Source organism: Belliella pelovolcani (genome assembly GCF_900156785.1).
Classification (GTDB): domain Bacteria; phylum Bacteroidota; class Bacteroidia; order Cytophagales; family Cyclobacteriaceae; genus Belliella; species Belliella pelovolcani.
Genome location: NZ_FTOP01000007.1, coordinates 173,014 through 218,916 on the forward strand (window position 1 = coordinate 173,014; position 45,903 = coordinate 218,916).

29 protein-coding genes and 1 tRNA gene (1 of these 30 only partly in view) are annotated in these 45,903 nt (G+C 40.3%); 13 read left to right on the forward strand and 17 right to left on the reverse strand.

All coding sequences use genetic code 11. The features are described 5' to 3' along the window. Positions 1–991, forward strand: the 3' portion of a protein-coding gene (locus BW935_RS09815) for a UxaA family hydrolase (RefSeq protein WP_076501035.1). Its footprint begins 656 nt before the window's first position; only the last 991 of its 1,647 coding nucleotides appear in the window; the start codon falls outside the window, past its left edge; its stop codon occupies positions 989–991. Between the two features lie 391 nt (positions 992–1,382). Here the strand turns inward: BW935_RS09815 and BW935_RS09825 are convergent, their stop codons facing one another. From BW935_RS09825 to BW935_RS09875, 11 genes are all read right to left on the reverse strand, one after another. Further along, complete coding sequence (locus BW935_RS09825) at positions 1,383–1,670, reverse strand: DUF1330 domain-containing protein (protein WP_076501037.1); 288 nt, start codon at positions 1,668–1,670, stop codon at positions 1,383–1,385. 104 nt (positions 1,671–1,774) lie between these two features. After that, a complete protein-coding gene (locus BW935_RS09830; RefSeq protein WP_076501039.1) occupies positions 1,775–3,157 on the reverse strand; it encodes a pectate lyase family protein in 1,383 nt (460 codons plus the stop codon). 241 nt (positions 3,158–3,398) lie between these two features. Beyond that, positions 3,399–4,868, reverse strand: a complete 1,470-nt coding sequence (locus BW935_RS09835; protein WP_076501040.1) for a pectate lyase — start codon at positions 4,866–4,868, stop codon at positions 3,399–3,401. An 82-nt stretch (positions 4,869–4,950) separates the two neighbouring features. After that, positions 4,951–6,603 carry a DUF4957 domain-containing protein gene (locus BW935_RS09840; protein ID WP_076501043.1) on the reverse strand — a complete coding sequence of 551 codons (1,653 nt, stop codon included), beginning with the start codon at positions 6,601–6,603 and terminating at the stop codon, positions 4,951–4,953. A 21-nt stretch (positions 6,604–6,624) separates the two neighbouring features. Then, positions 6,625–8,382, reverse strand: coding sequence for a RagB/SusD family nutrient uptake outer membrane protein (locus tag BW935_RS09845; RefSeq protein WP_076501045.1), 1,758 nt, complete (start codon positions 8,380–8,382; stop codon positions 6,625–6,627). A gap of 21 nt (positions 8,383–8,403) precedes the next feature. After that, positions 8,404–11,622 (reverse strand): SusC/RagA family TonB-linked outer membrane protein, encoded by a 3,219-nt coding sequence (locus tag BW935_RS09850; RefSeq protein WP_084565920.1) that lies wholly within the window; start codon positions 11,620–11,622, stop codon positions 8,404–8,406. A 405-nt stretch (positions 11,623–12,027) separates the two neighbouring features. Then, positions 12,028–12,771, reverse strand: a complete 744-nt coding sequence (locus BW935_RS09855; protein WP_076501047.1) for a rhamnogalacturonan acetylesterase — start codon at positions 12,769–12,771, stop codon at positions 12,028–12,030. A gap of 87 nt (positions 12,772–12,858) precedes the next feature. Then, on the reverse strand, positions 12,859–14,562 hold the full coding sequence (locus BW935_RS09860; RefSeq protein ID WP_076501048.1) for a glycoside hydrolase family 28 protein: 1,704 nt from the start codon (positions 14,560–14,562) through the stop codon (positions 12,859–12,861). Between the two features lie 59 nt (positions 14,563–14,621). Then, positions 14,622–15,626: a pectinesterase family protein gene (locus tag BW935_RS09865; RefSeq protein ID WP_076501050.1), complete on the reverse strand. Its 1,005-nt coding sequence runs from the start codon at positions 15,624–15,626 to the stop codon at positions 14,622–14,624. Then, complete coding sequence (locus tag BW935_RS09870) at positions 15,623–16,819, reverse strand: glycoside hydrolase family 88/105 protein (RefSeq protein ID WP_076501051.1); 1,197 nt, start codon at positions 16,817–16,819, stop codon at positions 15,623–15,625. Before BW935_RS09870 ends, BW935_RS09865 begins: the two co-directional genes overlap by 4 nt. A gap of 98 nt (positions 16,820–16,917) precedes the next feature. Continuing rightward, the gene (locus BW935_RS09875) at positions 16,918–18,162 is read right to left on the reverse strand and encodes a DUF4861 domain-containing protein (RefSeq protein ID WP_076501053.1); all 1,245 of its coding nucleotides are present in this window, start codon (positions 18,160–18,162) and stop codon (positions 16,918–16,920) included. Positions 18,163–18,469: 307 nt separating this feature from the next. Here BW935_RS09875 and kduI point away from each other — a divergent pair, with 307 nt between their 5' ends. The 8 genes from kduI to BW935_RS09915 all read left to right on the forward strand — a co-directional run bounded on the left by kduI (position 18,470) and on the right by BW935_RS09915 (position 35,703). Further along, positions 18,470–19,309: a 5-dehydro-4-deoxy-D-glucuronate isomerase gene (kduI, locus tag BW935_RS09880; RefSeq protein ID WP_076501054.1), complete on the forward strand. Its 840-nt coding sequence runs from the start codon at positions 18,470–18,472 to the stop codon at positions 19,307–19,309. Continuing rightward, on the forward strand, positions 19,309–20,091 hold the full coding sequence (locus tag BW935_RS09885) for a gluconate 5-dehydrogenase (RefSeq protein ID WP_076501055.1): 783 nt from the start codon (positions 19,309–19,311) through the stop codon (positions 20,089–20,091). The genes kduI and BW935_RS09885 overlap by 1 nt, the downstream gene beginning before the upstream one ends. Positions 20,092–20,094: 3 nt before the next feature. Further along, entirely contained in the window at positions 20,095–21,120 is a 1,026-nt protein-coding gene (locus tag BW935_RS09890; protein ID WP_076501056.1) for a LacI family DNA-binding transcriptional regulator, read from the forward strand. 23 nt (positions 21,121–21,143) lie between these two features. After that, the gene (gene uxaC, locus BW935_RS09895) at positions 21,144–22,565 is read left to right on the forward strand and encodes a glucuronate isomerase (protein ID WP_076501057.1); all 1,422 of its coding nucleotides are present in this window, start codon (positions 21,144–21,146) and stop codon (positions 22,563–22,565) included. Between the two features lie 12 nt (positions 22,566–22,577). Next, positions 22,578–23,984, forward strand: coding sequence for a tagaturonate reductase (locus BW935_RS09900; protein ID WP_076501058.1), 1,407 nt, complete (start codon positions 22,578–22,580; stop codon positions 23,982–23,984). A 77-nt stretch (positions 23,985–24,061) separates the two neighbouring features. Beyond that, a complete protein-coding gene (locus tag BW935_RS09905) occupies positions 24,062–24,523 on the forward strand; it encodes a hypothetical protein (RefSeq protein ID WP_076501059.1) in 462 nt (153 codons plus the stop codon). A gap of 444 nt (positions 24,524–24,967) precedes the next feature. Further along, entirely contained in the window at positions 24,968–34,654 is a 9,687-nt protein-coding gene (locus tag BW935_RS18210) for a T9SS type B sorting domain-containing protein (protein WP_139325529.1), read from the forward strand. 23 nt (positions 34,655–34,677) lie between these two features. Continuing rightward, positions 34,678–35,703 (forward strand): PorP/SprF family type IX secretion system membrane protein, encoded by a 1,026-nt coding sequence (locus tag BW935_RS09915; RefSeq protein WP_076501061.1) that lies wholly within the window; start codon positions 34,678–34,680, stop codon positions 35,701–35,703. Between the two features lie 3 nt (positions 35,704–35,706). On the opposite strand, the gene BW935_RS09920 is transcribed toward BW935_RS09915, so the two are convergent. From BW935_RS09920 to BW935_RS09935, 4 genes are all read right to left on the reverse strand, one after another. After that, complete coding sequence (locus BW935_RS09920; RefSeq protein WP_076501062.1) at positions 35,707–36,468, reverse strand: DUF2490 domain-containing protein; 762 nt, start codon at positions 36,466–36,468, stop codon at positions 35,707–35,709. 83 nt (positions 36,469–36,551) lie between these two features. Further along, entirely contained in the window at positions 36,552–37,166 is a 615-nt protein-coding gene (gene pncA / locus BW935_RS09925; protein ID WP_076501063.1) for a bifunctional nicotinamidase/pyrazinamidase, read from the reverse strand. Between the two features lie 255 nt (positions 37,167–37,421). Further along, on the reverse strand, positions 37,422–38,339 hold the full coding sequence (prs, locus tag BW935_RS09930; RefSeq protein WP_076501065.1) for a ribose-phosphate diphosphokinase: 918 nt from the start codon (positions 38,337–38,339) through the stop codon (positions 37,422–37,424). Continuing rightward, positions 38,329–39,807, reverse strand: coding sequence for a nicotinate phosphoribosyltransferase (locus BW935_RS09935; RefSeq protein ID WP_076501066.1), 1,479 nt, complete (start codon positions 39,805–39,807; stop codon positions 38,329–38,331). The genes prs and BW935_RS09935 overlap by 11 nt, the downstream gene beginning before the upstream one ends. 204 nt (positions 39,808–40,011) lie before the next feature. Between BW935_RS09935 and BW935_RS09940 the strand changes: the two genes are divergently transcribed. Next, complete coding sequence (locus tag BW935_RS09940; RefSeq protein ID WP_245802681.1) at positions 40,012–40,746, forward strand: hypothetical protein; 735 nt, start codon at positions 40,012–40,014, stop codon at positions 40,744–40,746. Between the two features lie 269 nt (positions 40,747–41,015). Continuing rightward, positions 41,016–41,807: a hypothetical protein gene (locus tag BW935_RS09945; protein ID WP_076501068.1), complete on the forward strand. Its 792-nt coding sequence runs from the start codon at positions 41,016–41,018 to the stop codon at positions 41,805–41,807. Between the two features lie 67 nt (positions 41,808–41,874). Here the strand turns inward: BW935_RS09945 and BW935_RS09950 are convergent, their stop codons facing one another. Together BW935_RS09950 and BW935_RS09955 are read right to left on the reverse strand one after the other, a co-directional pair. Continuing rightward, entirely contained in the window at positions 41,875–42,681 is an 807-nt protein-coding gene (locus BW935_RS09950) for a DMT family transporter (protein WP_076501069.1), read from the reverse strand. A 406-nt stretch (positions 42,682–43,087) separates the two neighbouring features. Then, the gene (locus tag BW935_RS09955; protein WP_076501079.1) at positions 43,088–43,741 is read right to left on the reverse strand and encodes an ABC transporter ATP-binding protein; all 654 of its coding nucleotides are present in this window, start codon (positions 43,739–43,741) and stop codon (positions 43,088–43,090) included. 138 nt (positions 43,742–43,879) lie between these two features. Between BW935_RS09955 and sucC the strand changes: the two genes are divergently transcribed. Further along, positions 43,880–45,091, forward strand: a complete 1,212-nt coding sequence (sucC, locus tag BW935_RS09960) for an ADP-forming succinate--CoA ligase subunit beta (RefSeq protein ID WP_076501081.1) — start codon at positions 43,880–43,882, stop codon at positions 45,089–45,091. Between the two features lie 39 nt (positions 45,092–45,130). Beyond that, a tRNA-Arg gene (locus BW935_RS09965) sits at positions 45,131–45,204 on the forward strand. Positions 45,205–45,903 lie beyond the last annotated feature (699 nt).

Genomic DNA, 45,903 nt, shown 5'->3' on the forward strand with positions numbered 1-45,903 from the left:
GCTATGCGCCCTGCTTGCTGGATACATCAACAATCCTAATGTAGCTGGAGCCACGGTGTTGAGTCTTGGTTGTCAAAATGCCCAGCCTGCCATTCTCCAAGAAAAAATTAATCAAATTAATCCTCATCTCGAAAAGCCTGTGATCTTACTAGAGCAGCAAAAAGAAGGTACTGAGCAACATTTGCTTTCTCAAGCAATCAAGCAAACCTTCCTTGCTATGGCTGAGGTCGATCAGGAAGAGCGGAAACCTGCACCATTGAGCAAATTGACCATAGGGCTAGAATGTGGAGGGTCTGATGGATTTTCTGGTATTTCCGCCAATCCAGCAGTAGGTCACGTCTCAGATTTGTTAGTGGCATTGGGAGGCAAGACTATACTTTCAGAGTTTCCAGAACTCTGTGGGGTAGAGCAAGAATTGATCAATCGATGTGTGAATCACGACATTGCCAAAAGATTCAGCAAATTGATGGTAGCTTATGCTGCATCAGCAGAAGCAGTAGGCTCAGGTTTTGATATGAACCCTTCACCTGGCAATATCAAAGATGGTTTGATCACTGATGCCATGAAGTCATCTGGTGCAGCCAAAAAGGGAGGCAATTCCCCCGTAGTAGATGTATTGGATTATGGAGAATATGTCACCAAACCAGGTTTGAATCTACTCTGCACCCCAGGTAATGACGTAGAGAGCACTACTGCAATGGCTGGCTCAGGAGCTAATATTATTCTTTTCACCACTGGACTAGGCACTCCGACGGGAAACCCCGTGACTCCTGTTATCAAGGTCTCTTCAAATACCAAACTCGCAGAAAGAATGCCCGACATCATCGATGTGGATACAGGTGGAATCATATCAGGTGAAAAAACAATCCCAGAAATGGGCGAAGAAATGCTAGAGTTTATCATCCAAGTAGCTAGCGGTAAAGTCAAAACCAAAGCTCAAAAATTAGGTCAAGATGATTTTATTCCTTGGAAAAGAGGGGTGTCTTTGTAGGAAATAACTGGAGATTGTAGCCCCGAGGGATCGGGGAGATTGTAGATTATAAAAAATGCCAAGTGTTAAGCATTGAAGGTCTTGATACTTGGCATATTTTCATTGTATAGGGCTTGCTGAAAAAGTCTCAGATATGCAAGGTTCAAAGCGGGCGAATGAAGATGTATACCTATACTTCGAATGAGCCAAATGAAGAAGATGGCATGCCTGAGACTAGCTTGAAAATTTCGAGTTTTGAAATTTTCAGGAACAAGGAAGTCAAGGTAGATCATTGAATAAGCTTGCACCTGCTTAAAAGAAAACACTTTATAAACGAGGTATTCTTCAAAATTTAAAGAATTTATTCTCCAGCTGGCATTTTTCAGCATGCCCTATCTAGTGATAAGCACTTCTATACACTCTCCACCACGAGCATCTTACCATGGGAAGCTTGATGCCGGATTTTTTTGGCAATAGTATATTGCTCTGAAGACCACCATTCTTTGGCTCTAGCTACGGAAGGGAACTCCAAAACCACAAAACGCTGAGGGTTCCAGTCGCCTTCTAAGGACTCTGTCTGAGCTCCTCTGACTACAAAACGACCTCCAAAAGCCTCAACTGCTGGTAAACTTAGTTTTTTGTACTCCTCGTACATTTCAGGATCATGAATTTCTACTTCTACTACTACAAGTGCTGGCATGAGAATTTTAGATTTATGAATTAAGATTTTAAAATGAAGATAGTTCAGTATGAATAAGATTACAAATCCTGTTCATCTAGTTTAGAAATTGCATATTTCAAAAATTAATCCCTACCTAAAATTACTCCTTTTGGATATAAATGATTCACTAGACTATTGAGGTATATTTCCAAATTGGTGTATTTTGGGTGCAAGTCATTGGCATTGGCATCCGCTGGCTCTCTTGGATCCAAACCATTTTCTACTTCCCAAAGATCTGGGATTCCGTCTTGATCAGAATCTACCAAGCTTTCACCTTTATTCAAGATAGGCCAGGCTCCTACTTCTGTCTGAGAATCAATGATGCCATTTTTATTTCTTCCAAATTCACTTTCTCCAGTCCTTGCCTCTTGAGTAAGCCTTTGATCGACTTGATCTCTCGACAGACTTGCTCCAGCGAAAGTCAATACAGATTCAAATGCCTCCTTTGCGGTTTCTTGAAACTCCAAAACACTAGGATAAGGTCTCTTGACCAAAACTTTGCCAGCTGATACGCCATGAACTCCTAGTGAATTATCGGCTGAAACTTCCTTGCTTCCAGCCACTATATTTCCTTGAATAAAGAAGGTACCAAACGGCTCATAAGGCTCAATGATCCTCGTCTGATTAGACTGAGTAGCTGGCCCAGGTTTGTAATAATTATTTACGATGTTATGCATTCCGAGCTCTCCAGCATAAGAACTGTTGCTTTTCCAGTTATAGATCACATTGTTTCTGAAATCTACAATTTCCAAATCAGGCTGCTTATGGTATCTTGAGCCATTGAACCTAGGAAGGCGACTATTGTGATTAGAAACCAAGTTATGGTGAAAAGTAGCTTTCATCCCTCCCCAAATACCGCCATAACCATGATCTCCTTTGGCATGTACAGATTTGTTAAGACTTTCTGAAATAATCGACCATTGTAGGGTGAAGTTTTCATTGTCATAAAATGACCCACATTCATCTGTAGCCCAGCTTAAGGAGCAATGATCGATGATGATATTCTTATTCCTGATTGCACTCATGGCATCATCTTCCACTTCATACAGGTCTCCTAGTCTACTTCTGATAAAGCGAATAATGACATTGTCTGCTTTTATTTTGAGAGGATAGTTTTGTAGCGTAATCCCATCACCTGGTGCTGATTGACCGGCTATGGTGAGGTCTCCATTGTTGATATCCAGTTCAGATTTCAATTCAATATTTCCTGCTACTGCAAAAACAATTGTTCGCGGGCCATGCTTTCTAATCGCCTCTCTCAATGACCCTGGCCCATCATCTGCTAGGGAGGTTACTATATACACAGCTCCTCCACGCCCTCCAGTCGTATATTTACCAAAACCATCTGCCCCTGGAAAAGACAAAACTTGTTCAGTCTCTAGCGCAGCAGTGTCCTTTTCCAGAACCTGTGCTTTACATGCAGATGATATGAAAATCAATATTAAAAGTAAGATGTGGCGATTCATAGAGGTTGGACAATTGACTTAATATATAAGGTTTGGATTGTAGATTTTAGCACCGAGGGATCGGGGAGATACTAGATTTTGGGTGGTTACCCCTGAGGGGTTGGAGAGATTGTAGATTGGGTATGTTGCTAAATGCACTGATTCTGGGCGAGAACTATTTTTACTTTTTTCTTTGCTTCTTAGGCACCTTCCAACCCTTAGCAAACACTCCTTTAACCTAATTAACTCAATCAACTAATAACTAATTCCCTTCATCCTTCCCATACTGTTTTTCTGTGATTGCTTTGACAAGGCTATTGATATACACTTCTATGTTATCATAAGCTGTACTTAGATTTCTTTCTTTGGCATCATCCTTATTAGGATCTAAGCCATTGGCTTTTTCCCAATCATCGGGTATGCCATCACCATCTGTGTCCAAGGGTGCAGGTAGACTTGACAACATCGGCCAGCCTCCTACATCATCCTGACTATCTATCAGGCCATTGGTACTACCACGTGATCCTTCGGCAGTGTAGTTACCTTGCTTGACATCTGCAAGGATCCTGATATCTACTGCATCTCTGTGATGGCTAGCTCCGCCATAAGCCAATATTTTTTCAAACGCTTCCTCTGCATTGTGATTGAAGCTCAAGTTGCCAAATGGTAATGGATTATCCAATTTTAGATTGTTTTTATCTGTCACAGTGCCTTGCTTTGCCACGACTCCGAGCCAATTGTCATTGGTGATATTGGAATTGCCATGAAATACATTGCCCGCAACATAAAACTTCCCATAACCGAAAATAGGGGCACTATTAGAGGCTTGTTTGTATGCATTGAGGAACAAGTTTTTGTTTTTAGTTGCTGGACCAGGTTTATAATAGTTGTTCACCAAATTGAAAGTCCCTGCTTCACCACCATAAGAAGCATCAGTTCCCCAATTGTAGATGACATTATTTCTAAAATCCACCACTCCTCTCAAATCCTCTGCCCTGTTGTTGTTATTGTAAACTCCCGGATGGTCAAATCTCGGATTACGGTTGTCATGATGTGCCAAGAGATTGTGATGAAAGCTGGCATTTTTCCCTCCCCATATACCGCCGTAGCCATGTAAACCCTTTTCATGAATCGAATTGGTCAGGCTTTCCGAAAGGATGCACCATTGCATGGTGAAGTTTTCATTGCCATAAAAAGAAGCTGCCTCATCCGTGGACCAGGACATGGAGCAGTGGTCGATGATGATATTTTTCTTGTACCTTCCTTCCATAGCATCTGCTTCAGCACCGCCTTTGTCTCCAAGTCGGAATCTTAAAAACCGAATGATGACATTATCGGCATTTACAATCAAGGATTGATTTTTCAAAGTAATACCATCTCCTGGGGCAGTCTGTCCCGCGATGGTGACATTGCCATTGCTGATGGTAATAGGACTTCCTAATTCTATATAACCTGACACCTCAAATATGATAATTCTCGGCCCGGGAGTAATGATGGCTTGTCTCAAGGAGCCTGGTCCACTGTCATTGAGGTTGGTTACCTTGATCACCCTTCCTCCCCTACCTCCTGTAGTTTTATTTCCGAATCCCTCAGCCCCTGGAAATGCAAAAGCCTCTTCTTGGATTGGATCAAAGACTTGGATAGGCTCCTCTTCAATAGGCTCAATTTCCCCTCTTTCCGAACACGAAAAAAAGATGAAAAAGAAGAAAAGGGGTAATAGTAATTTTTTCATTTTAAGAGAAATAAGGCTATGAAAAAACAGGAATGCTGTCCTCTCATAGCCTAGAGGTTTGTAATTCAAACAAAACAACTATTTAAAATGCCCACCTAGGGTCACCTATTGGTCCACCAGTGGTGCCTGCAGTTCTCAATGGAGAATTGGCTGGTAAAGTCAGATTCGTGGTTCTTGAATTCCAGCCTAGATCCACATTGAGTAGATTAGAGGTCTGTACATAAGTCTGCAAGGTAGCATCAGCTGGATCAGTACCACCAGTAGTCAAATTGAATAGGTTGGAATGGCTCAATAGGATCTGAGAACCTGAATTGGCACGGATCAATCTACCACCCACAGTCTGATCTTCATAAGGCATATTGGTGATGATGGAATTGGTCATGGCGAATTCAATCAGGTTATTATTCGCATCTAGCAAATTGTCATTTCTATTTCTAGATCCAAATCCATTGAGCGTGACCCTGTCCACTGTTACTTTTGGAGTAAATGGCATAGTCAAATTAGTTGCCCAACCGATGAAACCTCTGCTTCCAATGGAGGCAAAAGTAGAGTTAGTGATTTCGATCTCTCTAAATTCCAATTTATCCAAATGGAAGATATGGTAGTTTTCGACGCTATGATTGCGTAGTATAGAACTTGACACTTTGATTAAATTCATCTTGTGCTCATTATTACCTGCTCTATTGGCTCGCATAAAGGATGTTCCCACATTTTCTACAATACAATTGTCAACAATGATATCTGTAAAGGTAGCTGCACCTCCAGCAAAATTCAGGAAATATGCGCCACTTCCTGGCCCTCCATCGAAGGTAATTCCATTGACAGTAAGGCCAGCTCCTGATTCAGTGAAGGTAAATTCTCTGAAAAGCACCTTGGTATCAGTAGGGTCACCTGAAACTGACTGAAGCGTAATCGTTTTGCCAATAATTCTTAAGTTAGCCCACTCTCCAGAGTTATCTCTGATTTCATAAGTACCAGGTTCCAACCCGATCACAGCACCATCCTCAGCACCTTCTACAATCTCTCTGAAATTACTTGACGGAGTCAAGATGATGTCAAAAATACTTTCTTCTTTCATCACAAAAGAAGTAGTTCCTTTGGTTCTAGTTCCTTCAAAGATCTCAGCTGTGTACTGCATCAATGGGGTCAATCCTTCGAGGATTTTCTGAGCCTCAGCTCGCTCTGCATCTGAGATAATAAACTCCGTAGCATTTTCTAAAGCATCCGTAACTACAATTCGAGTGGGATTAGCGGTAGGTCTCCATCTCAAAAGGACAGTAGATGATCCAATTTCATTATCGAAAGTCGGAAGAAAAATCTGCTCCCCTGTAATTCTGAATGGTTGCATGGTTCTTTGCCATTCGGAATCTGTAGCAGAGGTAATTCCCAAAGCTCTGACTCTCGCGAAATAATCTACATTGATTGCTAAGTCATCATCAGTGATAACCAATCTAGTTGCCACAGTTTCTCGTTCTAATACGACACTAGAAAACAGGGAATCTTCTGATACTTGAATTCTATAATTTACTTCTCCTGGATCGGTGAAGAGAGCCTCTGGCCATGTCAATGTCACGGCAGTCTCTCCATTTGCTCCCGTAATTCTCACAGGTCTGAAGCGCTTCATGTCATCAGGCACTTCATAATTTGGCTCTACTTCTGCACAGGCACTGAACAAAGCACCCATGACCAATGAGTAAGCCAGGTACTTGAATATATTTTTGATATAACTATTCATGATATCGTATTTTGGGCTTGATTAATAACCATATTCTTGCTTCAACCTAGGATTAGCATCCAAAATGGAAGTATGCAGAGGCAATAATTCACTCTTACCTGGGGTAAAACCTACTGCATAGAAAGTCAATATTGTAGTATTGATTCCATTACCAACCCATGATACAGATGCAGACCCTGCCGGCGCTGGAGTAGGTTGAGGCTGATAGAAGGAGTTCAACCATCTCAATTGGTTCACTCCCGGTTCGTAATACATGGTAGTCGGCAAGGTGGCATATTCACCTGTCCTAGCGACCATGGCTGCTAGATTAGCTTTGGTCTCGTTGAGTTTGGTTTCCAGAAGGTTCCATCTGATCAAGTCATATTTTCTAATTCCTTCTCCCGAAAGCTCAAAAGCTCTTTCTTGTACTACAGCATCAAAGAAATCTTGGTATGTCGTAGGTGTAGGACCAATCAATGAAGCATCACCACCAAAGCCTCTAGTTCTTACTTGTTCATAAGCTTGAATAGCAGCAGGTGTAGGACCATTGTTGATTTCATTTTCTGCCTCAGCAAACATCAACAATACATCAGAATATCTGATCATAGGCCAGTTGATACCAAAGTACTGTGCATTTGAATTGATCACTACTGGGTTGGTCATCCAGTCTCTTCTGAATTTGCCATCCACCATGGTTTGGAGCGTTCTCGCTACGATGGTGAAGTCCTGGTTGATATTATAAGGAGCCGCAGAAACATCCCTTCTTTGGTCATTTTCATCAAACGAATAAAAGAAAGTAGGAAGAATAGTCAAAGCTGAATTCCCAAGGTTGTTCCATCTAGGACCATTATAATACCCCAGCTTGCTATCCCCGAAAGAGCTTCCACCACCTGTCATGGCAAGTTCCCATAAGATTTCTTGATTAGGTTCTTTTCTTCTCGCTAATAGTCCTTCTCTAAATACACTTTCAAATGATGGATTTAAGTTGTGTGCCCCACTGTTGATGACAGCCAAAGCTTCATCTCTAGCAATCTGATAGAACTGCATGTGGTTGGCTCCTCTTCGCATTTGCCTATCTAGTCTCAAGGAATATCCACCTCTAAATAGTGCTATCCTAGCTCTCAAAGCTCTGGCAGCTCCTTGTGTGATTCTTTCATTGGAAGAACCAGAAGTAGCCCAGGGAAGCAATTCTGCTGCTTGACCCAAGTCTTCTATAATCCGATCATAAATCACATCACGGTCTGTCCTTTCCAAGAATAGGTCTTCTTGTGTACTTGATGGCTCAAACTGTGCAGGGATATCACCCCAGTTTCTGATCAGTTCAAAATAAAACTGCGCCCTCAAGGTCAATGCCTCTCCATGCAATCTTCTTAGCTCTCTTCTCTCGAATTCAGTACCATTGGTGTACATGGCCATTCTAGGGATTTCTGTGATACAGATATTGGCTCTTTCGACACCTTGATAGAGTTGATTGAAAGGAACTCTCAATTGGGTATTGGATGGCTGCACATTGTAGTGAGCGATATCTCTTCTTTCATTGTCAGGAAAAGGATTGCCACCTTGTCCCATCATGATATCATCGTCAAGTGGGTAATACATGCTGAGACGGATTCCGTAACCATTATCTCCACCCAATGCAGCATACACGCCAGTCAGCGCAATTGTAGCATTGGTGACATTGCTAAACACATAGTCTGGTCCGAAAGAGGATACAGGCGGTACTTCCAAATAGTCTTCACAGGAAGTCAATATTCCTAGTGAAAGTACCATTGCTAAGGTTAATCTATATAATCTATACATTTTAATTCTCTTTAAAGGCGATTAGAAAGTGATATTGACACCGGCGATGAATGTTCTGGCTCTAGGGTAAGCAGAGTAGTCTACTCCAGGAGTCATAGGTGTTCTCCTTCTGGTATTTACTTCTGGGTCGTATCCAGTGTAATTGGTAAATATGGCCAGGTTATTACCTGTAGCATAGAACCTCATTCTTTGAATCTTGTACTGCTGAAGTAGTCTTGTAGGCAGCGTGTATCCCAAAGTCACATTGTTGATTCTCAAAAATGAGCCATCTTCTACGGCCCAAGAATGCATGTAGAATGATGAGGCAGAAGTCAATGGTGTCCAGATTTTAGCATCTGCATTGAGCGCAGCCAATTCAGTAGGATCTGTCACGACTTGACCAGCTGAATTCACATTGGTGAATCTATCATTCATGATGGCAAGCAAGTTGGAATTTGGTGTGTATCCAGAGGAGAATTCAAGCTTATTGGCATTTAAGATATCATTGCCTAAGACAAAATTCATGAAGATACTCGCATCGAAGTTTTTATAAGTAAACTGCTGATTCAATCCACCAAAAAACTTTGGAGTAGCATTACCGATTGCTGTTCTGTCATTGTCATCTACTACCCCATCACCATTGAGATCTTTGAATTTCAAGGTGCCTGGTCTCGGCACGACAGAAGTGATTCCTCTATTATCAGGCACGCCATCTCTCAGGATGTACTGTCCATCCACGAAGTCAAAATCAGAAATCTGATAGAAACCATCTGTCACCAATCCCCACATAGTACCTACAGGCTTACCTACTTGGATGGCATAATCAAATGGCACATTGCCCCCTGCCCATCCTGAAGGAACTAAAAACTGTGACTGATCACCAAGGCTTTCTACCCTGTTGATATTATGGGAAATATTGAAGCTAGCAGTCCAATTGAAGTCTTTCTTATTGACTACTGCACCAGAAAGCTGGATTTCAACCCCTCTATTGGATGTTTCACCCACATTTTGGATCTGAACCGTATAGCCTGATGTGGATGGGACAGGCACTTCTACCAACAAATCTCTCGTATTATTGATGTATGCATCGATTGAGAATTGTACTCTACCTCCCCAGAAACCTGCATCCAAACCAATGTTTTTGGCGACAGTAGTCTCCCAGATCAAGTTTTCATTGGCAAGAGAAAGTGGAGAGAAGCCCACATCTACTTGATTATTGAATCCATAGAAAGCATTTGGCCCAAACTGGGTCAAGTACAAGAAATTATCGATTCTATTATTTCCAGACTCTCCATAAGAAGCTCTAATTTTCAAATCAGAGATTGTGTTAGATATCCCTGTCATAAATGATTCATCAGAAATTCTGTAGGCTCCTGATAGAGAAGGAAAATAACCCCATTTTCTACCTGGGGCAAATTTGGAAGAACCATCTGCTCGCATAGTAGCCGCAAACAAAAACTTGTCCCCATAGGCATAATTCACCCTCCCAAAAAAGGAAACAAGCCTTGACTCTTGTACATTGGAGGTGGGGATCTGAGGTGTACCGAGAGCCAAGTTGCCAAGTGCCCTTTCAGCAGTGATTCCTATTGGGAAGAATCTTGACTCCAAGTAATCTATGCGAAATTCTTCCTCAAAGATCTCATGACCAAGTAGCAGGTCTATTTTGTTTTTCTCAGTGAATGCCGTCTTCATTTTGGCTGTGCTGAAAGTGAAGACATTGGAATTGTTTAGAATTCTTCTTTCATTTCTTCTGATAGAAGCGATCGGCTGACCTGAGCCTACTTGTCTTGCTGGGCCAGTGATTGTATCATTGAATGCGTAGTCTTTGATGTCTGAGAAATCAATCCCCAGAGTAGTTCTGAAAGAAAAATGATCGTTGAACTTGTAATTGACACTACCATTGAAATTGGTCACACTTTGCTTACGCTGTCTGTATTCAGCATCTGTCAACAAGATCGGGTTGATCAATGCTAGAGAGTTGGCGTTAGTTTCATCAGCATAATCTGGGTCAAAAGCTGTGACATCAGTACCCTCCATCAACAGTGGTCTATATTTGACGGCATGCCTCAGTCTATTAGTAGATGAAGAACCTTCAGAAGCAGTACCAGCGCCATTGACTGTGGTACTGTTGTGGCGGACATTAAATCCTACCGATAATTTTTCGTTGACTTTGTGATCAAATTTGAAGTTGAGCAATTTTCTGTCAAAATCAGAAGCAAGCATAACTCCTTCCTCGGTATTGGAGGTAACTGATAGGTTGTACTTGGTAGCGGCAGTTCCCCCTGCGACACTGAGGTTATGTGTTTGCATGATGGCATTTCTTCCAAAGATTTCATCTTGCCAGTCTACAAAAGGAACTTGTCTGTAATTTTCTATATCACCAAAGTTCCCATAGGTATTGAGGAAGTTGTTTCTTTCCTGCTCAGAACCTCTGGATCTTTCGTGTTGATACCTTACAAATTCATAAGGATTCATTACATCAAGCTTTCTAGCCAATTGCTTGACACCACCGAAGCCATTGTATGAAACTGTTGTTTTCATTTCGGTACCGCCTTTGGTAGTAATGATCACTACCCCATTGGCGCCTCTAGCTCCATAGATTGCTGTTGCAGAGGCATCTTTGAGTACATCTATAGACTCAATATCTTGAGGAGACAATACAGAGAGGGCATTTTCTACCTGTACTCCATCTACTACATAAAGTGGAGAGTTATCCTGGGTGATGGAGCCACCACCTCTGACTCTGATCTGCACTTCGGCATTAGGGGAACCCTCTGATCCAGTCACCTGCACCCCGGCTAATCGGCCTGCTAAAGCTTCTGCCGCTGAATTGATAGGGATATCTGCAAGTTGCTTGGCATTGACAGATGAGACAGAACTGGTCAGGTCCCTCCTCTCAATAGAAGCATAGCCTACTACCACATATTCATCAAGCTGAGCGATATCCTCTTTCAAGTTCACATCAATCACCGATTGATTGCCGACTTGAATTTCCCTGCTCACCATGCCTATAAAAGAAAAAATCAAGGTGGCATTTGCAGGTACTTCGATGGTATACTTTCCATCAATATCTGCAGCTACTCCAATGCTTGTACCTTTGACTAAAATAGACGCACCGGGAATGGGCTCACCCTTTTCGTCGGCTACCGTTCCTCTTACTACTGATCCTTGGGCCCATACAGTAACTGCCGTGCAAAACGATAGCATGATGACCAAGAACAACTTCCGGAATTTACCCGGATTTTTTAGCGTAATGTTCATTTCAATAAGATATAGGGTTAATTGTTAGATTTGATTCTTTGGTATTTTGTCCATTTCCGAGTGATCGGCAGGTCAAGGAATAAAGCTATCCGCTATGAATGGAGAAAGGTAAATAAAAAGCAAGATTCATCTGTATTACTAGGGTTTATTGTTATTGAATTATGTCATGCTTAATGCAAATATTAAGCATCATTTGCGCAATCGATTGCATATTAAGAATAAATATTTTTTACCACAAGATATTTTTAAAAAAATATTACATAACGGTATTAAAAACATGTATAACAACTATTTAGCTCACAAAATTTGGGAAAAGAGTCCAGTATTATAAATTTATAATTCGTCAAAAAAAATTTTTATGCGCAATCGTTAGCATTAAAAAAGAGCTTTTACAAAGACTCTATTTTAGTTTTTGAAAAATTTGGCTAATTCAGGGAGTTTGAGCTTCATTTCCTCTACCACTAAATCACAAATTCTAAAAGCTCCAGTAGGCGAAAAGTGCGTATTATCTACAATACCTTCTGGAAATCTATCGTATTGACCAGGTGTTAAATGCATAAAGAGCTCCTTAGACTTTTCCTCTCCCCAATCCATGATAAGCGTTCGACTTCTTGCATTCAAATCCAAAAGTGTCACTTGCTTCAATACTGCTACTTCTTTGACCTTCTCTGTATAGCTGAGGTGCGTATCTTTCAAGTTCCCCTGCTCGTCAAAACTCCTTCGAGAGAGTGGTGTAGCTAGTACTGGAATTGCACCTTTGGCACTAGCTTCCTCCACGTACCTGATCAAATTTTGCTTGTAGTCTTCAGGTGAGGCATAGCGATTAGGGTCGTCTATTTTCTGATCATTGTGTCCAAATTGGATGATCACATAATCTCCTGGCTTCAACTCAGACATGACAACACCCCATCTGCCTTCTTCACGGAAATTCTTGGTGCTTCTGCCATTCACCGCATGATTGAATACGTCCACTCCATGCTTGAGGTATAGCGGAAAAATCTGACCCCAACCCTTTTCAGGATTGCCTGGTGTATAGGACTTATCTGCCATGGTCGAATCCCCCACCATAAAGATTCTTATGTTTGATTGTTGGCTTTGTTGGACAGATAGCATCATAATTAGTATGATGATAAGGGAAGAAATTTTCATTTTGGTAGGATTTAATTCTAAAAAGAAATCACTGACTACACCTTGATTCTGTACAGTATGCTTTGAATAATACTTAAGCTCAGTTATTTAGTTTATTCTAATGGCATCTGCTTTGACATCTGAACTAACTTTCAAATCTTCTTTCCGCTTGATGCCCGCTTGACTCATGTCAATAGCATGAGACAGAGCACCGGAAACCCAAAACGCTGCGCCCTCTTGAACTTTGTAATCAAATGCTGAAACCTGAACATTTTTGCTATTATATAAAGTCAAAGCAGCACCTATGGTCGGAATCACTTTTACATTTTTCAAAATCAATCCATCCGTATCTACGGCAATTATCCCTTTGTTTGCCTCCAAGACTGAATTTTCCAAAGTCACATTCTGAAGATTCATCTCTGGTAAGCCTTGAAAATTTGCCGCAACACCACTTCCTGTTGCGGTGATGTTTTTCATATAAATGTTTCTAAATGCAGGGGTGCGTTCATCTACCGGGACTAGCATTTCATTTCTTGCTTCATTTTCCGCACTTTGATCTGCTTCCAAGACAGGAGAATTACCACCATAGAAAAGGTTGAAATTGATCACATCTGTGGGAATATTGATCATATCAATCGCTGAAATGTAGATATTTTCAACTACGCCACCACGACCTCTGGTACTTTTGAACCTCAACCCTACATCAGTACCCATAAAAGTGCATTGAGATATATGTACATTTCTCACTCCTCCTGACATCTCGCTTCCTATCACGAAGCCTCCATGACCATGATAGACGATGTTGTTCTTTACAACCACATTTTCTGTGGGCATACCTCTATCTCTTCCATCTTGATCCTTGCCAGATTTGAAGCAGATCGCATCGTCACCCACATCGAAAATATTATTGTAAATCAATACATTCTTACAAGATTCAAGGTCCAAGCCATCCCCGTTCTGAGAATACCAAGGATTTCTTACATTGAGGTTGCGGATGATAATATCCTCACTCATCAGCGGATGGATGTTCCATGCTGGAGAGTTTTGAAAAGTAGGCCCATCGAGTAAGATGCGCTTGCTGTTCTTGATACTTACAAGTACCGGGCGGAGAAAATCTTTCACCGACTCCAACTCACTTGGATCTATCAGATCAGGAACATTGAAATTAGAGCTCGCTTGAAATCCTTTGAGAGAAGACTCGGAAGGAAACCAAATATCCTCTTTATCATTGAGTAGTCCGCCAGTTGCCAAGAGACTTTTCCATTGGGCACCAGTCATTTTACTTTTTTTCACAGGTCTCCATGCATCTCCATTTCCATCAATAGTACCCGAACCTGTAATGGCGATATTTTCTACTCCATCAGCATAGATGGGAGATATGCATCTGACAGTATTCAAACCCTCAAAACTAGTCTCAATCAAGGGGTAATCATCAAAATCCTTGCTGAACAAAACCAACGCACCAGCTTCCAGATGCAAATTGACATTGCTTTTAAAAATAATAGGACCAGTCAGCCACATCCCTCTAGGCACCAAAATCATCCCCCCTCCCTGCTCGGAGACATTTTCCATTGCTTGAGCAAATGCTGCTGTATTTTTTGTAATTCCATCAGATACTGCTCCAAAATCCTTGATATTGACAGCAAGGTCTGGAAAGCTTGTTTCCTTTACTTTTGGCATCTCAAACTCCACATTGTCATAGATGCTATTACTGTCGATTATCCCAGAAGCAATTTGCTGCGATACCACAGGCGGAGTGCAATTGACCATCACAATAAGTGCTGCTAGCAGGAAGTTATGTATTTTATTCATAGGGTTTATTGGTTGCGTTTCAATTTGAATTTACAATGAAATATTATTGGTCTTAGTAATTAGTTTTTGTGATGAGCTGATGGCCAAAGTTTATTGGCTAGGTTAGCACCAGGAATCCAGTTATCGTTGCCTGCGAGAATTGCAGAAATGGAAAAGGTCGATAATGCGTTTTGATCTAATTGCTTAGACCAAGCAACTCTAGCAGAGGGATCAGCACCTGGACCCGTGGATTTGAATTCTCCATAAAAGGCAGTCTTCTCCGCCTCAGGCTTATTCCAATTGTGCCAGCCTTCTGGTCTGATATGAGCTCCCATTTCTGTATTGATGAAGACTGTCTTGGCGTGAATTCTCCAAGGTCTACCCAAGTACACCTTGTGCTCGGGTGCATCTCCCGTCAACTTACAATTGACAAAGACAAAACCATAATCCACTTCCTCAAGTGTGGAAGCAGCGGTGATGTATTGACCTCCAGCTTTGGAGTAGATTTCACAATCCTCAAATACCGCTGTAGCCCAGCCAAAAATAAAATCCGTGGTTCCTTCGATATAGCAATCTTTATAGTATTGTCTGCTCATTTCCCCATGAGCATAGAGCGTATCTTGAAATCCTACAAACCTACAATGCTCGAAATACGCCCTATCACCAGTCACCCTGATGGCTACTGCTTGCCCTACAGGCCCAGCTGAATTCTGAAACGTGACATGCTTTGCTGTAAAATCATCTCCGAAAACAAAAAAGCTACTTGACCCTGTAGTACCCATCTCTTCTCCAAATCGATTGAGCTTAGAGGCATAATCATCAAATGTCAAAATAGTACTCAAAGCATCCTCCCCTATCAAGACAACTTTGGTCTTTGAGGTAGGTAAGATGATTTTTTCTTTGTAAACACCTGATTTGACAAAGATCACAGTTGGTGAGTCTCTAAAATCAGGAACAGCCATGATAGCCTCTTGGACCGTCAAGAAGTCTGCTGATCCATCCTGAGAAACGACAAAGTCATATTGCTCAGCAAATACAGCTTGCCAGAATGCAAAAATCGCTATGATGAGAATCAGTTGCTTCACCTTTCCATATTTTCATAGATCAAAGCAGCCAAAATAAATGGCCCAACCCCTTTGGGATCGTTATCTCTGATAACTTCATTGATATAATATTCATAAGAACCATCTCGGTACGGATTGCCACCCAAGCCAGCCACTCCACAAATCTGTGTAAGAGAAACTCCTCCATCTTCATCTTCCCTAATGAATTCCTTCAATATGCCTTTATAGGCTTTGATGCCAGCATTGCGAAACTCTTCATTCAAATAGCCCTTTTGAGCACCTTTGAGTAAGAAATAGGCAAACATACTCGTCGCTGAAGCTTCTAGATAATTTCCTGCTCGATCACCTTGATCTATGACTTGATACCAAGTACCCGAATCATGCTGATACTTGACGATCCCTTGGGCAAGTTTCTGAACTATGGCGAGTACTTCTCCCCTCTTCGGATGGTCTTGCGGTAAGTAATCTAACACATCCACCAGAGCCATTCCAAACCAACCAATACTTCTCCCCCAGTAATTGGAGGACAGTCCTGTTTCGGGATCAGCCCAGCGCTCAGATTTACTTTCATCATAAGCATGGTGATAGAGCCCTGTTTCAGTACTGTAAGCATATTTGTCCATGACCAAGATTTGGTTGACTACATCATCAAAAAGCGCGGGCTCCTCAAAAGTCGCTGCATACTGGGCTAGAAATGGCGAACCCATGTACAATCCATCAAGCCACATCTGATGTGGATACACCTTTTTGTGCCAAAAGCCACCTTCAGAGTTTCGAGGGTGCTCCCTCATCTGATCTCTGAGCTCTTCTATAGCGAGGCGAAGTTTTGGTTCCTTGTTTTCATTGTAGACATCTATCAAAAATTTGCCGCCATTGACCCTGTCGATGTTGTAATCTGATTTTTTGTAGGTGAGAATTTGACCCTGATCATCGATCATGAAATCAATGAAATTCCTGATATAATCATCATACTGCTGATCACCAGTCTCCTTCCATACCCTGTGCATGGCCATCATCACCAATCCATGGGTATATTCCCATTTGGGTTTTTGGTTGAAATCCAAAGTCCATCCTTCTGGATTTCTCTTGATCTCGGAAGTCGCCATCCAAGAAGCATAACTTTGGTCGATTTTCGAATCTGCAATCGATTGAGCTTGACAAGCTGATAAGCCACTTATGATCAGCAAGCACAAAAAGAGGTTATGTGTTTTCATTTTGGGTTTTTGATTCAATTCAGAAGTTTGGGAAGGGTACTTACCGCCTCCCCATCCTACCGAATCCTAAGAGCAATATAGAATAGGTATTAGGTAGGCTATTTTTTGATTTCTACGACTAGAGGATTGGACAATTCATCGGTTACCCTTTCTAAGTAAGCTACAAATTCCTCTTTGGTCTTGATGCCATCGGGCTCTAATTCCCAAGCTGCAGCAAAGTAGTATTTGACTTCTTGATCTGTGGGCTGCAAGACTACAACATGGGAAAATTCATCTTCTGTTATACTTACTTTTTGATCATTTCTAAAGAAAATAACAATCCCAAGGTTATCCTCATTCAAGCTCTGCTTGCCATAGGTAGCGAGATAGCCATATTCTTTATCCTCAGCACCTATAAGCAGTTCTGCCTTATTGTCTTTGATCAAGCCAGTGGCAATATTAGGAATGGGTTTGGAGCTTTGTAGATGTTGTTGAGACAACCTAGTGCCTGCGTGTATACTCAGGTTGGAAGTCAAGGTAGTCTTACCACTCTCTAGATTCCACCCATGATACTTAGTCAAAATTGAGGAATAAATCACTCCATTATTGGTGATGGCAGCATAGAGACTGTCCGTCTCGTCTACTCTTCTTGCTGCATTGTTTTCAAAAGTTGCGATAGATCCCACACCCAATGATTTGGCAACTTTGAGCACATCCATACCCCAATCTTGGAGTTCATGATACGAATCAAACCCATCTTGACCTACCAACTGAAGAATAGGCTCCTTGACGGTCTTACCAAATACATCTACGCCATTTCTCCAATCTAGGTAAAATCTGTACCCCACTTGATCAGACTCCCAGCCTGGACCTTCGTAGCGGATATACCAAGAATGGTCTGTATGCTCAGCGGGTACATGCAACTCTTCCACATTCTCAAACTCCCCTCCAATATATTTTCTATTCTCAAAGTATCCTCCCATTTTATGTGACAGTTCAGCTTGGGTCCTCTTGGGGTAAAACCTAGCTTCTTCCCTATCTGGATCATAGGTGATTTGAACACGGATTTCTTCCTTGAATCGAATTTGAGGAATCAAGATGGCTAATCCTCTTTCATGTCCTGTATTCACATATTGAGAAACTAGCTCCACATTGCCCACATATACTGTGAATCCATTTGGATTGATCAATTCAAGTCGATCTTCCAATACTGTTTGCTTGACCCAAATCAATTGATCAGTTCTAACTTGATTAAGGGTATTTATTACAGTCAATTCCATAAATCCTTCGAAAGCTAGCTCGGTAGACTGAGAACAAGCCGCTAACAAGAAACACAGGTAGCACAGGATAGATAATTTCTTCATAAGGGAATATTTTGAATATGTAGCTCAGGAGATAATATTTCTATATTTGTTGCACAATTATTGCACAGATTCAGTTCAATAGTTATTTTTTTGAGCAATCGATTGCATATTTAAAAATGTTTGTCGAAAATAAAAACAAAACCATGGATTATTTTTACAAAAAGAGTCTAAAAATTGATTATTAACCTTTTGAAAAAATAAAATTTCGAAAAAGTCGTATCAATTCTATCCCAATATTTTTGATCGAAAATTTGACAATTTGAAATTTATTATACTATATTGCGCAAACGATTACACACAGAAAATTATGCATACATTTATAACAACCAGATACTCAAACCATCCCGAAGACGTCAAAAACTATGACACAGGTAAGCTAAGGGATCATTTTCTTATTGAATCACTTTTCGTCAATGATCAAATAAATTGTGTGTACACACTCAATGACAGACTTATTGTAGGGGGGATTCATCCAGTCAGTAAAGCAATCACACTAGAAACAGTGGATCAGTTGAAAGCGAGCTACTTCCTGGAAAGAAGAGAGATTGGAATTATAAATGTAGGCGCCGCCACCACGATTGAAGTAGATGGCATTCCTTATCAAGTCAGCCACAAAGAAGCTTTATATATTGGCCAAGGAGCTAAGGAAGTACTATTTCATCCTGCTCAATCGGGAGAAACCTACTTGTACTTTAATTCAGCACCTGCACACAAGCATTTTCCAACGAAGAAAGTTGGAGTGGATGATGCGGAGGTAGTGACCTTAGGATCATTGGAAAACTCAAACCATAGAACCATCTACAAATTGTTGGTAAATTCCGTAGTACCCACATGCCAATTGCAGATGGGGATGACGGAACTTAAACCTGGCTCGGTTTGGAACACCATGCCCGCACATACCCATGACAGAAGAATGGAGGCCTACTTTTATTTTGACTTAGCAGCAGATCAGGCAGTGTGCCACTACATGGGACAAGCTGAAGAGACGAGACATATTTGGATGAAAAATAATCAAGCGGTCATCTCACCACCGTGGTCCATTCATAGTGGAGCGGGTACATCGAATTATACATTTATCTGGGGTATGGCAGGTGAAAACCTAGACTATGGAGACATGGACACCATCGCCCCAACAGCATTGAAATAATGAAAAACCTATTTGACCTCAGTGGAAAAGTTGCCTTAGTCACCGGAGCGACGCATGGATTGGGAATGGCCATGGCCAAGGCTTTGGCACATCATGGAGCCACCCTCGTAGTCAATGGCCACACCCCATCCAAGATGGATGCTGCTTTGAAAAATTATCAAGCAGAAGGAATTTCAGCACATGGATACCTTTTTGATGTCACTGATGCAAGCAAGGTAAATGAATCTATTGCCCAAATCGAAGCTGAAGTAGGTCCTATTGATATATTGGTCAACAATGCGGGAATGATCATGCGTGTGCCGGCTTTGGAGATGGATCCTGAGGATTTTCGTAAGGTTGTGGATGTAGATTTGGTTTCCCCATTTATACTATCTCAAGCGGTGGGCAAATCCATGGTCCAAAGAGGTGGTGGCAAGATCATCAATATTTGCTCGATGATGAGCGAACTTGGGAGAGACACCGTAAGTGCCTATGCCGCCGCCAAGGGAGGGCTAAAGATGCTCACAAAAAATCTGGCCACAGAATGGGCCAAGTACAATATCCAAGTCAATGGAATAGGTCCAGGATACTTCGCTACCGAACAAACAGCCCCTATCAGAGTAGATGGACACCCACTCAACGATTGGATAGTTAACAGAACTCCTGCTGGCAAGTGGGGAGATCCTGAAGATTTGGCTGGTGCAACAGTATTCCTTTCCAGCAAGGCCAGTGACTTTGTCAATGGGCAGATCCTCTATGTCGATGGTGGAATACTTGCCACTATTGGTAAGCCTAAAGATTAAAATATGAAAAAAGGAAAGGCAACTATTCATGATATAGCTGAGAAGCTCAACATCACAGCTTCTACCGTTTCTAGGGCGCTCAACGATAACCCAAGGATATCAGAGAATACCAAGAAGCAAGTATTAAAAATGGCAAAACAGCTGAATTATCAGCCCAACCATATCGCTTCTGCCCTAAGAAGTGGTAAAAGTAAATTGATAGGTGTACTTGTACCTACAGCCAATAGAAATTTCTTTTCCTCAGTGGTCAGAGGTATTGAGGATATTGCCAATGAACTGGATTATAAAGTCATCATTTCTCAGTCTTATGAAGATCCAGAAAAAGAAATTCAAACAGTCGATGCGCTACTCAATGCCAGAGTAGATGGAATCATCGCTTCCATTGGGAAAAACACCGAAAATTTTGAGCATTTCAAAAAAATACTAGATAAAGGCATTCCACTGGTATTATTTGACCGGATTACCAATGAGTTAGAAGTGAGTCAGGTTGTTATTGACGATTACTATGGTGCTTACGAAACTACCAAGCATCTCATAGAGCAGGGTTGTAAGCGGATTGTACATTTTACTTCTCCAAAAAAAATCAATATCTACAGAGAAAGACTCAGAGGATATGAAGATGCCCTGAAGGATGCCAACATTCCTGTAGATCCTGCCCTGATAGAAGAGTCCAATATGCAACTTGAAGATGGGAGGACCTCAATGGAAAATATTATCACTAAAGGAATCCCATTCGATGCTGTATTTTCTTCTTCCGACTATGCGGTAATGGGCGCATTACAGGTCTTGAGAGAACACAAAATCAGTGTTCCAAGCCAAGTAAAGTTGGCAGGATTTGGTAACGAACCATTTACATCCTTTACAGCCCCCCCAATCACTACTGTAGATCAAAAAAGTATCCCCATGGGGAGAGTTACCGCAGAGACTTTCTTTGAACTATTAAAATTAGAAGATAAAAAATCTGCAACTCATAAAACTGTCCTTAAACCTGAGTTGATTATCAGAGAATCTTCTCTCAAAACGAATTAAAACCTATTTAACTTGCTATTAAAATGATCTCAGCAACTGAAAAAGCGAGTAAATTCCTTACGGAAGACTTTCTTCTCAAAAGTGAGTTTGCTAAAATCCTTTATCACGATTACGCTTCCAAACTCCCGATTATAGATTACCATTGCCATCTATCGCCTAAGGATATTGCGACCAATAGAAAATTTAATTCCATTTCGGAGGTTTGGCTAGCTGGTGATCATTACAAATGGAGAGCGATGCGAACGCTTGGTGTCAATGAACAGTACATTACTGGAAATGCCACAGAAGAGGAGAAATTTCAGAAATGGGCTGAAACTGTACCTTTTACGCTTAGAAACCCATTGTATCACTGGACCCACTTGGAATTACAAAGATACTTTGGTATTCAAGAACTTCTTGGGCCTGATACAGGAGCTAAAATTTATAAACAAACCACAGACCTACTGCAAACAACTGAATACCACACTCAGGGATTGTTGAAAAAAATGAATGTAGAACTCGTGTGCTCTACGGATGACCCTGTAGACAACCTTGAATTCCATAAAATAGCTGAAAGCAGCAGCCCAAACACTAAACTCCTTCCAGCTTTTAGACCTGATAAAGTATACGCAGTAGAGCATCCTCAAAGCTACAATGTTTACCTACAGCGATTATCTGATTCATCTGGGGTAAGTATCAATCAATACGATGACTTATTAAGTGCACTACAAAATAGGATTGAATTTTTCCACTCCAATGGTGGAAGTCTCTCAGATCATGGACTTGAGCAATTGTATTATTTTGAATTGGGAACTTATGATATCCAGATAATCTTCTCTAAGGTCATATCTGGAAAATCATTGGATCAGCAAGAGATCCAGTACTTCAAGTTCCATACGCTTTATGAACTTTGTAAAATGTATCATGCCAAAGGCTGGACACAACAATTTCACCTTGGTGCCTTGAGAAATACCAATGAAAGAATGTTGGGTTTACTTGGTCCAGACACTGGATTTGACTCGATTGGTGATTTCTCACAAGCAAGGGCCTTAGCCAGCTTCTTGAATCTCCTTGACGGTACAGACCAATTGACAAAAACCATTCTGTATAACCTCAACCCATCAGACAATGAAGTGATGGCTACTATGATTGGCAATTTCAATGATGGATCGGTCAAAGGAAAAATTCAATTCGGTTCTGCTTGGTGGTTTTTGGATCAAAAAGACGGGATGGAAAAGCAAATTAATTCATTATCAAATATGGGATTATTGAGCTGCTTTGTGGGAATGTTGACGGATTCTAGAAGCTTTCTTTCTTTCCCAAGGCACGAATACTTCAGAAGAATCCTCTGCAACTTGATCGGGCAGGATGTTGCAAATGGAGAGCTCCCAGCTGACGAGGCATGGTTGGGCAAGATTGTCTCCGACATCAGCTACTACAATGCCAAAAACTACTTCAATTTCTAAGAAGGAAAGTAAATGAAAGCGCTAAACAGAACTAACATGCAGGCTGAAAAACGCCCCGTCAAAGTCCTGCAATTTGGAGAAGGTAATTTCCTACGTGGGTTTGTGGATTGGATGATAGAGGAGATGAATGATAAGGCAGAGTTCAACGGAAATGTGCAGATCGTACAGCCACTTGACCAGGGACTTGGAGATATGCTAAACAAGCAAGATGGTCTTTACCATGTCAAGCTTCAAGGTTTACAAGCTGGCAAGACAATTAACCAAACCAAGCTGATCACTTGTGTGGAGGGTGTCATCAACCCTTACACTGATTACAAAGCGTACCTCAATCAAGGAAAAAATGCTGAATTGAAATTTATCATTTCCAATACAACAGAGGCAGGAATCGCTTTTGATGAAAATGATATTGATTACAGCCGCACACCCAATACTTTCCCTGGCAAACTTACTGCTTTGCTATATGAAAGGTTCAAAGCTTTCGAAGGGGCTTCTGACAAAGGACTTGTCATCATACCGTGTGAACTGATAGACAAAAACGGAGAGCAGCTCCAAATAGCCATATTGAAGTATGCAGACTTGTGGAAACTATCAGAGAGTTTCAAAAGTTGGATCAAGTCAAACAATACTTTTTGCAATACGCTTGTGGACAGGATTGTTCCTGGATTTCCAAAGGATAACATCAAAGAAATCCAAAAAGACCTAGGTTTTGAAGATAATTTGGTGGTCATGGCGGAGCCATTTCACTTGTGGGTGATAGAAGGGCCTGAGGAATTAGAGAAAATTTTCCCTGGATCAAAAGCAGGTCTTCAGATCAAATTTGTAAAAGATCAAAGCCCTTATAGAACAAGGAAAGTAAGAATTCTCAATGGGGCGCACACTGCCCTGGTTCCTGTGGCCTACCTAGCTGGACTAAGAACAGTGCGGGAATCTGTAGAAGATCCGAAAATTGGAGCCTTCATTCGTGAGACAATTTATGATGAAATCATCCCTACTTTAGATCTTTCTCAGGAAGAATTGGAGCAGTTTGCTTCTGATGTTTTGGACAGATTCAAAAATCCATTTATCCGACATGAATTGAGTGCGATTGCTTTGAATTCTATATCTAAGTTTAAGGTCCGTGTACTTCCAAGCATTTTGGAATATCATATCAGAAATGGATCATGGCCTAAAAACCTCATCCAATCTTTTGCTGCACTTCTGTTATTTTATAAAGGAGAACATGAAGGAGTCAAAACACCGTTAAACGATGATGCTGAAGTCATAGCATTATTTGAAAAGCTCTGGAGTAATCAAAGTGAATCGGCAATCGTGGAGGAAGTTTTAAAGAAAGAATCATTCTGGGGCGAAGATCTCAGTCAATACCAAGGCTTAAGCAAAGCTATAAGCGAAGCCATGCGATCAGCTGTATCAATTGCATAGTTATTATTTATTTGGGTTATTATTTGATTAAACAGGAAGTCCACGTGGGTTTCCTGTTTTTTATTTACTTTTGCCGCATGAATACACCAAATCAAGAAACCAAGGCAGTCTTATTGGCCAAATCTCAGCAGATGCTTAGAGATCAAATCGCTGATATTCAAAAGCAGCTCAGTGATCTTCAGGAGTCTTCTGAAGTTGAGGAGAAAAGTTCAGCTGGTGACAAGTATGAAACTCATCAAGAGATGCTCAATCAGAATAGAAACTTGCTGCAGAAGCAATTGAACACCTCAAAAGTCCTTTTGAATCAAATCAATGCTGTTCCTGTAAAAGCCTTGAGTGTGGTTGATGAAGGAGCTTTGATCAAGGTTCCTATGGGTTGGATTTGGATCTCTTCTCCCATCGGTAAGATTTCCTTAGATGGATTCGATTACCAATTGGTATCCAAAGACTCTCCTTTGATTACAGCTCTTTGGGGCATGAAAGCAGGGGAAACTGGGGAATTCAGGGGAAATAAAATAAAAATTGAGGAAATTTTGTGATACCATCATCGCCTTTTTAAGAGAAGATCTTCTCATCATCTTTTAAAAGTCGTTCATTTCAAAAAACAGATTATTTGTAACCGATTAAGTTTTAATCGGTTTTTTTATTTTTTTACTTCAACTTCTTTAATGCTTGGATTTTAGCATTTGAAAACTACTTTTTTCACATTTATTCAAGGTCATATTTATAAAATTAAAAAAGTATAAAATATTATTTTTTGAATATTCAGATTAATTCATTTTATTATCTCAAATCATCAAAATTTAAAATAGTATTTTATTGATTATGAAATACATAAATATCATTTCGTAATTATCAAAAGCAAAATTCATGTTTTATACGTCATTAATAGATAGTCAAAAAACAACAAAAACTAGTATAAAACATAGTTAATCTAGTCATCTAATCCAGATACAATATTCGTAATTGAGTAAAAATTTTATATGGAGAAAATTTACAGGATAGCACATATTTTTCTATTACTAATGTCTCTTGCTACTCTTTTTAATAAAAGTTTAGCTCAATCTCTTATACAAGACATTTACTCAATAAGAGAATGTGAAAAAACGGCTGAATATAGAGTAAGAGGAGGCGTTCCCCCTTACACTTACGTTTGGACTTTTGAAGGTAATGAAGTTCAGGTAGATGCGAATTTAGATCCAACTCAGACAAGTATACTAACACAGGCACAGAGCGGTACATATACTGTAACAGTTACTGATTCAGATAACAATTCTAGGTCTGCCACATTTGTATTTAGTGAATCTTCAAACTTCATCCTAGACATAGAAATATTAGAAGATCAAGAATGTGAAGGAACTACTTTTGGACGGATAATAGGAAATATAGAAAATGGGATTGCACCCTTTAGCATTAATATATTCAATGACCAAAATGTCTTAGTAAATAGTGTCAACTTACCAGGAAGGACTATCAACCTCACAGGATATCCTGCTGGTACCTATCTGATTGAAGTTATAGATGCCAATGGTTGTATTGAACTTACTGAAGTAGAATTAGAGGAAATAGAGCCTATCGAATTTGAAGAAGGAGCTAATTTGGGAGCATTTCCAGTGACCTGTGAAGACAATGGCAGCATTGCTTTCAATGTTTTGGACGCAGCAGGAGAAGTAAGATTTAGGATCAGAAGAGCTTCTGGTGGCTATGTCAACCCATGGACTGTGGCGCCAGGAGGCCAAGTAAGGTATGATGGGCTTCCAGTGGGAGATTATATCTTAGAGATCTCTGATGACTTTAGATTTGAAGACTGTCCAGAAGAATTACCATTTTCAATTGTCGACGAGGTACTTTTAGTATTCGATGCTTCTCCAACTGCAATCACATGTTTTGGAGAGAATGATGGGAGCATTCTTTTTCAAGTGAGCAGAAACTTTACGGATTTTTCTCCTCTACCCAATGAGGTGTTTGTAACTATCACAAACAGTGCAAATACGGTAATTTACGACAATATTAGCGTTTCGATTGGTGCAACTGATGGGGATTATTTATTTGAAAACCTCCAGGCAGGCACCTACACCATCACTACTCGACATGGTGGAATAGACTATCCCGAGTGTATACAGTCATTTACTGTTACTATTGATGGACCTGACTCTCCAATTTCAGCAAACATTACCAAATCAGACATTGCTTGTTTTGGGGTGAATAGTGGTAGTGCAACAGCAATGCCTTCTGGCGGATGGGGAGATTACACCTTTCTTTGGAGCAATGGAGCGACCACATCTCAGATTAATAATCTAGCTCCAGGCGAATATTGGGTGGATATTACGGATGAGGGTGGGTGTACCATCCGTAGAGAAGTCGAAATCATAGGCCCACCTGCCGAAATCACGGCCGATGTAAATGTACTGCAAAACCTCACCTGTGCAGGATCCAATGATGGTATTGCTGAAATCAGCAATATCCAAGGTGGCTACGGAGGCTACACTATTCAATGGGGAGTTGGGAATCAATCATCTGCTACTGCCGTGGACCTTCCAGCTGGATCCATTTCGGTGACGGTTACTGATTCAGGGGGATGTTCGAGGACATTCAATGTAGTCATCACTGCTCCTCCTGCACCTAATTTGATCATTGATGAAAACAATGTGACTTGCTTTGGTGGAGATGATGGCAGTGTGAGGATACAAGTAAGTGGATCAGATAGCTATACTGTCTCCGTCGCTGGTCAGACTCAGGTTGGTAATGATGTTACCTTCAATGGTCTTCAAGCTGGTAACTATGTGGCTACTATCAGCTATGGGGTCAATTGTAATATCTCACGCAACATCACCATTGGCTCACCTAGCAGAGTCATCATCAATAGAAGCAATGTCCAACTGAACAACATTTCTTGTTTTGGACAAGAGGATGGGTCCATATTAGGATTAACTGCGTCTGGTGGTACAGGTTTGTTAAGCGTGCAATGGCAAGAGAAGATTTCAGACACATATCAAGACATCACTGGAGCAAATTCACTAAACCTGACAGATCTAGGTATAGGAGAATACAAGATCATTGTAACAGATGAAAATGGTTGCTTTGATGAGTACGAGTATGCCATTACAGAGCCTAATCCTCTCAATGTATCCTCTCCTACCACTACTCCGGTAACATGCTTCAATGGTACTAATGGTAGCGTCTCTTTTACCGTTTCTGGAGGGCGCACTCCATACGCTTATTCATTGAATGGTGGAGCATTCACATTGACTAGCAACGGCAATATAACTATCCCAAATCTTCCAGCAGGCACAGGAAATACCATAGAAGTAAGAGATGATAGTGGCTGTACCGTAGATAACTTTACTTTTGATATCAATACGACACCTCCTATTCAGCTTGATTTTGTTGCTTCATATCAAGAAACATGTTTTGGGCAACAAAATGGTTCTATTGAAATCAATATTGGTGGTGGATCAGGAAATCTTAAAGTAGAATGGTATAGAGCAGGAGATTTTTCTACAGTCATTTCTACTAACCAAAACCTCTCTAATGTAGGTCCAGGCGACTATACTGTCAGAGTAATAGATTTGCTAGATGAATTCTGTTATGCACAGCAAACTTTCTCTATTGCCCCAACCCCTGATATTAATCTTGCCCTTGATGGTAACCCTACAAATATCCTTTGTTTTGGCGAAGAAACTGGCGCCATCAATATCAATGCATCAGGAGGTACGGGTACATTGACTTACAGTTGGACTGGACCAAATGGGTTCACATCCAATCAGCAAAACATCAGTGACATTGGCGCTGGATTGTATAGATTAAGGGTAACAGATAGCAATGGATGCTTCAAGGAATTGGTAGACATCCTTGTCGAGCAACCAGATACAGGTATTCAGATTTCTACGTTGAACTCTACTGCTCCATCCTGTCCAGACTCAGATGATGGCGCTATCCAAATGCAGGTATTTGGTGGTGCACCTGCTTACAATATTTCTTGGCAAAGACTCAATTCATCAGGTGATTTTGAAGGATTTCCTGGTACAGGACTTTCCTTGACAGGTATCCCAGCAGGCACTTACAAAATGCTGGTATCAGATGCCAATGGCTGTTCAGCAGAAAGAGAGATTGATCTTGTGGGACCTGATGAATTGATCATCAATGTCACTGGCATAGATGATGTATCATGTTTTGGAAGAAATGACGGACGTATCAATATTGCTGTTTCAGGAGGCACCTTCCCCTATTCATACAATTGGGATCATGGTTTTATCAATCAAAATGCAACAAATCTGAGTGCTGGCTTTTATGCTGTAACTGTCACAGATGCGAGAGGCTGCGTGATAAGACTAGAAAATATTGAGGTGGCACAACCTGCCCCAATCGAGATCAATTTGATCGAAACGCAAAGCCCTACTTGTGAATTTGATGATGGCCGAATTGAAGTAGAATTCATCGGAGGAGATGCCAGTTTTAGTAGTACATGGTATAGACTTCCAGAGAATGACGTTGTGGCCACCAACACGACAGTTTTAAATAATATAACCCCTGGTGTCTACAGGGTAGAATATGGCAATGGAAGTGTATGTACGGCTAGCAGAATCATCACCTTATCTGGTCCTGCTAGCCCACTTCAGCTCAATATCAGCGCACAAGACCCTACCTGTGACAATGACAACGGAATCATTGCCATATCTGCCTCAGGAGGTAGTCCCGGCTATGAATTTTTCATAGAAGTAGAAGGTGATCAGACACCGTTGACGAGTAATATCATCGCTAACCTAGCCGCAGGCAACTACCTAGTAACCGTGAGAGATAGCCAAGGCTGTGAGGTCACTCGTGCTGTCGATATCCAAAATCCTAACCAACCGATCTATGACATCGAGAAAATCCAAGATGTAAGTTGTTTTGGTGGCAATGATGGTGTTATTCATTTCGAAACTTTTGGAGACTTTACAGGAATCACATTCCAGTGGTTCAAAAGAGAATTTACAGGAGTTTTGAATCCTATCACCGAAGCTCAATTGGACGACCTGCAAGCTGGAACCTACTTTGTCCGCTTTACTTATGACAATGCCTGTACAATCGATTCTGAAGACATCATCATTGCTGAGCCCGCGGAAATAGTAATCACTACCCAAGTTGAACAGTTGGTTTGTTTTGATGATTTGGGTAGGATCACTATTCAAGTCAATGGAGGAAGCGCAGGAAAAACGCTCACGCTATCAGGACCTAACAGTTACACCAACACTGTAAACGATATCATAACAGGAAGTTATGATTTTGAAAATCTAGTTCCTGGAGTATACACTTGGACACTGGAAGATGTGGGTTGCGGCACACAAAGTGGAACACTAGAGATTTCACCTATTCAACGCCCTGAGTTTGATTTGTCGCAGGTAAACATCCTTTGTTTTGGTGATCATACGGGATCCATTATGGTACAAGATATTATCCTTGAAACCAACAGAACTTACAACGTATTCTTGAATGGTATCAACAGGGGGGTTCAAACTAACTTTAGCAATCTCCCTGCTGGAAACTACAGCATCCAATTGGTGGACAGTCAAGGCTGTGAATCTAGCATACAAACCATAGAAATCACCCAACCTGATAGACCTTTAGAGATCCTTAACCTCCTTATTGAAAATACTACCTGCTTTGAAGGGAATGACGGTAAAGTTTCCTTCGAAATCCTCGGCGGGACAGCTCCATATTCCTTTAGTTTGAGTGGAAATAATGGTTACAGTGTCTCTGCCGGTGAAGTCGACCCGCTATCAGAGATCACTTTTGATGATCTGAGAGCTGGTAGCTATACTATTGAAGTATTAGATGAAAACGGTAACTGTCAGGCAATCGCCACCTTCCAAATAACGGAGCCTGCCGACCTAATTTTTGACATTGAGGTTGGTCAGATTGCCTGCCCAGGAGGGACTACCTTTATCCGATTATTCCTCTCTGGAGGCACTACCCCATACAGTTATACTTGGGAAAAATTAGATACAGACACCGGAAACTGGGAGTTGCTAACTGAAACCAGCAATCAGCTTCAGGGGATCGCTGCTGGGAGCTATCGCTACAGTGCTACTGATGCGAATAATTGTGAAGTATTCTCTGAAATTGTGGAGATCCCTGATGGTTTAGCAGTTGCTATAGATTTCACAGCAGATGATATCTTATGTTTTGGTGGTAACACGCTAGTGAATCTCAGCGCAAGCCGTCCAGGCTCGAGCAATTTCACATTCTTTGTCAATGGCAACCAAATCTTTGGAAATACTTTCCCAGCTATCGCTGGAGCTTACCAAGTCTATGCACTAGACAATATCAATGGATGTATTTCTGAAGAAATCACCATCAGCATCAATCAGCCTGATGCTCCACTGAATTATGCTGGCTTTACAAGCACTCAACTTTCTTGCTTCGAGTCTAATGATGGAGAAATATCATTCTCACTTGCAGGTGGGACAGCACCCTATACCATCACATTCCTAGGCGCTACACAGATAGCGCAAGCAGACGAACTTATTACCTTCTCAGGATTGGAAGCAAACATTCCCTATGGATTCACGATAGAAGATAACAATGGCTGCTTGCTGACTATCCCTCCAGTGGTACTGACACAGCCATTCCCAATCCAAGTCAATAGTACTTTTACACCAATACAATGTTACGACGGCGATGGATCAATCACAGTTCAAGCAACAGGAGGTAGAGCACCTTTTAGCATCCTGTGGGAATATGCAGCAAATGGAGTAGATTTCGTCGAGTTAGATCAGTTTGAGGATCAATTCAGGATCAATGGTTTGAAAGCTGGAACCTATACATATACCTTGTCGGATAATGGCGGCTGCCCACCAGTTGTGGAAAGCATAGTACTCGAGCAGCCATCAGAGACAGTTTTAGACTTTACCTCCACGGAAGTGAGCTGCTATCAAGGTAATGATGGTACTATTAGCTTCTCCCCATCTGGTGGACCAGCTTCTAGCTATCAAATCTATTTCAATGGACAATTGATCAACGGCACAGAAGTGTCTGGCTTGAGTGCTGGTACTTATGAAGCATTTGCTGTGAGTGGAGGTTGTCCTTCCGAAGTTATTTCAATTACAATAAGTCAGCCTGAACAGGCTCTTGGAGCTACCTTAACCTATCCTACAGCAGTCCTCTGTCACAACGACCTTATCAATATTCAATTGGATATTTTCGGAGGAAATGGTGAATATGAAGCTGCCTTTGATGGCACTTTTGTTCCTGTTGGAGCCAGCGGTAATATCATTTTTGAAGACTTACTTCCTGGCACCTATACCTTGGAAGTCCGTGATCAAAAAGGCTGTTATTGGTCTGAAATCATCACTATCACCAATCCTCTACCCATTGAAATCAATCAAGTTGAACTCGAAAATGTAAGTTGTCATGATGGAAGTGATGGAACCATAACGGTCAGTATAAAAGGAGGTACAGGAATCTATACCTATCAATGGCTTGATGCATCAGGAAATGTGGTAGGCAACAATGCAAGCGTATCAAACCTTAGTCCTGGAAATTATCAATTGATCGTCCAAGATGAAAACGGTTGTTTACTTTCAGAATATTTCGATATAGAGAATGTAGATCCAATTTTCATTACTATTGATAGTATCACTTCTGTAAGTTGTCATAATGAGCAAAATGGTGGTTTTCTAATTGCTGCTACCGGTGGTAATGGCGGATACATCTTGTTTGTAGATGGTAATCAATACAATTCTTTGGATATTTCAGGACTTGGTGCAGGCACTTACCAAGTCTATGCAATGGACAGCAAGGGTTGTGTATCCCCTACGATTGACGTGGAGATCACTGAACCAGAGCCACTTGAATTAATACTTGACATCACACCCATCAGTTGTTTTGGTTCCAATGATGGTCAAGCTAGCGTCACTATCCAAGGTGGCACGGCTCCATTTGACATCAGGTGGTCTGATGGAAGTACAGAAACGAATAGAACTGGCCTACTACCAGGCAACTATGAAGTCGTAGTCATTGATGCTAATGGCTGCTTGATCAGAGAGCGTATCATGATTGAGCAACCAAGCCCATTAAATGCAACTAGTCAAATCAATCCTGTAAGTTGTTTTGGAGGTGTCGATGGTACAATCACCTTAAATATCAGTGGAGGAAGTGGTTCTAGTACGGTCATTTGGTATGATTCATTCAATAATGAAATCGCCCAAGGAAATGTACTTGACGGAGTAGCCGCCGGTGAATACAGTGCTGAAATTACCGACATTAGAGGTTGTACAATCAGTCGAACATTTATCATCCCAGGTCCTTTTGAGCCTTTGACTATAACTCCATTTATTTCTAATATCAGATGTGCTGGAGAGACTAATGGACGAATTGACTTGATTGTAACAGGAGGAACTGGCCCTTATACTTATCAGTGGTCCTCTGGAGAGAATACTCGATCTATCACCAATAAAATAGCTGGTAATTATGAAGTGGAGGTAACAGATTCCAATGGCTGTGTTTTGATAGAAAGTATTGAAATCAGCAGCCCAGAACCTATTCAAATCGTCGCAAGCGATTTGAATGATGTGTCCTGTAAGTTTGGAAATGATGGTAGCATCAATCTTAGCATCTCAGGAGGAACTGGCGATTACCAAATTCTTTGGTCAAATGGCGACCAAGGCAGAGAAATCAGCAACTTGAGAGCAGGTTTGTATACTGTTTTTGTATTTGACGAAAATACTTGCTTTGCGAGTGAGACTTTTGTTATCACAGAACCTGCGGAAGAATTGACGGTAATAGCCACGAGCAATACTGAACTTTGTAACCCAAGTGATGATACTGAGGTGATTTTAGATGTCAATGGAGGCACAGCACCATACACTTACCTCTGGTCCAATGGCTCCACTGCTTCATCGCTTCTAAATGTACCTGCTGGCATGTATTCAGTGCTGGTAACAGATTCCAATGGCTGTATCGTAGAAGCTGAGGTAGAAGTCAAAGATCCTACTCCTGGACTTCAGCTTTCTTTGGAAGGTACTACGGCAATCTGTGCATCTGGCGGAAGAGCAGAAGTGACCGCCAATGTCACTGGAGGTGTCGCTCCTTATATATACAATTGGTCCACAGGTTCAAGCAGCCCAACACTCTCCAATTTAGTTCCAGGCATATATACCCTTACAGTGACAGATGCCGCTGGATGTTCTATAGTAGAAGAAATAGAAATCTTCCCTCCTCTCAACTTGGCTGTAAGGCTAGACAATATTCAAGGAGTTTCTTGTTTTGGAGGCAGCGATGGATCAATAGCTATTTCTATTGCTGGCGGAATGGGACCATTCGAAATTGAATGGAGTCATGGATTAATGAATCAAACAACTGCCACTGGTCTTAGAGCAGGTAATTATACGGTAACTGTCAGAGATGCGACAGGCTGTAATACTACTGCCACTTACAATCTACGTGAACCTGAGCTGCTCACATTCTCTGAAACTGTCAATAATATTTCTTGCCATGGAGCAAATGATGGTAGCATCCAATTAGATATCAATGGTGGTACAGCTCCATACTCTTATCAATGGTCGCATGGATTCAATGGTAGAAACCCTAGAAACCTTGCGCCAGGAATGTATACTGTAATCATTACAGACCGCAATGGATGTAGTACTGGGGGAAGCTTTGGCATTTCTCAACCTGAACCATTGGAAATTGAAAGTGATCATTCTGAGGAATTACTTTGCTTTGGTGACGCACAAGGATTCATCAATTTGAATATCAGTGGTGGAATTCAACCTTATAGGATCATTTGGTCAGATGATCCTGATTCAGAAAGCTTCAATAGATCAAATCTAACCGCAGGTTCCTATAAAGTGACTGTCATTGATGACAATAACTGTATCATTGAAAAATCTTTTGAAATCCGTCAACCAGAAAATCTAGAAGCAAGGCTCCTCCATCGTTTTGATGTAGACTGCGAAAATCAAGAACTTACCGGAATTGCTTGGCTAGAAATCGACGGTGGAGCAGGTCAATATGACATCTGGTGGTACAATGGGGATGTCAATGATACCGAAACTAAATTCTACGAAAGCGGAGAAGTTTCTGCTATTGTAAGAGATGCTAATGGCTGTCAGGTAGAACTTTCTATCATGGTGGAAATGCCATTAGTTTTTACATCATCAGACTTCGTCTACACCATACCATCCCTAGGTACAGCAGGAGAAATCTTGGTAAATGATGAAGTCATGTTCATCGATCGGACTTTAGGTAATGTCATCGCATGGGAATGGAATTTTGGTGATGGTAATAATAGCACTAACCAAAACCCAACTCACACTTATAGAAGACCCGGCACATACACTATTTCTCTAAAGACCTTTGATATCTATGGATGTATTTCAGAATCCACTTTAGAAATAGAAGTTTTAGCTTCTTATAGAATCATGATTCCAAATGCTTTCACACCTAATGGAGATGGTGTAAATGATACCTTCTTCCCAAAGATGAGAGGGATCGCCAACTACGAGTTTTACATTTTCAATAAATGGGGAGAATTGATCTACTCTAATCTCGATAATAGAGATGAGGGCTGGGATGGTAAACTCAATGGAAAAATGAGTCCGAATGGCAACTATGTGTACAAACTAGTATTTACGGCTGAAGATGGTGAGACTGGTTCGCGTACAGGTGTATTTACTCTTGTCAATTGATAAATTTTAAAAATCGTACAAGCATGAAAAAAATTATACTTTTCCTATTTTTCATAACGCTGGCTATAGGTGTCAGTGGTCAAGATGTGCAGTACACCCAATTCTATGCTGCTCCAATGTATCTTAATCCAGCATTTACGGGAGCTTCTGAATTGACGAGGGTTGGTGCTAATTATAGGAATCAATGGCCAGGACTTGATCATTCCTTCAACTCCTATTCAGCATATATTGATCACTACATGTTTGATATCAACTCTGGCATTGGATTGATTTTCAATGCCAATAGAGAAAGTAAAGCCAAACTGGCAAACAATGAAGTAGGCTTGACTTATTCCTATAGAATTAAGCTTGGTTTTGGTTCTTATTTAAGGGTTGGAGGCCAAGTGAGTTATGTATCTAGGGATGCCTATTTTGGTGATTTGGTATTTGGTAACCAGCTTGACATCAATTCAGGAACTATTGGCAACAATAGTGGTGAGTTTCTCAGTGATGATTACAGACATGATTTCATGGATTACAATTTTGGTTTGTTATTCAACTCAGAGACAATATGGTTTGGAGTTTCTGGACACCACCTTTCTCAACCCAACACTTCATTCATAGATGGCAATATCAGCAGACTTCCAGTGCGCCTTTCTGCTCATGGGGGCATCAAAATCGATCTTGGCGAAGGACTGATCAATAATTTTTACAGCAATACCCGTCAGGAAAGAGCAGCAATGTTTGCATTCAATTACAAGCATCAAGCTCCATTCAATCAATTAGACATTGGAACTCAGTTTTTTATTCAACCTTTGGTATTAGGAATTTGGTACAGAGGATTCCCAGTCAAGTATGCCCTGCCAAATAATGAGTCCATAGCCGGATTAATAGGACTTACCTTAGAAAGCGGGCTTGATATAGGTTACAGCTATGATTTCACCTTGTCCAAAATGGGCAATTTGCAATCCGCTGGAGCTCATGAAATATCCATTCGGTATTCATTCCTCTTCGGAGATCCAAATCAAAGAAACAGAAGAAGTACGATTATCCCTTGTTTTAGATTCTAAAATTTAAAGAGACAAATAGGTGTTCCAAATCAATCCATTGTTTTGCTGGATAAACTCTTGAGAATTGATTAATCTACCAAATTGAATTGTTTGGCTAATGAATCCTATTTCAGATCGAATCAAGTGATTGATTTTTAGGCCAAATAACAATCCAATCCTATTCTGATCAAAAATATTTTGATTCACATTTTTCCCAAAACCAATCAAGATTTCATCGTAGGCTGCTAAATAGGGTGAATTTTTGTTTTGCACTTTCTTGATTGGAACATCCACCCTAGCCATATATCGCGCTCTATTTAGATAGACATTTTCATCTGACTTCTGTGATTTTGGGTCTTTAAAAACCCCCACCCAACGCTGCTCCAACATAAACCGATGCATAAGATTAACCTTACCGAGGGGATTATTGACCTGCACCATTTGAAAAATTCTATATTCGGGGAAGACTTTCCCAGCGCTTTGGATAGGAACTCCTCCATAGGGATAGGTATCAATGTATGCAATCCCTCCACGCAAAATTACTTGCGGATGAATTTTATAATTAAGTCCTGCCCTAAATAGGTTTTGTTGGCTCTGTTGAACTATATCATCTCTTCTCCACTGAAACTCACCATGGAGACCCCACTTTTCATCAATAGCTTTAGTCAGAAATGTAGCATACCAGCCAATGATATTATTTTCGCCTCCACGAAAACTTTGTGCTTTGAGCAATGAAGTGTGCATACTGAGCAAAGCAAAAAGTATGAAAATGACTAACTTTTTCATGTAATTTATGTGTTCTTATTTTATCTTAAGCACACAAAATTACATCCATACTCCGCTCTAATATGTACCAAGAATCACATAGTTCAGTCTATGGATTCCGAATGTGTGATGATAGCTCCAGCATTTTCCATTTCGATCATTGCTTTGGCAAAATCATCTGGATGTATATTGACTGCTCGGGTAGCATCTAAGATCAAATGAACTTTGAACCCCTCTTCAAGCCCATCCAAAACTGTAAACTTCACACAGTAATCTTCTGCCAATCCACAAACAAAAATCTCATCTACTCCATGATCTCTGAGAAACTTACTTAGGCCAGTATCTCCCTGCTTATTGTTATCAAAAAAACCAGAATAAGAATCTACCTGAGGGTTCATTCCTTTCTGAAAAATAGCCTTCCATTGGTCACGTTTGAGGTCTTTGTGAAACTCTGCGCCATCTGAGCCTTGTACACAGTGTACTGGCCAAAGTATCTGATTGACTCCGTTGAGTTTAATAAATTCACCGATCTCCTTACCGGGATGATTGGCAGCGAAGCTTCCATGATCTGCTGGGTGCCAATCTTGTGTAGCTACGACAAAGTCAAATTTCTCCTGCAATTGATTGATTATAGGGACGATCTGATCTCCTTCTGCCACAGCTAGTGCACCACCTGGAATAAAATCGTTCTGTACATCTACAATGATTAAAGCTTTCATGTTTTTCTTTGTGTTTTATCCATTTTAAGAATTTAGGTATTATTTTGAGTCTTTGTTAAGTACTGAAAATAGATCCCGTCTTTTCTTTAATTTAAAGAAGTTCAACCCTTACCAGGGTTGTCGTTCCTATCAATAATCTTTGTTCCCCGCATTTCATACGGGGCTATTGAAAGTTTAACCACTACGTGGTTGATTGTATTTTCACTTTTATTATTAAGTCTTATATCTTATGTCTTGTTTCTTGCATCTTATATCTTACTTCAACTCCTCCACTATCAAATCCGCTATGGTCTCAACTCTCAATAATTCAGATTCCAAGGCATAACTATTGATATGTGTATCAGTTGTAATTACTTTTTCTATTACACCAGAAGCTTTTATTTTTGTTAGTGCATCATTGGTAAAAAGACCATGTGTAGTAATCGTAAATATCTTGTTCGCACCAGCTTCTTTATATGCTTTGGCAGCATTGATCAAAGAGCCACCTGTACGAATCATATCGTCATAGATAACCACATCTTTGCCTTCTACATCTGCTGAGATGCTGGTTACTTCCGTTTTATCTCCAGAAACTCTTCTCTTGAATACAAAGGCGGCATTTACGCCCATATCATTTGCCAATGACTCAACCCACTTGGCCCTACCCGCATCAGTACAAGCCATTACAAAACCTGGCGCAGCCAATTCTAAAGCTACTTTGGTCACAATTGATTTGCAGTAAACATGATTGATCAAAACTTGACCTTCAAAATAATGCGGTATACCCTCAGAATGCAGGTCGAAAAACATGAAATGATTGCCTTGACTAGTTCTAGGTAGAGACGAAAACATCACTGCTCTCGATTTAGCAGTGACTACTTCTCCTTTTTTGACTGCACGCTCCATGGTCGAGTAACCAAAATAGGGAAAGATCACAAAAATTGATTTTGCGCCATATTTGATCAAAGCGTAAGCTAAGTCATATATTTCTAGTGTATCTGAATCGGTAATTGTTCCTCCTATTACTACTACGTCTCTTTCATATACATCGGTCAAAATCCGTTGATAGCGCTCTCCATCTGGAAATCGCTTGACTTCTATTAGTCCTTTATCAAAATTCCCAGTAGCTAAAACTCTATCTCTGAGATAGCCATAAGTCTGCGTGGAAAAAATGATTTTTTTATTATTTGTCATAGTTCTTCATTTTGAAAACAAGCGCTGTTCTAAGTTGATAGAGACTTTCCTCTAATCCCACTGGATAGACATGCGGATTCGTCAATCTTTTGTGTGTCTTATCGAAGTACATTAGGTTATCTTGAGCATTTTGTTTGATGGCATCTATCTTGAGACAATCATATACTTGGGTACCCTTTCTAAAAATCGGTTTTAGTAGATTGATTTCCTCAAAATCTTCAAAATTGATTCGCTTTCTTTTGGTAGGGTCAATCGGATCGATGATTGTGGTAGAAGTTTTACCCTCCATGTATTCTTTCAAAAATATCATATCCGCTACAGCCCTCCCGTTTTTCAAAAACCTACTTACCTGATGTTTTCCTGGAATATTTGTTTTAATGGATTGCTGAGAAACCTTCACTTTGGGTTCCCAAACTCCATTTTGATTTTTGATTGCAGCCAATTTGTAAACAGCCCCTAGAGCAGGCTGGTCATAGGCTGTCACCAATTTTGTACCCACTCCCCAAACGCTGACCGATGCTTCTTGAATTTTCAAAGAAGTGATGATATGCTCGTCTAGATCATTGCTTGCGACCACTTGAGCATCTTGAAAACCCGCTTCATCGAGCATCTCTCTTGCTATATTTGAAAAATAAGCCAAATCACCTGAGTCAATTCTCACACCAAGCATCTCTTTACCCTTCTCTCTCAGAATCTTTCCTACCTCAATCGCATTTTTGATCCCTGCTACCGTGTCATAGGTATCAACAAGGAAAACACATTTTTCAGGAAATGCATCTGCATAAGCTTTGAAAGCTTCTAATTCTGAATCAAAGGACATGATCCAACTATGGGCATGTGTACCTGATACTGGGATGCCAAACAACTTCCCAGCCATCACATTACTTGTAGCAGCGCAACCACCAATGTAAGAAGCCCTACTAGCAGCTAATGCGCCATCGATTCCTTGCGCTCTTCTCAGACCAAATTCCAATACAGAGTCGCCTTTTGCAGCTAGTACCACCCTAGCAGATTTTGTTGCGATTAAAGTCTGGAAATTGATGATATTAAGTAAGGCTGTCTCGAGAAGTTGACATTGTATCAAAGGACCTTTTACGCTGATCAAAGGGGTATGTGGAAACACCACCGTGCCTTCTTCTACTGCATCAATATCACATGTGAAATTCAATGATTTCAAATAAGCTAAAAATGTTGATTCGAATACAGGGCTGCCGTCGGCATTTTTCATTTGACCAAGGTAGCTCAGGTCATCATCTTTGAAATAGAAATTGTTGCAGAAATCTACCACATACTCAAGACCAGCTGCTATTGTAAAACCACTTTGAAAAGGATGCTTTCTAAAAAAAAGATTGAATACTGCCTCTTGTTCTGCCTTACCAGACTTCCAATATGCATAAGCCATGGTGAGTTGATAAAAATCTGTCAAAAGTGCCAGTGAACCTTGATACAGGTCTTTGGTGATTTTCATAAGGTTTATTTTTTGGGTTCAAATTTAGAGCTAAAAAATAAATAAACCCGATTTATCAAAAGAATACATTGATTTAGGTCTATTCTATTTAGAAGTATAATCTGATATTTTTTGGTGCAATTTGAGAAAATTCACCCTTAAAATACTTTCTTAAAAACTATGGCTATTTTTTTGTAGTTGAAGTTGAAAATAAAATAAAAAGGTATGGAAAAAATTTCTAATTGGATCACAACTGCTATGCTGATAGCTATAGCAACGTTTGGTATGTCTTGCAGCGAAAATGACGACATTCCTGGCCAAGGAGATGGAAAATTGGGTTTTGCTCTTTTAATCAAGAATGATGTAACTACCAATTCCAACGCTAGAATTCTTGATAATAGATTAACTATTGAAGATGGGTTCATTCAGGTAAAAGAATTGGAGCTTGAAATGGAGGGTAGAAATGAGAATGGTAGATTTGAAAAAGAAATTGAAATCAAATTTAGAGACATCAAGAAGGTAAGTTTAGATCGGTTCAATCCTGAAGTAGATTTTTTCATCAATATCCCAGAAGGTGAGTACGAGGAAATTGAAGTCGAATTAGATCTGATTGATTACAGAAATGAACCCTCCATTTTTTTAGCTGGATCTTTTATAAAAGCTGATGAAAGTATTGTCCCCTTAAGGTTTGAGCATTTCGGAGATGATATCGACTTTGAAGTTGAATTAGAAGCTAAAAATGGTGGTTACTTTACTGTTGATAGAATAAATAATCCCCTTGCACTCTTAGAAATCAACGTACTTAATTGGTTTGGCCAAATATCAGAGATTGAATTAGAAAATGCTCTTCTTACCAATGGTATTTTAATCATTTCAAATAATCAAAATAGAGAGCTTTATAGAAAAATCAGAGATAGAATTGAGGCATCATCAGAAATAGAAATTGAGCTCCGAAATTGATTATATGATTAATATTTGTTTTCCTTAATTTTCACGTTGTTTATATCTTTGAAAAGGCCCGCAAATAGTGGGCTTTTTTTATACAAAGATCCATTTTTATAATCAGCATACTATTTCAAGTAAGTTATACCGAAATACAAGATATGGTCAACAGAATGTGGGATTCTCGCCCCATCACCTGCTTTTTTAGAATTTGAGGCTAATTTTTTGTTCAAGGGTGTTAATATGGAGTAATCAGCAAATGCTTTACTTATTAAACCAACACAATTATGAAAAATAATTCAATCTTTTATGATTTTCTACTGGCAGGGGCTTTTTTAGCAATGGCTTCTTGCGAATTCAATGTAGAAGATGTTGTTCCGACAACAGTTGAAGTAGACTTAGCTTTTGCGCTAACTGAAGAAGATGACAACTTCAGTAATGTCAGAACACTCAACAGACTTACAATCAATGAAGCTGTCATGAACGTCCGCAAGCTAGACGTACGCGTACTTGGTCAATTGCCCATAGGTTCTAACCTAGATAGAAACTTTACTTTTGACTTCCCTGATACACCAAAGAGGATTGTCTATACCAATGATGAAAATGGACAAGACATCAATATCAGAATGCCAAGAGCATCTTATAGACAGGTCATGTTTGATTTAGATATCGTACAGGCGCCTGATGATGTTGCTGCATCCTTAGCTGGTGAGTTCGAAACTTCCCTCGGTGAGGTAATCCCTGTGAAATACGAACTTTATGGAGAAATTTTCAATTTCGACGGGAAATTTGAAGCTAAAGACCGAAACGAGGCTTTAGAGTTTGATCAACTGGATAAAGCGACCATGCTGGTTGAGCTTCACGCAATCAAATGGTTCAATGATATATCCGCAGAGGAGTTTGAAAATGCCGAAATCATTGACGGCGTGATGCTGATCAATCCTGAAACTAACTCTTCCATCTATGAAAAAATTAAAGCTAGAATCATAGAATTGACTGATATTAAGATAAGAATCCGTATCCATGAAAATGGACACGGTAACCCTAATAATCCTAAAGGTCCAGGAAATAGACCATAATCAAACACATCCATTTGAAAAGCTGCTGACTTACTCCGTTTTCAAATAATCCTCAAGAAATTGAGGATTATTTTTTTGAGGTTACATTCAACAAAACTCCTGCTAACACGAGAATCATTCCCAAATAGGTCAGTAAACTATAAGTCTCCTCAAAAATCAAAAAACCAAAACCTAGTGCATATACTATTCCCACATAACTCAAACTAGCAACTTTCGACAAATTAGCATTCTGATAAGCTAAGGTCATGAAATATTGCGCACCTTGGGTAAGTACACCGACGGTAAGGAGTACGACCCAATCCCAGCCTTGAGGCATCACCCAAAAAAAATAAGAAACAATAGCCGCAATTGGTGTAGTAATCAAGGGAAAGTAGAACATGATTACCAATGGATGCTCTGAGTTTTTCAGTTTCCTAATCACATTATAAGCCACACCCATCGCCAAAGAAGCAATCAGACCCACACCAAGATCAAAAGCAGAAATCCTAGGGTCAAAGCCCTCAATGATCAACACCCCAACAAAGCTAACTCCAAAGAAAATGTATTTTCTTTTTGCTACTTTTTCTTTGACAATAAATATCCCCAAGATGGTTGTAAAAATCGGTGCGAGGTAATTGATCGTAACTGCACTAGCAAGGGGAATGGTCTGTAGATTGTAGAAAAACGCCATCAAGCCCACAGACCCAGCTATTCCTCTTGTGATCAATAATGGTTTATTTTTTCCAAAAAGTGGTACATTGATACGCTTCAATGCGATATAAGTCATAAAAAAACTGAGCACTGATCTGAAAAGTATAATTTCTATCGCAGGGATATGCGGAATCAATTTGACAGATACATTCATCAGGGCAAAAAGAAACCCCGCCAATAGCATGTGCTGTACACTTTTTTTGCTCAAGAGCTTAGATTTTGGATGATTAATGAATGTTTAAGGAATATTCATTCGTAATAGTTCAATCTCAACTTTTCGGTAAAATACCAGTATCATTCTGATTATACAAAAGACTAAATAGGGATATACGGAACTTTGCCAATAACATTACAATATTCCGATTTATCTAACTTCCGATATTTATTGATACCTGCCCGACGCAGGCGGGTTGGATACTTATGGATATTGACCATCAGCAACCGAATGAACCAATAGAATGAAGTTACTGGCAAACAAGCGTATAAATCAGAAAGCTAAAAATCAGGAAGTAATTTTCATTAGGAAATATTTTATATGTGATGGTATGATGCCTAAAAATAATTTTTAACCCCGCAGCAACGCCAATTCGCTATAAGATGATCTTTCCGTCTTGCATGGTCAGCATCCGATCGGCCATTTGAGCTAATTCTTGGTTGTGAGTGACAATGACGAAAGACTGTCCAAATTCATCTCTCAACTTGAAAAATAACTGATGCAAATCCTCTGCACTTTTGGAGTCTAGGTTTCCACTAGGCTCATCTGCAAAAATAATCTTGGGGTCATTGATCAGTGCCCGCGCTACTGCGATACGTTGCTGTTCACCACCTGAAAGTTCAGCAGGCTTATGATCTAATCTTCCACTTACACCAAGAATCGAGGCGAGTTCCAAAGCTCTTTTTTTCAACTCTCTCTCCCCCCTACCAGCAATCAATCCAGGAATGATGATATTCTCTTCAGCCGTAAACTCAGGAAGTAAGTTGTGAAATTGAAAAATAAAACCAATCTCCCTATTTCTGTAAGCCGCCAATTGATCACCTTTCAGTTGTGAGATCACCACATCACCTACAATGACCTCGCCTTTATCTGCATCATCCAAGGTTCCCAAAATATGCAAAAGGGTACTTTTGCCTGCACCAGATGCTCCAACGATGGAGACTACTTCTCCAGCTTTGATCATAACATCCACGCCCTTAAGCACATGGAGATCTCCATAATATTTTTCTATTCCTTTAGCTTCCAGCATTGTGTAAATTGATTGAGGATCAAAATTAAAACATATTCGAGGATTCCCTCAAAAATGCCATTATTTTACCAAAAAGAGGCATACTTAACTTGAAAAATCAAGACGAAGGGCTTAACTTCGGGCAAAAATTTCACAAGGATGAATATACACGAATATCAAGCAAAAGAAGTTTTAAAGAGTTATGGTGTTAGAATTCAGGAAGGCATCGTAGCAGAGACCCCTGAAGCAGCACTCGAAGCAGCCAAGAAACTCAATGCAGAGACAGGCACTTCATGGTATGTGATCAAAGCACAAATCCATGCCGGTGGACGTGGTAAAGGCAAAGTTCAAGAAACTGACTCCAATGGTGTGGTACTTGCCAAAAAATTGGAAGATGTAGCTGAAAAAGCCAAAAACATCCTTGGTGGAACATTGGTAACGCACCAAACAGGTCCAGAGGGCAAAAAAGTAAATAAAGTCTTGATCGCTGAGGATGTGTACTATCCAGGTGATTCAGAACCAAAAGAATATTACCTATCTATCCTTCTTGACAGAGCAAAAGGTAGCAACGTAATCATGGCATCTACAGAAGGTGGTATGGATATCGAAGAAGTAGCAGAAAATCATCCAGAGAAGATCATCAAAGAATGGATCGACCCAAAAGTAGGACTTCAAGGTTTTCAAGCTAGAAAAGTTGCTTTCAAACTAGGTTTGGAAGGAAACGCATTCAAAGAAATGGTGAAGTTCATCACTGCGCTTTACGCAGCTTATGAAGGAACTGATTCTTCACAGTTTGAGATCAACCCTGTATTGAAAACATCAGACAATAAGATCTTGGCAGTAGACGCCAAAGTGAACTTGGATGACAACGCACTTTACAGACACAAAGACCTAGCTGATCTTAGAGACTTGGCTGAAGAAGATCCTTTGGAAGTAGAAGCAGGAGAATCAGGCTTGAACTATGTAAAGCTTGACGGAAACGTAGGCTGCATGGTAAATGGAGCTGGACTGGCTATGGCTACTATGGATATGATCAAACTTTCTGGTGGTGAACCTGCCAACTTCCTTGATGTAGGAGGAGGAGCTAATGCTACTACTGTAGAAGCAGGTTTTAGAATTATCTTGAAAGATCCAAATGTAAAAGCCATCTTGATCAACGTATTTGGTGGGATCGTAAGATGTGATAGAATTGCCAATGGTGTAGTTGAAGCTTACAAATCAATCGGAGACATCAGCGTTCCTATCATCGTAAGACTTCAAGGAACAAATGCTGAAGAGGGTGCAAGAATCATTGACGAATCTGGCTTAAAAGTATCTTCTGCAATCACTTTGAAAGAAGCTGCTGAAAAAGTAAAATCAGCAATCGCTTAAAATATTTAAAACAGGGCTGATACTTTATCAGCCCTTTATGCACCCGTAGTTCAACTGGATAGAATATCGGATTTCGGCTCCGAGGGTTGAGGGTTCGAATCCTTCCGGGTGCACTAAATTCATCGTTATATCTTTCAAAATTGATTTTACATGATTCGATTTTGAAAGAACTGAAAAAGCAAAAAGATCTAAAAAGTTCCAAATTGAGCAATCAGAGCACTTTATTTATCAAATATTTGTTTAAAACTCTTTCAAAAGCCCCCTCGAATGACGAGGTGGGCTTTTTGATTTTTGGTCAAAAAACAACCAAATTTTTCAAAATTCCCCCCATTTAAGTTGCGTCATCCGTGGAGTCATTTTTTTTAGAAAAAAAGACGCAACGAAACATGGATAACCAACTGAATATGAACATGTTCCAAGATCGAACATCTTGCGTTATGAACGTCATTTTAGTATGTTTAATAGTTAAAAAAAATGCCATGTTAGATTCAAGTTTCGGAATGTTTTTCTTTTTGAAAACCTCCAAATCAAAAAAATCTCAAAACTCGTTTGTCTATTGCAAAAAATGATGAAGTTGACCCCCAGTTGACGATTTAAATTGACCCCCAGCTGGTGATGCAAATTGACCCCCAGCTGGTGATGTAAACTACCCCCCGTCAAAAGTTATTTTTTTGGAATGGAATAGGAAGCTTTTAAGTCCTGTTAGGAGTGCAAACTATTAAGCATTCCCATGGCCAATCGCACTCTTACCATGAACAAGATCAAACAAATTTTACGAGGCCATTTTGATGGCCATGGCTCCAAGCAGCTCA

Excerpts from the sequence above, each read along its gene's own strand:
- BW935_RS09860 (WP_076501048.1), bottom strand. The coding sequence starts at position 14,562 with ATGAATAAAATACATAACTTCCTGCTAGCAGCACTTATTGTGATGGTC.
- BW935_RS09945 (WP_076501068.1), top strand. The coding sequence starts at position 41,016 with ATGAAAAATAATTCAATCTTTTATGATTTTCTACTGGCAGGGGCTTTT.
- BW935_RS09825 (WP_076501037.1), bottom strand. The coding sequence starts at position 1,670 with ATGCCAGCACTTGTAGTAGTAGAAGTAGAAATTCATGATCCTGAAATG.
- BW935_RS09845 (WP_076501045.1), bottom strand. The coding sequence starts at position 8,382 with ATGTATAGATTATATAGATTAACCTTAGCAATGGTACTTTCACTAGGA.
- BW935_RS09955 (WP_076501079.1), bottom strand. The coding sequence starts at position 43,741 with ATGCTGGAAGCTAAAGGAATAGAAAAATATTATGGAGATCTCCATGTG.
- BW935_RS09920 (WP_076501062.1), bottom strand. The coding sequence starts at position 36,468 with ATGAAAAAGTTAGTCATTTTCATACTTTTTGCTTTGCTCAGTATGCAC.
- BW935_RS18210 (WP_139325529.1), top strand. The coding sequence starts at position 24,968 with ATGGAGAAAATTTACAGGATAGCACATATTTTTCTATTACTAATGTCT.
- BW935_RS09850 (WP_084565920.1), bottom strand. The coding sequence starts at position 11,622 with ATGAACATTACGCTAAAAAATCCGGGTAAATTCCGGAAGTTGTTCTTG.
- BW935_RS09875 (WP_076501053.1), bottom strand. The coding sequence starts at position 18,162 with ATGAAGAAATTATCTATCCTGTGCTACCTGTGTTTCTTGTTAGCGGCT.
- BW935_RS09855 (WP_076501047.1), bottom strand. The coding sequence starts at position 12,771 with ATGAAAATTTCTTCCCTTATCATCATACTAATTATGATGCTATCTGTC.
- prs (WP_076501065.1), bottom strand. The coding sequence starts at position 38,339 with ATGACAAATAATAAAAAAATCATTTTTTCCACGCAGACTTATGGCTAT.
- pncA (WP_076501063.1), bottom strand. The coding sequence starts at position 37,166 with ATGAAAGCTTTAATCATTGTAGATGTACAGAACGATTTTATTCCAGGT.
- kduI (WP_076501054.1), top strand. The coding sequence starts at position 18,470 with ATGCATACATTTATAACAACCAGATACTCAAACCATCCCGAAGACGTC.
- BW935_RS09835 (WP_076501040.1), bottom strand. The coding sequence starts at position 4,868 with ATGAAAAAATTACTATTACCCCTTTTCTTCTTTTTCATCTTTTTTTCG.
- BW935_RS09915 (WP_076501061.1), top strand. The coding sequence starts at position 34,678 with ATGAAAAAAATTATACTTTTCCTATTTTTCATAACGCTGGCTATAGGT.
- uxaC (WP_076501057.1), top strand. The coding sequence starts at position 21,144 with ATGATCTCAGCAACTGAAAAAGCGAGTAAATTCCTTACGGAAGACTTT.
- BW935_RS09905 (WP_076501059.1), top strand. The coding sequence starts at position 24,062 with ATGAATACACCAAATCAAGAAACCAAGGCAGTCTTATTGGCCAAATCT.
- BW935_RS09950 (WP_076501069.1), bottom strand. The coding sequence starts at position 42,681 with ATGCTATTGGCGGGGTTTCTTTTTGCCCTGATGAATGTATCTGTCAAA.
- BW935_RS09885 (WP_076501055.1), top strand. The coding sequence starts at position 19,309 with ATGAAAAACCTATTTGACCTCAGTGGAAAAGTTGCCTTAGTCACCGGA.
- sucC (WP_076501081.1), top strand. The coding sequence starts at position 43,880 with ATGAATATACACGAATATCAAGCAAAAGAAGTTTTAAAGAGTTATGGT.
- BW935_RS09830 (WP_076501039.1), bottom strand. The coding sequence starts at position 3,157 with ATGAATCGCCACATCTTACTTTTAATATTGATTTTCATATCATCTGCA.
- BW935_RS09935 (WP_076501066.1), bottom strand. The coding sequence starts at position 39,807 with ATGAAAATCACCAAAGACCTGTATCAAGGTTCACTGGCACTTTTGACA.
- BW935_RS09900 (WP_076501058.1), top strand. The coding sequence starts at position 22,578 with ATGAAAGCGCTAAACAGAACTAACATGCAGGCTGAAAAACGCCCCGTC.
- BW935_RS09940 (WP_245802681.1), top strand. The coding sequence starts at position 40,012 with ATGGAAAAAATTTCTAATTGGATCACAACTGCTATGCTGATAGCTATA.
- BW935_RS09870 (WP_076501051.1), bottom strand. The coding sequence starts at position 16,819 with ATGAAAACACATAACCTCTTTTTGTGCTTGCTGATCATAAGTGGCTTA.
- BW935_RS09840 (WP_076501043.1), bottom strand. The coding sequence starts at position 6,603 with ATGAATAGTTATATCAAAAATATATTCAAGTACCTGGCTTACTCATTG.
- BW935_RS09890 (WP_076501056.1), top strand. The coding sequence starts at position 20,095 with ATGAAAAAAGGAAAGGCAACTATTCATGATATAGCTGAGAAGCTCAAC.